This is a genomic window from Methylobacter sp. Wu8 (assembly GCF_036440755.1).
Lineage (GTDB): Bacteria > Pseudomonadota > Gammaproteobacteria > Methylococcales > Methylomonadaceae > Methylobacter_A > Methylobacter_A tundripaludum_A.
Genome location: NZ_JAZGVT010000071.1, coordinates 1 through 57,343, shown reverse-complemented (window position 1 = coordinate 57,343; position 57,343 = coordinate 1). Strand labels below are relative to the sequence as shown.

General features: G+C 50.8%; 56 protein-coding genes, 1 tRNA gene and 2 pseudogenes. 33 read left to right on the top strand and 26 right to left on the bottom strand.

Annotated features, from left to right (window positions below; genetic code table 11):
* Positions 1-54 precede the first annotated feature (54 nt).
* The 4 genes and pseudogenes from V3O24_RS14455 to V3O24_RS14440 form a co-directional block, all read left to right on the top strand.
* Entirely contained in the window at positions 55-1,374 is a 1,320-nt protein-coding gene (locus V3O24_RS14455; RefSeq protein ID WP_331307762.1) for a UDP-glucose/GDP-mannose dehydrogenase family protein, read from the top strand.
* Between the two features lie 124 nt (positions 1,375-1,498).
* Positions 1,499-1,804 (top strand): helix-hairpin-helix domain-containing protein, encoded by a 306-nt coding sequence (locus V3O24_RS14450; RefSeq protein ID WP_104422185.1) that lies wholly within the window; start codon positions 1,499-1,501, stop codon positions 1,802-1,804.
* A 212-nt stretch (positions 1,805-2,016) separates the two neighbouring features.
* Complete coding sequence (gene yjgA / locus V3O24_RS14445) at positions 2,017-2,592, top strand: ribosome biogenesis factor YjgA (protein WP_331307761.1); 576 nt, start codon at positions 2,017-2,019, stop codon at positions 2,590-2,592.
* A gap of 262 nt (positions 2,593-2,854) precedes the next feature.
* Positions 2,855-3,121: pseudogene (locus tag V3O24_RS14440) on the top strand (ISNCY family transposase); the annotation flags it as partial.
* Between the two features lie 156 nt (positions 3,122-3,277).
* On the opposite strand, the gene V3O24_RS14435 reads toward V3O24_RS14440, so the two are convergent.
* Complete coding sequence (locus V3O24_RS14435; protein ID WP_331307760.1) at positions 3,278-3,694, bottom strand: hypothetical protein; 417 nt, start codon at positions 3,692-3,694, stop codon at positions 3,278-3,280.
* A 180-nt stretch (positions 3,695-3,874) separates the two neighbouring features.
* Here V3O24_RS14435 and V3O24_RS14430 point away from each other — a divergent pair.
* The 5 genes and pseudogenes from V3O24_RS14430 (at position 3,875) to V3O24_RS14410 (ending at position 9,830) form a co-directional block, all read left to right on the top strand.
* A pseudogene (locus tag V3O24_RS14430) lies at positions 3,875-4,676 on the top strand (IS5 family transposase).
* A gap of 375 nt (positions 4,677-5,051) precedes the next feature.
* Entirely contained in the window at positions 5,052-5,888 is an 837-nt protein-coding gene (locus V3O24_RS14425; RefSeq protein ID WP_331307759.1) for an ABC transporter ATP-binding protein, read from the top strand.
* Entirely contained in the window at positions 5,881-7,092 is a 1,212-nt protein-coding gene (locus V3O24_RS14420; RefSeq protein WP_331307758.1) for an ABC transporter permease, read from the top strand. The genes V3O24_RS14425 and V3O24_RS14420 overlap by 8 nt, the downstream gene beginning before the upstream one ends.
* The gene (locus V3O24_RS14415; protein ID WP_331307757.1) at positions 7,085-8,563 is read left to right on the top strand and encodes a TolC family protein; all 1,479 of its coding nucleotides are present in this window, start codon (positions 7,085-7,087) and stop codon (positions 8,561-8,563) included. Before V3O24_RS14420 ends, V3O24_RS14415 begins: the two co-directional genes overlap by 8 nt.
* Positions 8,547-9,830 (top strand): efflux RND transporter periplasmic adaptor subunit, encoded by a 1,284-nt coding sequence (locus V3O24_RS14410; protein WP_331307756.1) that lies wholly within the window; start codon positions 8,547-8,549, stop codon positions 9,828-9,830. Before V3O24_RS14415 ends, V3O24_RS14410 begins: the two co-directional genes overlap by 17 nt.
* 19 nt (positions 9,831-9,849) lie before the next feature.
* Here V3O24_RS14410 and V3O24_RS14405 read toward each other — a convergent pair whose 3' ends face one another.
* The 11 genes from V3O24_RS14405 to V3O24_RS14355 all read right to left on the bottom strand — a co-directional run bounded on the left by V3O24_RS14405 (position 9,850) and on the right by V3O24_RS14355 (position 18,933).
* Positions 9,850-10,620: a hypothetical protein gene (locus V3O24_RS14405; RefSeq protein WP_331307755.1), complete on the bottom strand. Its 771-nt coding sequence runs from the start codon at positions 10,618-10,620 to the stop codon at positions 9,850-9,852.
* Between the two features lie 128 nt (positions 10,621-10,748).
* Positions 10,749-11,189 (bottom strand): hypothetical protein, encoded by a 441-nt coding sequence (locus V3O24_RS14400; RefSeq protein WP_331307754.1) that lies wholly within the window; start codon positions 11,187-11,189, stop codon positions 10,749-10,751.
* A 10-nt stretch (positions 11,190-11,199) separates the two neighbouring features.
* Positions 11,200-12,021, bottom strand: coding sequence for a hypothetical protein (locus tag V3O24_RS14395; RefSeq protein WP_331307753.1), 822 nt, complete (start codon positions 12,019-12,021; stop codon positions 11,200-11,202).
* Positions 12,022-12,273: 252 nt separating this feature from the next.
* Complete coding sequence (dinB, locus tag V3O24_RS14390) at positions 12,274-13,359, bottom strand: DNA polymerase IV (protein WP_331307752.1); 1,086 nt, start codon at positions 13,357-13,359, stop codon at positions 12,274-12,276.
* 213 nt (positions 13,360-13,572) lie between these two features.
* Positions 13,573-13,887 carry a DUF4389 domain-containing protein gene (locus V3O24_RS14385; protein ID WP_104422182.1) on the bottom strand — a complete coding sequence of 105 codons (315 nt, stop codon included), beginning with the start codon at positions 13,885-13,887 and terminating at the stop codon, positions 13,573-13,575.
* Positions 13,888-13,891: 4 nt separating this feature from the next.
* Positions 13,892-14,917 carry a DUF2333 family protein gene (locus V3O24_RS14380; protein ID WP_104422181.1) on the bottom strand — a complete coding sequence of 342 codons (1,026 nt, stop codon included), beginning with the start codon at positions 14,915-14,917 and terminating at the stop codon, positions 13,892-13,894.
* 122 nt (positions 14,918-15,039) lie between these two features.
* Positions 15,040-15,948: a tyrosine recombinase XerC gene (xerC, locus tag V3O24_RS14375; protein ID WP_331307751.1), complete on the bottom strand. Its 909-nt coding sequence runs from the start codon at positions 15,946-15,948 to the stop codon at positions 15,040-15,042.
* 1 nt (position 15,949) lies between these two features.
* The gene (locus tag V3O24_RS14370; protein ID WP_104422179.1) at positions 15,950-16,639 is read right to left on the bottom strand and encodes a DUF484 family protein; all 690 of its coding nucleotides are present in this window, start codon (positions 16,637-16,639) and stop codon (positions 15,950-15,952) included.
* Entirely contained in the window at positions 16,636-17,463 is an 828-nt protein-coding gene (gene dapF, locus V3O24_RS14365) for a diaminopimelate epimerase (protein WP_331307750.1), read from the bottom strand. The genes V3O24_RS14370 and dapF overlap by 4 nt, the downstream gene beginning before the upstream one ends.
* Before the next feature lie 38 nt (positions 17,464-17,501).
* Positions 17,502-18,773 (bottom strand): diaminopimelate decarboxylase, encoded by a 1,272-nt coding sequence (gene lysA, locus V3O24_RS14360; protein ID WP_331307749.1) that lies wholly within the window; start codon positions 18,771-18,773, stop codon positions 17,502-17,504.
* 1 nt (position 18,774) lies between these two features.
* Positions 18,775-18,933: a lipoprotein gene (locus V3O24_RS14355; RefSeq protein WP_181049811.1), complete on the bottom strand. Its 159-nt coding sequence runs from the start codon at positions 18,931-18,933 to the stop codon at positions 18,775-18,777.
* A 369-nt stretch (positions 18,934-19,302) separates the two neighbouring features.
* Here V3O24_RS14355 and V3O24_RS14350 point away from each other — a divergent pair, with 369 nt between their 5' ends.
* A complete protein-coding gene (locus V3O24_RS14350; protein ID WP_104422176.1) occupies positions 19,303-20,148 on the top strand; it encodes an aldo/keto reductase in 846 nt (281 codons plus the stop codon).
* Complete coding sequence (locus V3O24_RS14345; RefSeq protein ID WP_331307748.1) at positions 20,145-20,663, top strand: GNAT family N-acetyltransferase; 519 nt, start codon at positions 20,145-20,147, stop codon at positions 20,661-20,663. The genes V3O24_RS14350 and V3O24_RS14345 overlap by 4 nt, the downstream gene beginning before the upstream one ends.
* Positions 20,664-20,725: 62 nt before the next feature.
* Here V3O24_RS14345 and V3O24_RS14340 read toward each other — a convergent pair whose 3' ends face one another.
* Positions 20,726-21,484 carry a hypothetical protein gene (locus V3O24_RS14340; RefSeq protein ID WP_331307747.1) on the bottom strand — a complete coding sequence of 253 codons (759 nt, stop codon included), beginning with the start codon at positions 21,482-21,484 and terminating at the stop codon, positions 20,726-20,728.
* Between the two features lie 350 nt (positions 21,485-21,834).
* On the opposite strand from V3O24_RS14340, the gene V3O24_RS14335 reads away from it, so the two are divergent.
* From V3O24_RS14335 to V3O24_RS14315, 5 genes are all read left to right on the top strand, one after another.
* Positions 21,835-26,448, top strand: a complete 4,614-nt coding sequence (locus tag V3O24_RS14335; protein WP_331307746.1) for a response regulator — start codon at positions 21,835-21,837, stop codon at positions 26,446-26,448.
* Positions 26,448-27,308, top strand: coding sequence for a CheR family methyltransferase (locus V3O24_RS14330; protein WP_331307745.1), 861 nt, complete (start codon positions 26,448-26,450; stop codon positions 27,306-27,308). Before V3O24_RS14335 ends, V3O24_RS14330 begins: the two co-directional genes overlap by 1 nt.
* The gene (locus tag V3O24_RS14325) at positions 27,301-27,873 is read left to right on the top strand and encodes a chemotaxis protein CheB (RefSeq protein ID WP_331307744.1); all 573 of its coding nucleotides are present in this window, start codon (positions 27,301-27,303) and stop codon (positions 27,871-27,873) included. Before V3O24_RS14330 ends, V3O24_RS14325 begins: the two co-directional genes overlap by 8 nt.
* Positions 27,870-29,954, top strand: a complete 2,085-nt coding sequence (locus V3O24_RS14320) for an EAL domain-containing protein (RefSeq protein ID WP_331307743.1) — start codon at positions 27,870-27,872, stop codon at positions 29,952-29,954. Before V3O24_RS14325 ends, V3O24_RS14320 begins: the two co-directional genes overlap by 4 nt.
* A 150-nt stretch (positions 29,955-30,104) precedes the next feature.
* Positions 30,105-30,242, top strand: a complete 138-nt coding sequence (locus tag V3O24_RS14315) for a hypothetical protein (RefSeq protein WP_181049810.1) — start codon at positions 30,105-30,107, stop codon at positions 30,240-30,242.
* Positions 30,243-30,400: 158 nt separating this feature from the next.
* Here the strand turns inward: V3O24_RS14315 and V3O24_RS14310 are convergent, their stop codons facing one another.
* The 13 genes from V3O24_RS14310 to speE all read right to left on the bottom strand — a co-directional run bounded on the left by V3O24_RS14310 (position 30,401) and on the right by speE (position 42,906).
* A complete protein-coding gene (locus tag V3O24_RS14310; protein WP_104422170.1) occupies positions 30,401-31,576 on the bottom strand; it encodes a hypothetical protein in 1,176 nt (391 codons plus the stop codon).
* Between the two features lie 155 nt (positions 31,577-31,731).
* Complete coding sequence (locus tag V3O24_RS14305) at positions 31,732-33,129, bottom strand: MBOAT family O-acyltransferase (protein ID WP_331307742.1); 1,398 nt, start codon at positions 33,127-33,129, stop codon at positions 31,732-31,734.
* Between the two features lie 12 nt (positions 33,130-33,141).
* Complete coding sequence (locus V3O24_RS14300) at positions 33,142-34,029, bottom strand: GDSL-type esterase/lipase family protein (RefSeq protein WP_331307741.1); 888 nt, start codon at positions 34,027-34,029, stop codon at positions 33,142-33,144.
* 338 nt (positions 34,030-34,367) lie between these two features.
* Complete coding sequence (locus V3O24_RS14295) at positions 34,368-36,221, bottom strand: carbamoyltransferase (protein ID WP_331307740.1); 1,854 nt, start codon at positions 36,219-36,221, stop codon at positions 34,368-34,370.
* Complete coding sequence (locus V3O24_RS14290) at positions 36,218-36,370, bottom strand: DUF5989 family protein (RefSeq protein ID WP_181049808.1); 153 nt, start codon at positions 36,368-36,370, stop codon at positions 36,218-36,220. Before V3O24_RS14290 ends, V3O24_RS14295 begins: the two co-directional genes overlap by 4 nt.
* A gap of 13 nt (positions 36,371-36,383) precedes the next feature.
* On the bottom strand, positions 36,384-36,857 hold the full coding sequence (locus tag V3O24_RS14285; RefSeq protein WP_104422166.1) for a hypothetical protein: 474 nt from the start codon (positions 36,855-36,857) through the stop codon (positions 36,384-36,386).
* Between the two features lie 264 nt (positions 36,858-37,121).
* Positions 37,122-37,198: transfer RNA gene (locus tag V3O24_RS14280), tRNA-Arg, on the bottom strand.
* 32 nt (positions 37,199-37,230) lie between these two features.
* A complete protein-coding gene (gene rep / locus V3O24_RS14275) occupies positions 37,231-39,234 on the bottom strand; it encodes a DNA helicase Rep (protein WP_331307739.1) in 2,004 nt (667 codons plus the stop codon).
* Positions 39,235-39,426: 192 nt separating this feature from the next.
* Complete coding sequence (locus V3O24_RS14270) at positions 39,427-39,684, bottom strand: YgiT-type zinc finger protein (RefSeq protein WP_104422164.1); 258 nt, start codon at positions 39,682-39,684, stop codon at positions 39,427-39,429.
* 1 nt (position 39,685) lies between these two features.
* Entirely contained in the window at positions 39,686-39,994 is a 309-nt protein-coding gene (locus V3O24_RS14265) for a DUF4258 domain-containing protein (RefSeq protein WP_331307738.1), read from the bottom strand.
* A gap of 6 nt (positions 39,995-40,000) precedes the next feature.
* Positions 40,001-41,509: a YifB family Mg chelatase-like AAA ATPase gene (locus tag V3O24_RS14260; RefSeq protein WP_331307737.1), complete on the bottom strand. Its 1,509-nt coding sequence runs from the start codon at positions 41,507-41,509 to the stop codon at positions 40,001-40,003.
* 19 nt (positions 41,510-41,528) lie between these two features.
* Positions 41,529-41,789, bottom strand: coding sequence for an accessory factor UbiK family protein (locus V3O24_RS14255; protein ID WP_331307736.1), 261 nt, complete (start codon positions 41,787-41,789; stop codon positions 41,529-41,531).
* A 265-nt stretch (positions 41,790-42,054) separates the two neighbouring features.
* The gene (gene speE, locus V3O24_RS14250) at positions 42,055-42,906 is read right to left on the bottom strand and encodes a polyamine aminopropyltransferase (protein ID WP_331307735.1); all 852 of its coding nucleotides are present in this window, start codon (positions 42,904-42,906) and stop codon (positions 42,055-42,057) included.
* Between the two features lie 87 nt (positions 42,907-42,993).
* Here speE and speA point away from each other — a divergent pair, with 87 nt between their 5' ends.
* From speA to V3O24_RS14165, 17 genes are all read left to right on the top strand, one after another.
* The gene (gene speA, locus V3O24_RS14245; RefSeq protein ID WP_331307734.1) at positions 42,994-44,832 is read left to right on the top strand and encodes a biosynthetic arginine decarboxylase; all 1,839 of its coding nucleotides are present in this window, start codon (positions 42,994-42,996) and stop codon (positions 44,830-44,832) included.
* Positions 44,833-44,990: 158 nt separating this feature from the next.
* A complete protein-coding gene (locus tag V3O24_RS14240; protein WP_331307733.1) occupies positions 44,991-45,416 on the top strand; it encodes a UPF0158 family protein in 426 nt (141 codons plus the stop codon).
* 338 nt (positions 45,417-45,754) lie between these two features.
* Positions 45,755-47,509, top strand: coding sequence for a reverse transcriptase domain-containing protein (locus V3O24_RS14235; protein WP_331307732.1), 1,755 nt, complete (start codon positions 45,755-45,757; stop codon positions 47,507-47,509).
* 365 nt (positions 47,510-47,874) lie between these two features.
* Entirely contained in the window at positions 47,875-48,150 is a 276-nt protein-coding gene (locus tag V3O24_RS14230; protein ID WP_104422156.1) for a DUF1640 domain-containing protein, read from the top strand.
* A 10-nt stretch (positions 48,151-48,160) separates the two neighbouring features.
* Positions 48,161-48,400: a hypothetical protein gene (locus V3O24_RS14225; protein ID WP_331307731.1), complete on the top strand. Its 240-nt coding sequence runs from the start codon at positions 48,161-48,163 to the stop codon at positions 48,398-48,400.
* A 76-nt stretch (positions 48,401-48,476) separates the two neighbouring features.
* Entirely contained in the window at positions 48,477-48,740 is a 264-nt protein-coding gene (locus V3O24_RS14220) for a DUF2024 family protein (RefSeq protein ID WP_331307730.1), read from the top strand.
* A 46-nt stretch (positions 48,741-48,786) separates the two neighbouring features.
* On the top strand, positions 48,787-49,665 hold the full coding sequence (locus tag V3O24_RS14215) for an NAD(P)-dependent oxidoreductase (protein ID WP_331307816.1): 879 nt from the start codon (positions 48,787-48,789) through the stop codon (positions 49,663-49,665).
* Positions 49,666-49,722: 57 nt separating this feature from the next.
* A complete protein-coding gene (locus V3O24_RS14210) occupies positions 49,723-49,893 on the top strand; it encodes a rubredoxin (protein ID WP_104422153.1) in 171 nt (56 codons plus the stop codon).
* A gap of 22 nt (positions 49,894-49,915) precedes the next feature.
* A complete protein-coding gene (locus tag V3O24_RS14205) occupies positions 49,916-50,929 on the top strand; it encodes an FAD-dependent oxidoreductase (protein ID WP_331307728.1) in 1,014 nt (337 codons plus the stop codon).
* A 68-nt stretch (positions 50,930-50,997) separates the two neighbouring features.
* Positions 50,998-51,651, top strand: coding sequence for a 5,6-dimethylbenzimidazole synthase (gene bluB / locus V3O24_RS14200; protein ID WP_331307727.1), 654 nt, complete (start codon positions 50,998-51,000; stop codon positions 51,649-51,651).
* The gene (gene cobT, locus V3O24_RS14195) at positions 51,642-52,676 is read left to right on the top strand and encodes a nicotinate-nucleotide--dimethylbenzimidazole phosphoribosyltransferase (RefSeq protein ID WP_331307726.1); all 1,035 of its coding nucleotides are present in this window, start codon (positions 51,642-51,644) and stop codon (positions 52,674-52,676) included. Before bluB ends, cobT begins: the two co-directional genes overlap by 10 nt.
* Positions 52,677-52,724: 48 nt before the next feature.
* The gene (locus tag V3O24_RS14190; protein WP_104422150.1) at positions 52,725-52,937 is read left to right on the top strand and encodes an addiction module protein; all 213 of its coding nucleotides are present in this window, start codon (positions 52,725-52,727) and stop codon (positions 52,935-52,937) included.
* The gene (locus tag V3O24_RS14185) at positions 52,934-53,224 is read left to right on the top strand and encodes a type II toxin-antitoxin system RelE/ParE family toxin (protein ID WP_104422149.1); all 291 of its coding nucleotides are present in this window, start codon (positions 52,934-52,936) and stop codon (positions 53,222-53,224) included. Before V3O24_RS14190 ends, V3O24_RS14185 begins: the two co-directional genes overlap by 4 nt.
* 5 nt (positions 53,225-53,229) lie before the next feature.
* Positions 53,230-54,024 carry an adenosylcobinamide-GDP ribazoletransferase gene (cobS, locus tag V3O24_RS14180; protein ID WP_331307725.1) on the top strand — a complete coding sequence of 265 codons (795 nt, stop codon included), beginning with the start codon at positions 53,230-53,232 and terminating at the stop codon, positions 54,022-54,024.
* Positions 54,009-54,572: an alpha-ribazole phosphatase gene (cobC, locus tag V3O24_RS14175; RefSeq protein ID WP_331307724.1), complete on the top strand. Its 564-nt coding sequence runs from the start codon at positions 54,009-54,011 to the stop codon at positions 54,570-54,572. Before cobS ends, cobC begins: the two co-directional genes overlap by 16 nt.
* A gap of 61 nt (positions 54,573-54,633) precedes the next feature.
* On the top strand, positions 54,634-55,680 hold the full coding sequence (locus V3O24_RS14170; protein ID WP_331307723.1) for an aminotransferase class I/II-fold pyridoxal phosphate-dependent enzyme: 1,047 nt from the start codon (positions 54,634-54,636) through the stop codon (positions 55,678-55,680).
* 95 nt (positions 55,681-55,775) lie between these two features.
* Complete coding sequence (locus tag V3O24_RS14165; RefSeq protein ID WP_331307722.1) at positions 55,776-57,176, top strand: cobyric acid synthase; 1,401 nt, start codon at positions 55,776-55,778, stop codon at positions 57,174-57,176.
* Positions 57,177-57,343 lie beyond the last annotated feature (167 nt).

Here is a 57,343-nt window from a genome sequence, read left to right as displayed (position 1 = left end):
TATGGTTACGGCAACGGCGCCATATTTTTACTAAATAATTACAGTTGAAACAAAATGAAAATTACAATATTCGGAAGTGGTTATGTGGGGTTGGTGACGGGTACCTGCTTTGCGGAAGTTGGTAATGATGTTATCTGTGTCGATATTGATGAGGCGAAAATAGCCAAGCTGCAACAGAATATCATTCCAATATATGAGCCGGGACTTGAAGCCATGGTCAAAGAAAATCAATCGGAAGGCCGGTTGAGATTTACCACCGATATTAAGGAGGCGGTGGATCATGGCGTGTTCCAATTTATAGCCGTCGGTACGCCGCCGGACGATGACGGTTCGGCAGACTTGCAGTACGTGTTGGCGGTTGCCAGGAGTATTGCCGAGAATATGGACGAGTACCGGGTTGTAGTCGATAAATCGACAGTACCGGTGGGTACGGCGGATAAAGTTAAAGCGGTCATGCGGGAGATATTGGCAAGCCGCGGCAAAGAGCTGGAGTTTGATGTGGTTTCAAACCCCGAATTCCTGAAAGAGGGCGCGGCGCTGGATGATTTTATGAAGCCGGACCGGATTGTTATCGGCACCGACAACCCCAGAACGGCGGAATTGCTGAAAGCGCTGTATGCACCGTTTAACCGTAGTGTCGAGCGGGTCATCACGATGGATGTCCGTTCTGCCGAATTAACCAAGTATGCCGCGAATGCGATGCTGGCGACGAAAATCAGCTTTATGAACGAGCTGGCGAATCTGGCCGAGCGTTTGGGCGCGGATATCGAGCATGTCAGACACGGCATAGGTTCCGACAGCCGTATCGGCTACAGTTTTATTTATCCCGGTTGCGGTTATGGCGGCTCCTGTTTTCCCAAAGATGTAAAAGCGCTGGAAAGAACGGCAAAGGAATACGGTTATGATGCGGAACTGCTTAATGCGGTAGAGCGTGTCAATAATCGGCAAAAACACCGTTTGTTCGAAAAGATCAGCGAGTATTATCAAGGTCATTTAACCGGCAAGGTATTCGCCCTGTGGGGATTGGCGTTTAAACCCAATACCGATGACATGCGCGACGCGCCTAGCCGGGTTGTGCTGGAAGCTTTGATTGAAGCCGGTGCGACGGTTCAGGCCTTTGATCCTGAGGCGTTGGGAGAAGCGCGGCGGCTTTATGGGGACAAGCCGGGGCTTAAGTTCTGCGAGTCGCCCAAGGAGACTCTAAAACAAGCCGATGCTTTGGTGATTGTTACGGAATGGAAGCAATTCCGCAGCCCTGATTTCGATATGCTGAGTCAACAGCTGAAGGACAAAGTGATTTTTGACGGTCGCAATATGTATGAGCCGGAGATGGTCAAACGCAGCGGGCTGGCTTATTACGCGATCGGAAGATAAAAAGTTGTATTTGCGCGGCAAGCGTCTAAACTAAGCGGCGAATGGTTAATAATTATCTTGGTTGGCTATATAAGACTATTCACAAATCATAAATCATATAATTTTTTATAATAGGAAAATAAAGATGAAAAGATTAATAGTGTTATGCGCCGCCTTTTTCTCATTTAATGCCATTGCCTCGCCTGTAAACATCAATACCGCTGATGCAAAAACCATAGGGGAAGCTTTGTCGGGCATAGGCCTGAAAAAAGCCGAAGCTATTGTTAAGTACCGGGAAGCAAAAGGCGCATTCAAAACTGCGGATGATTTAGTCAACGTTGATGGAATCGGCGCGAAAACCGTCGAAAAGATCAGGAACGATATTTTGTTAAGCGATGCCGCTGCTGCGGAGCAAAAGACAGATAAAAAAGTAGACGAAAAAGCCAAGTAAATTATTACCAGGCAACAACCGGCAGTTTCTAATCAGGAGCTGCCGGTTTTTTATTGCGTGGAGCTTATTGATTGACTGGCTTGCAGCCGTTGGACGAGAAGTGGTTGCCGAGCAAAAAACAGGCGGATTAAAAATGCTGTAAAATGAACTAATCGCATTGAGCAGCGGCGCCGGTGCTGGGTGTTATTTTAATCGCAATGGTTTGATATGAAATGAATGAAGAATACGAATACGATGATGAAGAGATTGAATATTACGCAATCCGGCCTAATAAGACGCAAATAAAGAAAGATATGGCGGCGCTTTTTGCGGTCAGCGAAGAAATGTCCGAGTTATCGCCGGGGCAATTAAAAACGCTCGAGCTTCCCGAGGTCATCAATAAAGCCGTTGTCGAAGTGTCCGGCATGCCGCATAAAGGCGCCAGAAAACGGCTGCTGAAGTTTATTGCAGGCCAGCTTCATAAAATAGATGCGGAACCTATTTTAGAGAAACTGGCGCGTATCAAAAATAAAAGCGCCCACGCGGTCAGGGAGCATCATATTGTCGAGCGTTGGCGGGACCGGTTGATCGCCGAAGGCAATGACGCCTTGACCGAGTTGCTGGACGAACAGCCGCATGCCGACCGTCAGTTATTAAGGCAGTTATTGCGCAATGCCCAAAAAGAAGCCGAAGCCGGTAAGCCGCCTAAATCGTCCCGACTGTTATATCGCCGGTTGAAAGAGTTATTTCAGGTTGAAGGCGAGCCGGATGATGACAGCAATTCCCAATTTAAAACCCTGCTAGAATAAAGATTTTATCAACGCTCCAGAACAAAGCCTCATCAGCACAAAATAAATGGACTTGAACTTAGTTGACCAGATACGCAGCACGTTTAGCGCGTTCTCGGTCTTTTTTACTCAAAGCCCGTCCTTTTTGGACTATCAGCGGCGGATGCAAACGCACCACAACCGGAACAATGCGCAATCGGTTTTCGGCGTTCATCAAATCCCCTCGACGAGCCAAATCGGCAACCGCCTCGATCCTATCGCACCGGAAACACTGTTAAACCGTCGCGCAGGCCGTGCTCGTTGGAAAGTCGAGAATGAAAACAACAATGTCCTCAAGAACCACGGTTATCATTTCGACCATAACTTTGCCCATGGCAAGCGGCATTTGTCCAACTTTCTGGCCACGCTCAACCTGTTGGCTTTCCTCGCCCATACCGCGCTGGAATGGCTGGACGCGGCTTACCGCGCAGTCCGAAGTTCAGCACCCTCTAGGCGGACTTTCTTCGAAAACTTGCGTACACTGCTTCAATTTATGCCTTTTGATAGCTGACAGCATCTGATGCCATTCATGCTGAATGGCGGCATCGAATTACCAATTAAGACTTGATTCTACTTTGTCATATTCATTCACGCGCCACTTGAGATCGTCTGGCATGTGATTCCTTGGCCTTTTGACGCAGATAGTGGCGTTTGTTAATAATGTCCGCTATTCTTCAGCCGTCAGTTGCCTTCGTGGGAGTAGACGCTCAAGCGCTGTGACCAAATCGTTGAATGACACCAGAGGCCACTGTTGGCGTCCGGCTTTCTTCTGTTTAACCAGAAATAGCGTTCCCAGCATCACCAAGGTCACATGATGATGCCAGGCATCCCAGCGGCGAACTTGATAATCGGCCATGCCACATTCGCTTTTCGCTTCCCGGAAGCCTGTGTTCAATGAAGAAGCGTTGCGCCTGTACTTGGGCCAACTCTTGCCAAGCCGTATCCAGCGGCGCATTCGATAAACAAAAGTGGGGATGCAGTTCGCGCCGACTTCCCGGCGCACCAAGAGATGCCAGCAGCGGGCCTTTTCTTCTTCGCCATCCCATACCCAAACCTGGGTGTGCAGGTAATCGGCAACCAACAAGCCTTTTTCGCCCTCACGTAAAGTGAGCCGCTGCCAAGCTCAGCGGGCTGTGCGCTCGCCCACTGGCCAACGCGCTGTCTAGTGCATTGGGGTTTTCGATGGAGGGGCTTTTGCCACGACCTGACCGTGCAGGTACCTGCGGTTCTGGATCATGCCGGTAAACCTAAACGATCGTTTAAGCTGCAACAATTTTGGCCTAGGGGGGACTGGCGGTCGTACTTGACGAATTTAATCGACGAGCAATGGCAGTTATTATGTCCAGTACTCGAAATTGCATGTGCCCCAAAAATAGGCGGTAGGCCGTGAAGCTATCCGTTTCGCGAAATCGTTAACGCCATTCTCTACATCACCAAGACAGGCTGCCAATGGCGGATGCTACCGGCGGATTTTGCACCTTGGAGTTCAGTTTACGGATACTTTAGGACATGGAAACTCTCTGGGCGTATGGGATAAAGCATTAACGCTCTTTCGTGAAACCTACCGGGTCCAATCCGGGAAAAACGCGCGACCGACGGTGGCCATTATTGATGCACAATCGGTAAAAACAACGGGACTAGGCTAGCAACGCGGTTTTGACGCAGGAAAAAAGATTAAAAGGAGAAAACGTCATATCACGGTCGATACGATGGGGAATCTGCTCGCGGTGTGCGTTCATTCAGCGGGTATACAAGATCGGCGCGGCGTTCGGTTGCTCATGATCCGGCTGTACGCGATGTTTGCTGCCTTGAGTATAATTTGGCGGATGGCGGTTATAGCGGCGTTTTAGTCGAATGGGCAAAAAACATGTTCAACTGGAACCTTACCATTGTTAAACGGACTGACGCCATGCGAGGCAAGTTTGTCGCGATGGGTTGTTGAGCGCTTTTTTGCCTGGCTTGGGAATTCCAGACGGCTTTCCAAGGATTATGAGCGCCTAACCGCTACCGCCGAGGTATTTATCAAAATTACCGAGGTACACCGGTTTTTACGCGGCATTTGTTAGAGCTTCTAAGCTTAAAAAACCACGATCACCACCACGCTATAACATCAACTGGACGATTTAGCTGCTAAACGAAATTTAAAAGAACAGGAATTAAAAGGTGCAAAAGATATTGCCAAAGCCGATTAATCCGCCGGGTAATCGGTGTTAGTATGTTACAAATGAACTTAATAACGGGTCTTATATTGAATTAACCCACTCAATTTAGCCGTTGTCGGACATGCTGATTATGCCCGACCACCATGCGCAAAATGGTGGGCAACAAAAAGCTGTTGCCCACCCGGCTCATGTTATTTTGCAAGACCCTATCTTCTCAAAAACAAAAATGCACAATGCAAGACTTGACCCTATTGCTTCGAGAAATTGCTGGCGAACGGCATGTTGCTCAAAGACGTGGCTAAAAACCTTGGCGTATCCGTACCCCAGCCTCGGCATGCGCTTAGCATCCAATGCAATCCGTTTTTCGAAACGACTAGTGATACCACTATGAACAGTTCATCAAAATGTAGTGCGCAAATCCTAATGGCTTTGGAAGGTATCAACCAGTCTTACCATATTGGAGATCGAGTAATTCCTGTACTGAGGAACATTTCCCTAAACCTCTGGCAAGGCACGACGTGCGCTATCCTCGGCGCATCAGGGTCTGGTAAAAGTACGCTGCTTAATATTCTTGGGCTGCTTGATCGCCCAGTATCCGGTCGATTCCACTTCGCCGGACAGGACATGCTGACTGCAAGCGTGGATGAATTGGCGGCGATTCGTAACCGCGAGATCGGTTTTGTTTTCCAGGCATTCAATCTCTTGCCGCACCTCACCGCGTTGGACAACGTGGCTTTGCCATTAACTTACCGTGGAATGTCGCGCCACGAAGCGCGTGCGCATGCATTAGGCCAAATGCAGAGGGTAGGTTTGGCCGGCCATGCCGCGCACCGACCTGCAGAATTGTCCGGCGGGCAGTGTCAGCGCGTAGCGATAGCGCGTGCCCTGATCGGCGATCCCTCCATCATCCTGGCCGATGAGCCTACCGGCAACCTCGACGGCACGAGCGCCGCCGACGTCATGGACTTGCTATTGACACTCAACCGCGAGCAGGGGGTTACGCTGGCCGTGGTGACGCACGACGCCTCGGTGGCAAAGCAGTTGGATCGGCGGGTTGAAGTTATCGACGGGGGATTGCACGAACTATCCGTCCCGGAAGCAGGCAGATATGAATAAAAGTGCTCTTCACCGTCATGGCCCGTCGCCATCGCAATTGCTTGCCGAATCCCTTGACAGCCTGCGCCTGCTGGGGCGGCAATCCATGCTGGCGCTGTTGGGCATTGTCGTAGGCAGCGCGTCAATCATTGCTCTGCTTAATATCGGCCGTAATGCGGCCGATGAATCGATCCGCGCCTTCAATGATATGGGCACCGACATCTTGGTCGTCAGTTTTCCACATTCTCCGCAGGATAATCGTCCGTTTCCGTCAACCCTGGATACCGATGCGCTGAAAGAAGCGGTGCCGGCCATCGCGCATGTCGCCCCAATCACAATACATTCGGCGCGTGTAAGCTTCAATGGTCAAGCCGCAGAGGCTACTCTTGTCGGCACCAGCGCCGACTTGGCTTCAGCCGTAGGCCTGCAAATCCAGGAAGGCCGCTTCCTGTCCGACTTCGATCATCGGGAAACCTTTGTCGTGGTTGGGGCGCGAGTCGCCCGCGACCTTGGTGCCAAGGGAAATCCTCTACAAATAGGCGACCTGCTGCAAATCGAAAACTATTTGTTTCAGGTAATCGGCATTGCCGAAAGTTTGCCTGCCAGTCCCTTGATCCCGGTGGCCGTTGACGAATCAGTGATACTACCCATCGAAGGCATGCGCCGTGTGCTGTCAGCCCCGGAAATCGGCAGCGTAATCGGCAAGGTAGCCGCCACCGCCGACCTGCCCGCCACGGCGAAGGTATTGCACAACTACCTGATCGGCTGGCTGGATGGTCGCGAGGTGGAGGTACAAATACCGCAACACTTGCTCGATGGCCTCAAGCGCCAGGCCAATATGTTCTCCTATCTGCTCGCCGGCTTAGGGGGCATTTCCCTACTGGTGGGCGGTGTGGGCGTGATGAATGTCATGTTGATGAATGTCTCGGCGCGGCGGATAGAGATCGGTGTTCGCATGGCTTTGGGAGCTCGTCCGCGCGATATTCGCAGCTTGTTCTTACTGGAAGCGGGAACCCTGTCCGTGGTCGGGGCGCTGCTGGGGGCATTGCTGGGGCTTGCCGTCGCCTACGTTTTTACGCGCGTTTCGGGGTGGCAATTTACGTTTGTTCCCGAATCCTTGCTTTTTGGCTGTGGCAGCTCGTTGCTGATCGGGCTGTTTTTCGGCTTGTATCCAGCTATCGCCGCCTCCCGGCTGCAACCCGTACAGGCGCTACGCAATGTATAGGCCAAGTTTCGTCGCTATCGCCGTGGTTTTCGGTCTGATTCTTCACAACCCGGCGCGGGGCTCGGAGACATTAGAACCGTCACGGGCGACGATGCCGGGAAAACTGTCGGCTTCCTTGAATGATCAAACAGTCGATCTGAGCTTGACCGATGCCGTGTTTCTGGGATTGCGCGATAACCGCGCCATTAGCAGTGCGTTCTTGCAGCGCATTGCACAGAAGTTCGATTTGCGGGTGGCCGAGGACCAATTCACGCCCAAACTGCTATTGAGCGGGCGTTACCTCATGGGACATAACCAGGATAACCGTTATCGCAACAACGCACTGTCGCCCAATACAACCCTGTTGAGCGAATGGGGTACGCGCTTTAGTTTGTCATGGACGCTCATCAACCAGACTGATCGTAACGGTCACTACCAGAGCAACGGGCTGACCTTCAGCGTCATCCAGCCGCTATTACGCGATGCCGGCCCGGAAGTTACCACAGCGCCGGTACGCCTTGCTCGTTTGGGCGAACAGGCTAACCGGCTCAGTCTGAAATCCACCGTTTCGCAGACCGTCACGCAGATCGCGGTAGCCTATCGGGAGTTGCTGCGCGCACAAGAGCGGTTGCGCATCGCATGTGACGCGCTGGCGCGTTCGCAGCAGTTGATGGAAGTAAACAAAGCTTTGATCGCGGCTGGCCGCATGGCCGAGTTCGAGATCGTGCAAACCGAGGCCGATGCCGCCACTCAGGAGCTTGGCGTTGAAGAGGCCGCCAACCAGCTCGATGCCGGCCGACGGGGGTTGCTGCAGCTTCTGTCGGTTGATTTGAATACCCAGGTGCGAGCGAGCGATGCTCTGGAGGCCAAGCGTGTCGACCTCAATGCGGCCCAGGCTTTACGTGTTGCACTGGAAAACCAGCCGGACTATTTGATGCAAGTGATTTCCAGCGAGCAGGCGGCGATTAACCTGCTGGTAGCCAAAAACCAACGACTGTGGGATGTTTCGTTGGTCGGCGGTGCAAGCCAATTACGTGACAGGGTTCTTGGCGATCAGAGCGGTAACGTCAATCGACAATGGGATCAGTACGGGGGTGTTCAAGTCAATATCCCTATCGGGGATTTGCGACCGCGCCAGGGCGAAATCCGGGCCGAGGTTGATGTCCGGGATAAGGCTACCCGGCTCACCGAAATGCAGCAACGACTGGAACGCGATGTTGGCGATGCCGTGCGCGATGTTGGAACGCGCTGGCGGCAGTATGAGATTGCCCAGCGTGCGCGGGAACTGTCATTGCGCAAACTGGAAATCGAGCGCGACAAATTGAAAGTAGGGCGTTCCAGTAATTTTCAGGTATTGAGTTTCGAGACGGACCTGCGTAACGCAGAGAACGCCCAGCTTAATGCGCTGATTGCCTACCTGAATGCGCAGACATTATTGGACGAAAAACTGGGGATGACTTTGGAGAGCTGGGACATTGCACTTAACGACTAAATCGCGCCGCCAATTGGGTCGGCCACTCAAGGTAGGGCTGCTGACCGCCGGCATATTGCTGGCCCTGAGCGGTGCCGTCATCGTTTACCAGCCCAGTGAGCCGGTTAAGGCGCCGGAGCCGCAGTGGCTGCCTGTTGAGCCAAAACCGATGATCTTGCGATTGGGGCTGGTGGGGCGTCTTGAACCCGCATCCCTCGTCACTTTTACGGCACCCTTTGACGGCACCGTACAGGAAAAACTCGTCGAGGAAGGCCTGCGGGTTAAACGCGGACAGGCGCTGCTGCGACTCGATACCGCTCAACTGGAGATTCAGCTGCGTGAAGCGCTGTCCAGCTTGTTGAAAGCGAAACGCGCCGTGCATGATCTGGAGCACTGGCCGCAAGGTTTGGAAGTCGCGCGGGTGCGCAGGACAGTGGCTAGCGTCCAAATGAACTTGAACGATACTGAGCTTAAATTGGCTGAAACCAGTACCTTGTTGGCGCGCGGTATCGTGCCGCGCATGGAAGTCGACGCATTGGAGCAACAGGCGAAGGCGCAACGTATCGACTTGGCTGCCGCACAAGCCGAGTTGCAGGAGGTCTTGAGCAAGGGAAACGGTGAAAACCGGCAGATTGCCGAAATGGAACTTGCCAATGCGACGGCAAAGTACGACGCTTTGCGTACATTGCAAGCTCGGCGCGAACTGACTGCGCCGTTCGCTGGAATCGTCATGCGCGTGCCCGGCGCTGCATCCGACAAGCCGACTGAACCCGTGCAACGCGGCGCTCGTACCAGTCAGGGGCAGCCGCTTTTCGGCCTGGCGAATTTGGAACAGCTCCGGGTCGTGGCGAAGGTGGAAGAGGTCGACATCAACCAAATCCAGGAAGGACAGCCGGTCGAAATTACCGGCGATGGCTTCGATGGTATCGCACTGAGCGGAAACGTTGCCTCGGTGGGTTCCCAGGTCGTGACATCCGATTTGCCGGGTTCCGCCGGGGTAAGCTACGAAGTCATGGTAACCATGCCGCCGCTGACTGCCGAGCAACAGAAACATCTCAAGTTGGGCATGAGTGCCAAGCTGTCAATCGTGATTTACCAAAATGACAGTGCTATTGTCATACCTCCCGAGGCGATCCGGAAAGAAGGTCAGCAGTTGTTCGTGGAATATAGCGATGCGGAAGACAAGGAAGCGCAACGCGTCACGGTGAAGGCAGGACGGGTCACCACGGAAGGCGTAGAGGTATTCGGGCTTAAGCCGGGGTACGTGCAAAAAACGCTCCGGCCGTAATAAAAAAGCCCGGCGAAGATCACCAAACTTTCGGGCTTTGGCTGAATAGCTCATCAATCAGGCTCATGGGGTCTTTGCTTTTCCCTTCCGCCTGGTGTGTGCGGTAGTTGAAGTCCAGGCTGATTTTCGATTCCAGGTCGCTGGCGTAATTTTTCGGGTATTGCGCCTGCTCGATAGCGGGCAGGTCCTTGAAGTGGTCAAGGACGGAGCGGAAGAAATTGGTCATTTTTCCTGTCCGGTTGTATTCATCCATGGCTTGGGCTGTTACTTTCCTGCTCCATTCTTCCTCTTGCTTGGACGATTCCATCCAGGCTGCACGACGCTCATTGACAGTGTAGGTTCCACTATCGTCATAAATAACGTTTGCCAATTGCTCCCTGGATAGACCCACAAAGGGATTTTTTTCATTGCCGTTATTGCTGCTTCTATTAACAAATTCTGTGGCCTGCTTGGCCCTGGCCAATAATTCTGGGTCATCGGTTTTAGGAACTTCGCTGTCGTGTGTTTTCTTGTTGGCTTGATAAGAGTCTCCCGATATTTTACTAAGAAGACTTTTTGCCTTGTCGGCCAATTCCGAACGGCTGAGAGTTTTGTCCCGCACTTCTGCACGGCTGGCACTGTCCGCCAGTTGTCGGGCCAAGGTGGAAATCGTCTGCGTGCTGCTGGTCTGTGTATTCGTGGTGCTCTGATTTTCCGGGGCGCCGGAAGCCGGCTCGGTTTTCGAGGCCGCCTTGAATGCAGTAGCGCCGCCTGACTGGGTTGTGGAATATGCGTTGATGGAACCGATCATGGCTGTACTCCTTTGTGGGCCTAAAAGGTATTCGGATTTAAACTCGGTTATGTGCGAAAAACGCTCCGGCCGGAATAAAAAAGCCTGGCAAAAATCACCAGGCTATATAAACGCGTCGGCTGAGTTGCCTATTTCATTACAAAATCGACCGTCCAGGCATAGGTGCTCAAGTTGGTCGAGGTAATGGTGGCGGTGCAGATCGCTCCGCCGCTACCCGTCGCGGTCTTGTTCCATTTCGGGATCTTGTAGCCGCCGGGTTGTAGCGCATTGACAAAGGTTGTGCCGAACACGCACTCTTTGGAGCCTATTTTATAGCGGACGTTTGCATAGTTTACGTCCGGGCTGATCAGGCTGGTGACGGTGTAGACATCGTTGCTTCCGGCAGGCCTTTTTGTTACCGGCTTGGGGGAAGCATTCGCATAGGTGCTGGTTTCGTTGCTGGTAATAATGGTGTAGGTTGCTTCTGCGGTAGCTTGGTTCTTGAACGTCACCGTTACGGGCGGTCCCGCAATTGCGGATGTGGCGGCAAAAACGGAGGTGACGGCGAGCAGCGTGGGTAAAAATTTCATGGATTACTCCTTAATAGTTGGTGGGTGAATCAGGGTTAGTTTTTTCTTGGGAAAGTCGGCTGAGTTGTTTTTGGCTTTGGTCGAATAGCATCTTAATCAGGTTCATGGGCTCTTCGCTTTTCCCTTCCGCCCGGTGCGTGCGGTAGTTGAAGTCCAGGCTGATTTTCGATTCCAGGTCGCTGGCGTAATTTTTCGGGTATTGCGCCTGCTCGATTGCGGGCAGGCCCTTGAAGTGGTCAAGGACGGAGCGGAAGAAATTGGTCAGTTTTCCTGTCCGGTTATATTCATCCATGGCTTGGGCAGCCACTTTTACACGCCAAGCCTGTTCCCTGTCATCCGATTCGTAGTAAGCCGCTCTGCGTTCATTGACGGTGTAGCTTCCATTGTCGTCATAGATGATGTTTGTCAGTTGTTCATTCGACAGACTGCCAAAAGGGTTTTTCACCGATCTGCTCCCCCTGTCCGAGCTGGTGACGAATTCCGTTGCTTGCTTGGCTCTTGCTAATAATTCTGGGTCGTCAGTTTTAGGAACCTCGCTGTTGTACTTGGCTTTGTTAGCTTGGTAGACGTCACCGAGTATTTGATCCAGCAAAGAGGTTGCTTTGTCGGCCAATTCCGAACGACTGAGTGTTCTGTCTCGCGCCTCTGCACGGCTGGCGCTGTCCGCCAGTTGTCGGCCCAAGGTGGAAATTGTCTGTGTGCTGCTGGTCTGTGTATTCGTAGCACTCTGATTTTCCGGGGCGCCGGAAGTAGGTTCAGCTTTTGACGTCGCCTTGGATGCCGTAGCGCCGCTCGTTGAAGTTGTGGAATGCGCATTGATAGATCCGATCATGGTTGAGCCTCTTTCTGGATGTAGAGCCTGTGTATACGACGAGTTGAGGCATGGTATCCCAAAGAGCGACATATTCCAAACACTATTCTAACGCCCATAGTAATCTGTATTGTGATTTGCCAAGTTCAGGAACTTTTATCGGAAAATAGTCTTGGATGCATTCTGGATCTAGTGAGCGGCAGATCGTTTTACTATCCTAAATTGGGATGTTTGTAATTTCCCCGCCCTTTAGTTGACTGTCATTCATCATCTCTAACAATCGCTAAACAAATCCATTTGCCGGAAATGAGCCTGCCCGGATTTGCTTTCCAGTGAGGACAGCGTAATCCCCAGCAAGCGGACATTGCGCCTGCCTATATCGGTATTTTTCAATAAGTCTTCAAGAATGGCGGGTATCGCCGCTGCCGCAGTAATAGTCTGCGGCAGCGTCCGGCTGCGGGTGATCTGGACAAAATCATGATATTTGATTTTTACGGTCAGGGTATGGGCGACCAGCTGCTTCTCGGTAACTTTACTCAATGCCTTTTCCATCAAGTCTTGCAACTGCGCGATGACCTCCTGTCTAGCTTTAATATCCTGCTGAAAAGTAATTTCCACGCCCACCGATTTCCTGATCCGGTAGTTATTGACCGGGCGGTTGTCTATGCCTCTTGAGATGCTGTAATAATGCAAACCGGCCTTGCCGAAATAATGCTGCAACATTTCCAGCGGCAACTCCTTCAGGTCCTTGCCGGTCTTGATGCCCAGCGAGTGCATTTTTATCGAGGTCGCCTTGCCGATGCCGTGAAACTTTTCGACCGGTAGTTGTTCGACAAAGGTTTCGCCCTGTTCCGGCGTGATCAAATAAAGCCCGTCCGGTTTATTGATGTCCGAGGCGATCTTGGCGAGGAATTTGTTATAAGAAACGCCGGCCGAAGCGATCAGCTGGGTTTCCCGCTTAATCGCCGCCTTGATGGCTTTGGCGATTAAGGTCGCGGAGCCTTGATGCAGGCTGGCGTTACTGACATCCAGGTAGGCTTCGTCCAGGGACAGGGGTTCAAACAGATCGGTGTAGTCGGCAAAGATCTTGCGAATGGCCAGCGAAGCTTCCTGATAAGCGTCGAAGCGGGGCTTTACAAAAATGGCCTGCGGGCATAAACGATAGGCATGAGCCGAGGGCATCGCGGAATGGACGCCGTATTTCCGTGCTTCGTAGCTACAGGTAGCGACGACGCCGCGAGAGTGGGGGGCGCCGCCGACGATGATCGGCTTGTTGCGGTATTGCGGGAAATCGCGCTGCTCTACGGCCGCAAAAAATGCATCCATATCGATATGAATGATTTTGCGGGTAGAGTTCATCGAGTGTAGTTAGTCAACAAGCGCTAATCCAATGGATACGAATGACACTGATTAGGCGGATTTAAACGGATTTTCAAAAAAGCCAAGTTCACTATGCATTTTACGGGCTATCAGTGTTGATCAGTCAAATCCGTGTCATCCGTGTTCTCGGCAACTGCTCCTGCGTTGCTCTAGCTCCTGCATCCATGCAGTCGTATTTTTCTAGCCACTGGATTATTTTGCGGAGTCTTTCGATTCCGGCAAGTTCAGTTCCGCGGTCATGTTCCAGTCGGAGAAAGGAAAGGGCATGACTTCGGTATTGAACGTCAGGAACAGCAAAATATGGTACGTGTAAATCGACAGGCTGCGCCCGAAATTAAGGATGTTGATGTTGGCTTTTCCGGTAAGCAGCGTTGACGCCACCTGCAATAGGATAACGGCCCAAAGCAGCATCCTGACCAGTCCGCCGATAGCCGCAAAAACCAGCATGAAGAAGATTCTTTTCCAGGTGCCAAGTTGCGTCAGGTTGTAGTTGATCTGTTCGTCCATCGTCTTAACCTCGGTTCATAATGTCGCGCAAATCAAGCGCCGCCGCATTGCAGCGAGCGATATAATTTGCCATGGACAGGGAGTAGTTGGCGAAAAGACCGTAACCGCTACCGTTTAAAATCATCGGGCTTAAAATAGGGGTCAGGGCGTTTTCCAGCGCCTTAATCATGATGTCAACGGTACGCATGGCCCGTTTGTCCAGCAAAATATCCTCAAAATCATGTTTGACCGCCCTGAGGATATGCAATAACGCCCAGCTTGCACCGCGCGCTTCATAGAAAACGTCGTCAATCTCCAACCAGCCTACTTTAGCTACGGAGGTGCCTTTTTCATCGGCTGCTTCTTTCTCAAGTTCGGTGAGTCCGGGGCCGTAGTTGCCGCCGGCGCTGTTCGCGGTCAAGCGGGTGGAAAGTCCGCCCAGGCGCTTGATCACAACCTCGGTGTATTGCCACAAATTGTCGGCCCGGGAATAAAATTGCGCTCTTTTGATGGGGCCGCCGTATTTTTGCAGGCGCTCCATATATTTATGCAGAGCCTCGACGCCTTTTTCATATTCGGCTTCGGTTGACGGCAAAGCCCAAGAGTCGTTTTCGTAGTAAAAATAAGGTTCCGCAATCGCCAGATCAGGATCTTCGGCCGATTGGGACTGATCTCTGGCAAAGTGGTTTCTTAATGCCGAGGTGGCGTCGCGCAGCATGACCAATGCGCCGTATTCCCAGTTGGAAATGTTGTCCAGAAACACGCCGGGAGGGGCGACGTCGTTAGTAATATAACCGCCGCTTTTATGCAGCAGGACCTCGGCGATATGGGCCAGGGTGTTGGTATAGACATAACCGACAGGTATGCTTTCGGTGGAGTGGGTTTCTTCGGCGCGCTTTACGGCTTCATCCATCACATTAAACTGATCCGGTTCCCTGCCCCACCAGGCGCCCAGAAAGAACAGGATGATGAGTACGATGAGGATGAAAACGCCAAAGCCCCAGAGTATTCCTTTAGATTTTATGTCGTTCAGTGTATCGTTTGCCGCCATTTTCGATGTCCCGTAAAGAGGTTTCCGAGGGTCAAAAAATATTTCGCCCTTATTGCATTTTTATATGAAAAATTGGCTACATGGTAGCAGGTTTTTTGCTTATGTGCTTATGGCGCAAGCCGCTATAACGGTTTTTTTTTGGCTCTCGGGTGCGCTTTATCATAGATTTCAGCCAGATGTTGAAAGTCCAGGTGGGTGTATATCTGGGTCGTGCTGATATTGCTGTGTCCGAGCAGTTCCTGAACGGCTCTTAAGTCCTGGCTGGATTCAAGTAAATGGCTGGCGAAAGAATGTCTCAGCATGTGCGGATGTATATGTTCGGCAATGCCTTTTTTTATACACCACCGTTTCAGTCTTAATTCAATATTGCGTTGGCCGAGCCGGATTCCGTGCGCTGAAACAAATAACGCAGGCTCGGCGGCAGGAATTTTTACGGCGCGTTGCTGTAGCCAGTTTTCGATAGCGGTAACGGCTTTGCCGCCTACCGGCAATATTCTCGATTTACCGCCTTTGCCTAGGCGTACAGTCAGCGTACTGTCCGGCAAGTCCAGGTCGGTCAAGTCTAGTGCCGACAGCTCACTCAGCCGCAGGCCGGACGAATAGAATAATTCGAACATGGCCAAGTCGCGGATTTCGAGCAGCGAGCTGGTTCCGGCATCCAGCAAACCGGATAATTGATCGACATCCAGCGTTTTTGGCAGCTTTCTGGCTTGTTTGGGCGCTTGAATATGCTGGGCGGGATTGACGCTGGTCTGACCTTGTTTTAACAGGTAATTATAAAAACTGCGAATAGCGGACAGCTCGCGTTGCAGGCTTTTGCTGCTCAGGCCTTTGCGGTGTCTTCCTGCTATGTGGGCGCGAATGTCCGTGAGTTTCAGGTCGGCCCACTGGCTGATGGCTTTATCTTTGCAATAGCGGGACAGGTGTTGAATATCCCGCCGGTAACTTTTTACGGTGTGTTCCGAGGCGCGAACTTCGACGGTGAGTTGCTTGAAAAAGTCAGCCAGCATAAGCTCGGCATCGGGATGCATGTTAAGGATTCCGCTCCTGCAATAAAGTGATCAGCCGGGTGCCGATGATTTCGCTCATTTGATTCAAGAACAGGTTGCCCATGCTGTAATGGAAGCGGCCTTCTTCGCGGCTGCCGATGGCTAAAATGCCTTCCAATTCGGTAAACGCCATCGGAATGATCGCGCAGGATTTCACTTCGAACGCCGATTCGCCGAACAATACTCTGGCCTGAGCCATCGTCGGGCGGCCGCATTTGGGCTGGTTGCCGGCCAGTTCGTTGGCGAACGGTTCCAGGTCCTTGCTGTCCGGTTCAATAAAGAGATTGCTAAGAGCGGTGTCTGGATTGTGTTTGATGATGCGCACCGCAACAAAGTCGATTAAGAAATATTCCGACAGCACGGTATCGAGATTGGCGACGGCCTCTTCCAGCGTTGTCGCGTCCAACAGCGCCAGAGTAAGTTTGTGCATGCGGTTCAGAGAGGTATCGTTATCCCTGGCGATTTCTATCAGCGCGGTGAGCTGGTTTTCCATGTCATGATGCCGGCTTCTGAACAGCTCCAACTGCTTTGAGATCAGCGAGACGGCGCTGCCGGTAGGATGAGGAATACTCATGTGCTCCAGCAAATTCAAATGTTCGTGGAAAAACTCGGGATGTTTGCGCAGATAGTCTTCAACTTGGGCTGACGTGAGTTCAGCGGGTTGTTCGCTCATAAGGTTATTTGTCCTTCAAAAACAGAAATGGCAGGTCCCGTCATTAAAACCGGTTGATCGCGGCCCGGCCAGCTGATGGTCAGTGTGCCGCCGGGTAGCTCGACGCTGACGGTGTGATCCAGCAGATTGTGTTCAATGCCGATGACCACGGCGGCGCAAGCGCCGCTGCCGCAAGCGAGAGTTTCCGCGGCGCCGCGCTCAAATACGCGCAGCTTAATGTGCTGGCGATCGACGACCTGCATGAAGCCGACATTGACCCGTTCCGGGAAAAACGCATGGCTTTCCAGGGCTTTGCCCAATTCGGCTACCGGCGCGGTTTTAATGTCCGTGACTTGAATGACGGCGTGCGGATTGCCCATCGAAACGGCGCCGAAGGCTTTTTCAGTGCCGTTAACCAGTACGGTATAGAAGCGGGATTCTTCTTCCGCCAGCAGCGGAATTTGGGCGGGGGCGTGCCGGGGTACGCCCATATCGACAGTGACCAGGTTATCGTCGTCAAAACGCAGCAATAGTTGGCCTGAATTGGTATCGACGCGGATTTCATCTTTGGCCGACAGCTTTTTATCGCGGACAAAACGGGCAAAACAGCGTGCGCCGTTGCCGCATTGGGCGACTTCGCCACCGTCCGCGTTAAAAATACGGTATTTGAAATCGGCGTTGGCGCTGACCGGTTTTTCGACCAGTAACAGCTGATCAAAGCCTATGCCGAAGTGCCGGTCGGACAGCAGCTGGATTGTCTCAGGCGTTAAAGCTACCTGCTGATTGATCGCGTCAATGACCACGAAATCATTGCCGAGGCCGTGCATTTTAGTGAAGTTGATCATTTAGTCGGTGTTTATTTAGGTAAGTGAGTTTTAAAGCGCTACGGTAACAAATGTTCGCCGGCCCAAAGCTGCGCAATGGTTTCCCTTTCCCTGATCAAGTGCAGGCTGCTTCCATCAACCATCAGCTCAGCCAGACGCGGCCTGGAATTATAATTTGAACTCATGGTAAAGCCATAGGCGCCGGATGAGCGTATCGCCAGCAAATCGCCCGGAGCAATCTTAAGCGGGCGGTCTTTGCCCAAAAAGTCGCCGGTTTCGCAGACCGGGCCGACAATATCCCAGGTTGTTTCCTCGGCGTTACTTTGCAGGTTTACCGGGATGATGTTCTGCCAGGCGCTGTATAAAGAGGGGCGCACCAGGTCATTCATGGCCGCATCGACGATCGCGAAATTTTTATGGGCAGTCGGTTTAAGATATTCAACCTGAGTCACCAGGATACCGGCATTGCCGACGATAGCGCGACCAGGCTCCAGTAAGATTTCAAAGCCTGTCCATTCGACAGACTCAGGACAGGTTTTGCCAAGCCGCGCCAAAACCGCCTGAATATATTCGGCAGGTTCCGGCGGCTGTTCATCTTTATAGCAAATGCCCAAGCCCCCGCCCAGATCCAGGTGATGCAGGTTAATGCCTTCGGCTTTTAGTGTCGCGACCAGATCGAGAATTTTATCCAGCGCGTCCAGGAACGGCCGGGTTTCGGTCAGTTGCGAACCGATATGGCAGTCTATGCCGATCACGTTGATATACGGCATGGCCGCTGCGCGGCGATATTCAGTCAAAGCCTGTTGAATGTCTATGCCGAACTTGTTTTCCTTTAAACCGGTAGAAATATAAGGATGGGTTTTGGCGTCGACATCGGGGTTTACCCGAAAAGACACCGGCGCGATAACGCCCAGTTGTCCGGCCAGAAGGTTAATCCGGTCCAGTTCGCCGCTGACTTCGATATTAAAACAGCGGATGCCGATCTTTAACGCCGCCAGAATTTCATCCTCGCGTTTGCCGACGCCGGAAAACACGATTTTTTTAGGATCACCGCCGGCCTTAAGCACCCGTTCCAATTCGCCCAGAGAGACGATGTCGAAACCTGAGCCTAAACGGGCCAGCAGATTGAGTATCGCAATATTGGAATTAGCCTTGACGGCGTAACAGATTAAATGCGCGTGCTCGCCAAAAGCCTGATCGAAAGCCTTCCAGTGCCGCTCCAGCGTAGCTCTTGAATAGATGTAGCAAGGGCTGCCGTATTTATAGACGATGTCCTGAACGGCGATGTCTTCGGCGAAAAGCTCGCCGTTTCGGTAATTAAAATGATCCATGTTATTTCTTTTTTTCGGGCTTGGTTTCCGGTTCGGGCGCTGGTTCCGGTTCTACATGAATCGGCGCTGCTTGTCCCGGCAAATAAAGCGGGCCGGGCTGTCCGCAGCCTGCAACAAACGAGTTTAGCAGCACAAGCAGTAATAATTTATAAGGTTTCATAGCGCATTATCATAAATCATTTTTGGTAAGCATGAGGCGCACTGGAGCCCCATGGCAAGAATGGCCGATATAATAAGCCGAATTGCAAGAAAAGGCATCAGAAATGCTGACAGTTACGGGTTTCCCTAATCAGACGGGTGGTATAGCCTTAAACTGAATGGGGCAGCGATTCCCGCCGCTTAAAATTATCGGGACTATTTCCTATGCAAATTAGGCTTGCCAGTGCGGAATTGCCGTAACTTTTGCCAGCCAATATTTTAGCCTGTCGCGGGTTGGCGGGGTCGGGCGGTCAAAGACGAGACGGGCAGTAGCCCGGAGCACTTTAATGTGCGAGGATAATCGGAGTCCAACATTTTCCTTGGAGCGCTTATGAACCCTAAAGATTTTTTAACGTCCGCTTGCGGCGTACAGATGCCCCGGATTATTTACGGTACGGCCTGGAAGAAAGACGCAACGGCAGCGTTGGTGGAACAGGCTATCGGCTTGGGTTTTCGCGGTATCGATACCGCCTGCCAACCCAAGCATTACAACGAGGCGGGTGTCGGGGACGGCGTGGCCGCCTGCCTGCACCGAGGAATAGACCGCAGCGAGCTTTATCTGCAAAGCAAATTCACGCCGCTTAGCGGCCAGGATCCGATGAGCGTGCCTTATGATCCGAACGCCGGTCTCGGCGGGCAAGTGGCGCAATCATTCCAAGCTTCGCTGAAAAACCTGCAAACCACTTATCTGGATTGCCTGGTGCTGCACTCGCCGCTGGCAAATCCACCGCAGACAATGGAAGCATGGCGGGCGATGGAGCAGATCGTTCACAGCGGCGGTGTCAAACAGTTGGGAATCAGCAATTGCTACGATTTTGGGCAGTTTGAGCGGTTGTATCGGGATGCCGAGATCAAACCGGCCGTTATCCAGAACCGTTTTTATGCGGAGACCGGGTACGACCGGGCTATCCGCAATTTTTGCCGGGAACACGGGGTCATTTACCAAAGTTTCTGGACGCTGACCGCCAATCCCGGTGTCCTGTCTCATCCTACGCTGAAAGCTCTGGCGGTGAAATACCGGCGTAGCGCCGCCCAGATATTTTTCCGCTATTTGAGCCAGATCGGCATTATTCCGTTAACCGGGACCACATCGGAAATCCACATGCGCGAAGACTTGGCGCTATTTGACTTTGAACTGGCCGAAGGTGAATGCGACGCGGTGGAGACATTGCTTTGATTTACTCGATGTTCAGGGCGGAAAAACACGATGCCGGGCCGATTGCCGCTCTGGTTAACTCGGCTTATCGCGGCGAGTCCAGCAGACAAGGCTGGACCACGGAAGCCGATTTACTGGCCGGACTAAGAACCGATACTGAAGAGATCCTGCGCTTGATCTCGAGTGAAGACTCGATGTTTCTGCTGTGCAAGGCTGAAGCGGAACTGATCGGCTCGGTGCATTTGCAGAAACAGGCGGAGCAGGTTTGCCTCGGCATGCTGGCAGTAAGCCCCGCATTGCAGGAACGGGACATCGGCAAGCAGTTGTTGGCAGCCGCGGAGCTGGCCGCGCAGGAAACCTGGGCCGTCAATAAAGCGGTTATGACCGTGATCGCATGCAGGAACGAACTGATCGCATTTTACCAGCGGCGCGGTTACCGGCGCACCGGGGTAAGCAAAGCATTTCCGGTGAATCCCGGGCTATGGACGCCTAAAGTTACAGATTTACGCTTGGAGATATTGGAAAAGATTCTGTAGCGGTAGGGCCACCGCGCACCCTTTACGAATGCCGGCTATTTGGTTCATTGGGCGGCCTTGTCTCAGCGGTTTTCCCATAGTTTGATCATCGCTGCATTCGAAATCGCAACCTTGCCGATAAAAGGGCGATCGACGGCGATGATCGAAAACATCATTGATCCGATCATCACTCCGAACAGGCTGGCCATAATGCGGGCTGCAACCAGATCATGTTGGTGGGCGAATGCCGAAAAGGTCAGCACCACCAGCGCGGTCATTACCACGGTCACCCATATTTCGCCGGGAATAATATCGGTCGCGGCCATCAGCCGGTTTTGCCGTGCTATTTCGACATCTTTCAAGGTGGCTGTCAGAGACCTGCGTATTTCCTCCGGCAGGCCGGGCAAGCCGGTCAACACAGTCTGGTGCAAGTTATCGAGGATCTGCTGGGCGCCGGTATTTTCGATCCCATCCGACATAGATTGCCATTCTTGCTGCGTTACTGTCTTGGCGTAGCTGGCAATCGCCAGGCCGAATTCGGGATAACGTTGTGCGTCAACCATTTTGGCCGCAAAGCTGAGCGAGCGTGCTTCCTGATGCACGGCTTGCTCGGCGAATTCCTTTTCATGCCAGATGGTGTTGGCGACCAGGGCGGAAAAAATCACATAGCCGGCCATCATGGCGCCGCCCAACGGCGGCAGCATGTTGCGAAAGGACGGTTTTAGTTTCGCCAAATGAGTTCGGTGGACTATTTCAACAATCAACCAAGCCAAGGCAACCGTCGTTCCGATTATCAACAACGCCATCACCACAATCGGCAACTCAAGCAAGAACAGTATCATTTATTACATCTCCGAATTAATAGGTCCCCAACCAGGCAAACGAGCATCCCGGCGCAGAAAAGGATGTGGATAAGTTTGTTCCACCGGATTAGGAGCAATGCGCTTCGTTTATTGCATCCACGAGCTACGCTCGCTTAGGAGAGCGTCTCCCGTTTGAAAGGCTTTACGATGGTGAAGTATAGCCATTAGGCACAGATATAACAAAACGTAAGGGTCGGGGTTACAAAACCCGGCCCTCTGATTCATGCCGTTCCCAGCGGGTTTATGTTGCGCATTTTCATATCGAAGCAACGATACATCGTCTATAGTTATCTTATTTTTAGAACCGTCGTTGAAAATTAGGTAAGCGCGTGAAGATCCAAGCCCGACTATTGTTGTTAATGTTATCCAAGACCACGTTCACGATGGTCATTGCCTTGCTCGTCACCTCGTATTTGACGCGGGATGTCGTGGAAACAGCGGCAAAGGAAAAATTGGCGGCGATATCGGAAGCCCGATACAGCGCGTTGAGCCGTTGGGCAGAGACGCTACAGGCACAAATGGCCGTTTTGGCGGCCGAATCGACTACGGCCGGCTTGTTAGGCCAATTGAGCGCGGAATTTCACAACGTGGGCGACAATGCTCAAGTGCTGTTACAACAAAATTACCTGGCGGCAGGACGCGGTCAGGACGGGCAAAAACCGGCTTCACTTGCAGCTTACGATAAGCTGCAACGCACCGTTGTGGAATTCTTTAACCGTCGCTATGACGCCTACGGTTGGAACGATATGTTTTTGATCGATGCCCAGGGTAATGTGGTGTTCAGTCTAAAAAAAGAAGCCGATTTCGCCACCAATTTACACACCGGCCCTTGGCGGGATTCGGGATTGGCGCGGGCGGTCACGCCGTTGCTGCATGATGCTATTCCAGGGCAACTCGGTTTTGCCGATTATTCGCAATATGCGGCCAACAACATGCGGCCGGCCAGTTTTGTTGCTATGCCGATATTCGATAAGGAAAAACAACAGTTTTTAGGCGTGGTGGCTATTCAATTGCCCATCGCCGGGATGAGCGAGTTGATGATAGACAAAACAGGCCTGGGTGAAACCGGCGAGGTCATTGTGGTCGGCAAGGACAGCTGGATGCTGACCGATTCCCGTTTCAGCAAGGAAAGCACCATATTAAAAAGACAGATTAAAGCCAAGCCCGCAGATACGGTATTGGCAGGAACAACCGCGACCCTGATCGTGCCGGATTATCGCGGTATTGAAGTGATAGCGAGGGTTAAACCGTTTATCCCCTTTGCCAACGCGCTGGGCGATAAGGCGCTATGGGGGATTATCACTAAAATCGAACACGCTGAGGTATTGCGCGAATACTATCATATCCAGCGCACGTTATTGTTTATCACGGGGGTTTTGATTCTACTTGCGGTGAGTTTGGGGGTATGGGGCGGGCGCACTATAACGCGGCCTTTGATCCGCATTACTGATGCACTGACGCGTTTGGCGAAGGGCGAACAAGTCAAGGTACCCGAATTAAATCGCAGCGACGAAATCGGCGAGATTGCCAAAGCGGCAGAGACCTTTTATACCATTGTTCAACAAGTGGAACAGGAGCACTGGCTCAGTGAAAATGTCACCTTATTGACCAGTGCGGTGTCGGCGGAAAAATCAGTCAACAAGGCGGCGGAACGGGTTTTGCATTTAATCTGCGATTTGTTGGACGTCCCCGTTGGCGCGGTTTATTTATTGGACAATGGGTGTTATCAACGCATCAGCACTCATGGCCTGGCGCGCAGTAATCAAGCCGAGACTTCATTTGAGCCGGGCGTAGGTTTATTGGGGCAGTGCGCGAAAAGCAATCAGGCCTTGGTGCTGTCGCCGGTGCCCGCCGGTTTAACGATTATCAGCACCGGCTTGGCGGAATTTGCCCCGCATGAACTGATCATTTATCCGATTGTTCATAAAAATGAAGTGTTGGCGGTGCTGGAACTGGCCGCGACGGGCTCATTGCAGGCTAAACAACACGCATTTTTGAAAGCCGCCTCCGCGGCCTTGGGCTTGCAATTCGCCAATTTGCAAGCGGCCGAACATAATTCCCTGCTGTTGGCGGAGACCAGTAAACAGGCCGCCGAGCTGCGCGCCAGTTCGGGTTATGCGCGCAGTTTAATTGAAGCCAGTCTCGATCCTCTGGTCACTATCGGTATCGACGGCAAAATCATGGATGTGAATGCGGCGACCGAAAGAGTGACCGGCGTAGCGCGCGGCCAACTGATCGGTAGCGATTTTTGCGATTATTTCACCGAGCCGGATGAAGCGCGCGCCGGTTATCAACAAGTGTTTTCCAAAGGCTTCGTTACCGATTATCCGCTGGCCATTCGGCACACTACCGGCAAAATCACCGATGTGCTGTATAACGCCAGCGTTTACCGCGACAGCCAAGGCGAGGTGGCGGGTATTTTTGCCGCCGCCCGCGACGTCACCGAATTACGGGCCAGCTCCAGTTATGCGCGTAGTTTGATTGAAGCCAGTCTTGATCCTTTGGTCACTATCGGTGTGGACGGCAAAATCATGGATGTGAACGCGGCGACCGAGAAAGTCACCGGCGTAAGGCGCGACCAACTGATCGGTAGCGATTTTTGCGATTATTTCACCGAGCCCGATGAAGCGCGTGCCGGTTATAAGCAGGTGTTCTCCAAAGGTTTTGTCACCGATTATTCACTGGCCATTCGTCATGTTTCGGGCAAAATTACCGATGTGCTGTATAACGCCAGCGTCTACCGCGACAGCCAAGGCGAGGTGGCGGGGATTTTTGCCGCCGCCCGCGACATCACCGATAAAAAGAAAGCGGATCAAATCATGCTCGAACAGCAACAGTCTTTGTTACAAAGCAACGCTGAAATGCAATCGATCACCGAAGAGTTGCGCAGTCAATCGGAGGAAATGAGATCGCAGAATGAAGAACTGAAATCCAGCCAAGAGGAGTTACGCGCTCAACAAGAAGAAACCTTGGAGAAAAATCAATTGCTGGAAACGCAAAGCAAGCAACTGAAAGAGGTCCTCGCCGAAGTCAATGCAAAAGCCGAGCAGCTGCAACAAGCTAATCAATATAAATCGGAATTTTTAGCCAATATGTCGCACGAATTGCGGACACCGTTAAACAGTATTTTGATTTTGTCCAAGAGTTTGGCGGAAAATGACGAACACAACCTTTCCGCCGATCAGGTCGAATCGGCCGGGGTTATCAGCGAAAGCGGCACACAACTATTAACCTTGATTAACGATATTCTCGACCTGTCAAAAATCGAAGCGGGAAAACTGGAGCTGGTAAAAGAATCCTTTTCCTTGAATGACATGGCGGCTTATATACGGCGCGTTTTTTTACCGCAAGCGGAAATAAAACAGTTGTCGTTCGCGATAGAGCTCGCCGCTGACCTGCCCGAAACCATTTATACCGACAGGCAACGGCTGACGCAGGTGCTGTCGAACCTGCTGACCAATGCCATTAAGTTCACCGACGCAGGCTCGGTAAAGGTTCTGGTCAGCAAAATCGATGACGATTTGCAGATCGAAGTGGTTGATACCGGCATAGGCATTCCCCCCGATAAACTGGAACATATTTTTGGCGCATTTCAACAATTAGACGGCTCAACCAGCCGCAAGTATGGCGGTTCCGGCTTGGGGCTGGCGATCAGCCGTAATTTGACCAATTTGCTGGGCGGGGAACTTACCGTTACCAGTGCGATAGGGCAGGGCAGCCGGTTTTTTATACGCCTGAGCAAACTGTTGCAGCCTGAATCTCAGGCCGAATCATATAAGCCCGCGCCGGTATCTTCAGCAATTGCCGCAGTCACTCCGGCTGCGGGCGGCAATATTCTGTTGGTGGAGGATGATACCCGCTTGTTGGCTATTCTGGGGCGCATGATTGCCACATTAGGTTTTACCCCGGTAGCCGTCGAATCGGCCGAGCAAGCGTTATCGGCACTTGCTGAAACACCGCTTAGCGGGATTTTTCTCGATCTGGGCTTACCCGGCATGAGCGGCATGGAATTGTTGCGGCTGTTAAAAGCCGGCGAGGCTACCGCCAGGATTCCCGTGTTTATTATGTCGGGTGCGGTCGATACCGGAGAAGCTAAAAGCTTGGGCGCTCTGGGCTTTTTGGAAAAACCCGTCACCCGCGATACCATCATCAATGCACTGAAAACGATGACGCAAGCGACGCAAGATGCCGCTGTGCAGCAGATTTTACTGATTGAAGACAATCCGATCGATAGAACATTTGTCGAAAAGCTGCTGAAAGATACCGGGAGAGACATCGTTGCCGCTGAAACCGGCAGTGTGGCGTTGCAACTCTTGCAATCACAACGTTTCGATGTGGTCATTCTCGATCTGCAACTACCCGACATGACCGGTTTTGAGTGGCTAAAACAAGCACAACATCATTTGAATCCGCCGCCTATCATTATCTACTCGGCACGCGAATTAACCGAAAACGAAGTGTTCGAATTGAAAGGCGTGACCGAGAGCATCGTGACTAAGGATGCGTTAAGCGACCGTTTGCGTGAGGAAGTGCTATATGCCTTACGCTATGCTGAGGGACCCGCTACGGCAGGTTCGGAACAGGCCATAGGCAAAAAATTACTGCTGGTCGATGATGACGCGCGCAATCTTTATGCTCTCACCAAGGTGTTAAAAAGCAAAGGCTTTACGGTTGAGGTCGCGCCTGACAGCATAAAGGCGTTGGAACTGTTGGCGCAAACAACTTTTGACGTCTTGTTGACCGACATCATGATGCCGCAAGTCGATGGTTATGAGCTGATACGCCGTGTTCGCGCTTTAGATTACGACAAATTGCCGATCATCGCGATCACCGCCAAAGCGATGCAAGGCGACGACGCGCTGTGCCTGCAGGCGGGCGCGAATGCATATCTAGCCAAACCCGTCGATGTTAATGCCTTAATCGAACTGATCAGCACGCTGTGATGACTGTTTTAATCAAATGGAAAAACCACCACATCGAGGATGTGGAAGTAAGCCTGTTGTTGAGTGCGCTTAAAGAACGCTACGGTTATGACTTCTCCGGCTACGCCAGAGCGTCACTGAAACGTCGTTTGTTAGCATTGACGCATGAGTTTGATGTCGGGCAGTTATCTCAACTGATACCGATACTGCTGCATGACGAGAAGGTGGCGCAAACCGTCATCAACAGTATTTCCGTGCCGACCTCGGAATTTTTTCGCGATCCTGGCGTCTGGTATTATTTGCGCACCACTATTTTGCCGCAACTCGCCAGTTTTCCGCGCATCAACATCTGGCAAGCGGGTTGCGGCTACGGACAGGAAGCCTACAGCCTGGCCATTCTGCTGCATGAATCAGGCTTGTTAAAAAGAAGCCGTATTTTCAGCTCCGATATTAATCCGCTATTTCTCGATAACGCGCAGAAGGGGTGTTGGCCGGCACGGTACAAACAACCATGGAGCGACAATTATGCGCGCGCCGGCGGCAGCGGAGTATTTGCCGATTTTTTTATCGAAAACAATAATGACATTATTATTCGCGATGAATTTAAACAGCCGATAGAGTTTATCCAACATAATTTAGTTATTGACGATGTTTTTAAAGAAATGCAGTTAGTGGCCTGTCGTAATGTTTTGCTGTATTTTGGCAATAGCTTACAAGAACAGGTTGTCAACTTGCTGACGCGCAGCCTGGAGCGCGGCGGTTATTTACTGTTGGGACGCGGCGAAAATATTGTAGATTTGGCGGAAAAACACCCGCAGCTGGAACTGCTGGATTGTTCATTACAGCTATACCGTAAACTTATTGGTACTCTTGATGTATAAAATGTTGGTCATAGGTTTATCGGCAGGCGGTATGCCGCTTGTAAAGCAGGTATTGGCTGCCTTACCTAAAGACTATTCCTTGGCGGTTGCGATCGTGGCGCATCTGCCTCAAGGTTACGAAAGTAATTTTGCGCAACTGCTGGATGCGGTAACCGACTTGCCGGTGACGACGGCAAGAGACAAACAGCCTATTGTCGCCGGGCATGTTTATGTCGCCCCGCCCGATTATCATCTGCTGGTTGAGAAAGACAGCCAGTTTACTTTCTCCTTGTCAGAAGACGAACCCGTAAAATCCGTGCGTCCCAGTATTGACGTGCTATTCAAAAGCGCTGCGGAAGTGTTTGAAAGCGGTTTAATCGCCGTCATACTCAGTGGTGCGAACTCTGACGGCGCAGATGGCATGGCGGCCGTCAAACAACTGGGCGGTTTGTGTATGGTGTTGAATCCACTCGACGCGGAATTTTCCACCATGCCTAATGCCGTCATTCGGCAAGTCGATGTGGATTATATTGCCGGCATAGAGGACATTATCAGTCTGTTGGTTTCAGTGGACGAAAAATTATGACAGGAAAAGCCAAAATTCTGATTGTCGACGATAACCCAAACAATCGTCTTGCCATACGCACCATTTTGAAAGGCATAGATGCCGAGCTGCACGAAGCGGATAACGGTTTTGATGCGTTGACGATGGCCATTGAAACCGAGTACGCCCTGGTTTTACTCGATGTGCAAATGCCCGAAATGGACGGCTATGAAGTCTGTGAACAACTACGAGCCGATGCCCGCACCGCCGACACGCCGGTGATTTTTTTGACAGCCGCCTATAAAGAAAACAGCGATAAGAGGCGCGGCTATAGTGCGGGGGCGACGGACTATCTTACCAAACCCCTGGACGATCATATTTTGAAAGCCAAAGTCCATGTGTTTCTACGGCTTTATTGGCAATATCAACAACTACAGGAAAATAATGCCGCACTCGCGCTGGCCGCCTCAGTCTTTGAATCGCAACAAGGCATTGTGATTTCCAATGCCGACAACATCATTGTCCGGGTCAATAAAGCCTTTTCTGAAATGACCAGCTACAGTGCCGAAGAAGCCATCGGTAAAAATCCCAGCATTCTCAAGTCGGGCCGTCACGACACCGATTTTTATCGGGCCATGTGGCAGAGCATTCACAATTTGGGCGCATGGCAAGGTGAAATCTGGAACAGGCGTAAAAACGGCGAGATCTATCCCGAATGGTTGAGTATCACGCCGGTTAAAAACAATGGGGTCATCACCCATTACATAGGCACAATGACCGACATCACTGAATACAAATCGGCTGAAGCGCAAATTCACCAACTGGCGTTTTATGATTCACTGACTGGATTGCCCAATCGCCGCTTGTTGTTAGAGCGTTTGCAGCACGGCATTGAAATGTGCGTGCGCGATAACAAGCTTATGACGGTCATGATGCTGGATTTAGATAACTTCAAGCCGGTTAATGACAGTTTAGGGCATTTGGCAGGGGACGAACTGTTACAGCAAGTTGCCCGCCGCCTATTGGATTGTTTGCGTACTGCCGACATGATTGCCCGTTTGGGCGGCGATGAATTTACCGTGCTATTGGAAAACATCACCCATGCCGATGACGCGGCCCATGTCGCAGAAAACATCATCACTGCGTTAAGCAAACCTTTTTATTTGGTTCTTGAACATAAGGAAGTGGGCATTGGCGTCAGCATCGGTATCAGCGTGTATGGACAGCATGGCACGACGCCGCAGTTACTGATGGATCATGCCGATGCGGCCTTGTATAAAGCGAAAGACAGTGGGCGCAATTGCTTTGCTTATTTTTCCGAAGACTTAACGATTGCGGCGCGTAGTCGCATCGAACTGGAATCGCGCTTGCGAGGTGTTATTGAACGTGAAGAATTATTGGTGTATTACCAACCACAAGTGGATATCGCCACCGATAAAATTATCGGAGCCGAAGCATTAATACGCTGGCAGCAACCCGTAGAAGGATTTACTTCGCCGGGGCAATTTATTGGTTTCGCTGAAGAGACAGGGCTTATTGACATTATCGGGGCGTGGATACTGCGTGAAGCATGTCGCCAAGGCAGGCAATGGCTGGATGCCGGTCTGCCCCCATTAGTTTTGGCGGTCAATGTCTCTCCGCACCAATTCCGGCATAGCAATATCATCAGTCTGGTTGCCGATGTGCTGAACGACACCCGGTTTCCCGCGCACTGTTTGGAATTGGAGCTTACCGAAAGCGGCCTGATGGACAATCAAGACAAAACGCGATTTATTTTGGATAATCTGCGTCAACTAGGCGTTCATATTGCAATTGACGATTTCGGCACAGGCTATTCGTCGCTGGCCTATCTCAAACATTTTCCGATCACCACGCTAAAAATCGATAAAAGTTTTATCGATGACATCCCTTACCAGCAAGACGACATGGCAATTGCCTCAACCATTATCGCGATGGGGCACATCCTGGGCTTTAAGATATTGGCCGAAGGCGTGGAAACACCTGAGCAACTGGCATTTTTGCTGGAAAAAGGCTGTGATAACTATCAGGGATATATCAAAAGCAAACCGGTGCCTGCGCATGAGTTTGTCCGGTTATTGCGTGATCAACAGCGGGACGGGTAACGGAAGATGGAGACTCTCTGTGCCAGATTTAACCCGTGCGGATCTTCAGTGTTTAAGCGTTGAAGTTCAGGATGCCTAAAGTTGCAGATTTGCGATTGGAGATATTGGAAAAAGTGATGTAGAGCCTGACGGCTTGCTTAGCTTGGAAAAATGTTGATTACTTCCAATACAGGTCATCAGACCAATTTATTCGGCACCGATCTGCTGCAACAACTCGATCCCAATGATCCGTTGTTCCGCCTTGCCAGCGTGCTGTCTTGGCGCGAACTGGATCAAGCCTTTGGATGAGGCTATTTTTTGCGCTGATTTTGATCGTTAAAACGGTTAAACCATCCCTGCTTCGGCTGGGTTCCGCTTAACAACTTGTTACCGGCTGAGTCGGAGTGTAGGCATGGTTGGGGGCTTTTTTCAGGGCTGACTACTTATCCAGAGTTCAGGTCAAGAAATTATGGCGCCCATTCAACGTTTGAAAAAATGGCCATCGCAATGGCCTCATTTGCGCGCTCTGTAGTATGAGCAAAATCCAAAAAGACTTCACCTTGCCTGTTTTCAAGAACATTACTCAAGTCGATAGATACAACTCCTTGAGCGTTCAATGCATTACTCTGGCGGACAAATTTGTCAATGCTATAGTTAAATACCCGCTCGATCCCCGGAGGGGTCAACAAGAAGTTATCAATAAGAAATTGCTCGTGTTTAGTACGCGATTTAAGCGAAAAGATGGATGGTTGAAGAAAATGATAAAAATCAGCTCCCGACATTTTGCTGTATTGATGCGCTAACCGAATGTTATTGGCAAAATTCTCGCTTGCCTTAATCGCCCTTGCGTTTATCTCTTCGGCATTACGCGCATTTGGCGGAGGCGACTTCTGCTTAATATATTTGAGCAATGTGGCGAAATTTATTAGCTTTACTTTCTCTAAAACAGGCACTATTTGTGATCCAAGAATATCCGGTTTTTGTGAATTCTGTAGAGTGTTTATGTTGACGCCATGTTCGTAACCGTTGTATATGTTATGTAAAATATCGGGGCCGCCATCGACAAATATTACGATATCTCCTTCTTTTAGTTTTGTCTCGCGTAAGAAATAAAGTTGCTGCTCGGAGTTCATTGATACGGCACCGTAATTAACGACCTTATATTTAGTCGTAATTTCGTTGACTTTGCGCTGCACTATGCTTGGTATAGTGTATTCGTCCGGGACTTCCTGCGAGTATATTGTGGATGAGCCATAAATGTGCACAGTATTTGTCGCGTTTTCCGGAACAAACGCAGTGCGACGGTGTCCGTCAATCACATTGATATACTTGCCTTCAAAATTTATTAATCTACGGACCTTGTCATCGAGCCTTGATCTTTCTCCGTTAGCGGATTCATGAATAAAATCCTCGTTAAAGTAAGGCGAATCAGAATATGCCGGCGGTTTGTTTGCCCGGAAAACCCACCGGGACTGATATACCGGCAGTTTTTTTATGATGAGCAGACTACATACTTCTATTAAATAAGTTGTAGCTACAAGAGTCACAAGGACAATTATTAAATTGGTTATTCTGTTGAATTTCACTGTCACTTTCTCTTGTAAGGTATGATATTGTTCTTTAAAGCGTTTGACTCCGGTCATGCCGTCCTGCACATAAGCCACGTCCTCAAATTTATCGGTTGGGTCGGTTTTCCGGCCGGTTTAACCCGCGTTTAATATCCGTTTTTGAAGCCGCATTTGAAAAATAGGCGGATTTATGGGCAAGCCTCATTTCCAGCAATGTGCGGCGCAATTCGTCAGAAATCAAAATAGATAAAAGCCGCTGTATTTCCCTGGCTTATTGTGATCGCCACAAGCCAACAGAAAGCCAGCGCAGTCCATATAAATTCAGGCCGCACGTAATAAACCGCAATTTTGGTCCGCCTGATGTCGTCAAACCGGTGTAACGCGAAGAACACTAAGATCAACAGCAACGGAAAAATATTATTGTTGACGAATGAAGTAATTCCGCCCCAACTGCCGATAAAGGGGGCCGCCCAAATGTCTAACGCTTTTGCAATAGTCGGGCTACGAAAAAAGACCGCGGCAAAAGCGAAAAAATGAAATGTCAGCAACACTCCAATCCAATCGGGCATTTTACCGGATGGCAATCTGCGCAAGGTGGGTCTCAACAAATAATTAACTGATATGCCGATGCCGTGCAACAAGCCCCAAATCAAAAAAGTCCAATTTGCACCATGCCATAAACCACTTAACAACATGGTAACCAGCACATTGCGGACGGCCTTGAGCCGTCCGTGCCGGTAGCCGCCGAGAGGCTGGAAAAGATAGTCGCGAAACCAGAATGAAAGCGTAATATGCCATCGACTCCATAAGTCGTTGAGCGAACGCGCGGCGTATGGGCGACGGAAATTATTAGGCAGATGAATTCCTAGCGCGAGCGCAAGTCCAATCGCCATGTCAGTATATCCGCTGAAGTCGCAATATATTTGGACCGAGAAACCGTAAATCGCCAGCAGCCCATCCAACGCTCCCGGCATTCCATTCTGTTTATAAACATCATCGACCGCGAAGCCGACCTGATCCGCAAAAACCAGCTTTTTTACCAAACCGAGCGAAAAAATAGCGAGCGGCACGGCAAACCGGCGTAGTGTCGCAATGCGCTGCCGTTCGAGTTGCGGCAGCAGTTCATCGGGGCGCAGAATCGGCCCGGCAATCAGGTGCGGAAAGAACAAGACGTAGGCGAGTACCGTCGACGCGGATGACGTTGCCGGAAACCTGCCTTTGTAAATATCGATTACATAGGCCGTGAGGGTAAAAGTGACGAAAGACACGCCAAGCGGCAATGGCAGATTGAGCAAACTGTCGTGTATGCCAACGAACGGGCCGATCAGCTCCCTAAAGAAAAAATCCGTGTATTTGTAGAAAACGAGTGGTGAAAATAGACCGATGATAGTCGCAACCGCCCGGTGTTTGCGTGCGACAGGACTGGCAGCGCCATTCATCCAAATTACGCCAAGATAGGCTATCGCCGTCAACAAGTAAGGCAGCCATATGTATTCGATTCGCCACCATGCGTAAAAGATCGTGCTACCAAGAATAACCAGGTAAATTCTAAATTGCTTGGGAACGACGAAGTGGAGCAGGAAGTAAACGGAAAAAAATACAAAAAATATCGGCGAACTAAATAGCATTCCCTTTCCTGTTTATTTGTTGATCGAGGCGTCGCCTGATTGGGAAAGCGTTGGCAGGATTGCCTCAGCCATCAGCCGGTGGCCTAGTGCATTGGGGTGCGGATCGGTCGGCATCGCCCAAATATCTTTCGACGGAATACCTTTCATTGTGGACAGTTGGTCGCAATAAATGTAGCCATACTCGGCGGATACTTGTCTCATAATGTCATGGGCAAAATCGAACTTGTAATCAACTAAATTGTATGTGATTGGCGTCATGGCCAGATATATGCGAATACCGTGTGCCTTGGCATAGTCCGAAAGTTGCTTGAGCTTTTCCTTCATTTTGATCATGCCGGGTGAATTCGGCTGATATACATCACGGTAGTACTGCACCATCGATTGCTCTCCCGTCTTCTCGAATACCCGGTGATAAGCGCCCCACAAAGTCACCGCCAGTTCACTGTGCTGCAACAGAAAATTACCTCCGCCAGCAGGGAGGTCTTCAGCGTCGCGCAGGCAGTAATGCACGACTATATCGGTTGGATGCAGGTCGGTAAGTTCATCAAAGAAACGGGAAATGTAGCGTTCCGTGTTGTAGTTGCCGACTCCGGCGTTTAGCACTTGCACGGGTTGCTTGTCGATAGCGCTCAACATCGTCTCAAGTTTTGCCTCGACGGTGTCCTGTTCAGGAACCCCCCAGCCAAATGTGATGGAGGCGCCTAGAAATAGGATTCTTCGTCCGCCGGGCGGCAATGCGGAAAGCGGGCCGCCGCGCAACCCATGCTCGTTAAGCCGGATCTCGACATTCTGCAGTATTGCCGATTTCGACTTAACATGGTCAAAGTCAAGCATTGGCTCGGGACGGCGGATTTTTAGCTCCTTGCCGTAGCGCCACATCTCGATATCGTAGTTGGTCATTGAGCTGTTCTTTATACGCAGGAGTCCTTCTGCGAGGCCTAGTGAGATTGCCAGAGAAAGACAGACTAAAATAATCGAGTGAAATTTTTTACTAGCTTGCCGCATAAAAACCTTCGGGAGAGTTTGAGTTATAAATCCGGATATCCTACTTCAGAAACCTTCATTGTGCTTGGCGTCCGACATATAGGCGCTTATAGGGGGCGCACATTTCCTCTGTGCGGCCGGAGCTTGTAATCTGATTGTCTTCATTATCGGGAGGATTTATTAATGCCAAGTCATGTTGCTATTACAACAATTTGCCGGTTCTCTTTTAATTAACCGCTATGGATACGGTGCAATTAGTCCGGCTCAAGGGTAGTGCTGTAATTTATTTTCAGACGGGTATCCTGTTTTTCCTTGTAAAGGATATAGTTCTCAATAACCAGCAATTCGATCTCCGATCCCATAAAACAACGAAAAGCATCCTCGGGGCTGCAAACAATAGGTTCGCCGCGAATGTTGAAGCTGGTGTTAACGAGAACAGGGCAGCCGGTGCGGGCTTTGAATGCGGATAGGAGTTCATGAAACCTCGGGTTGGTTTCACGATCCACGGATTGTACCCTTGCGGAATAGTCGACATGAGTCACTGCGGGTATTTCGGAGCGCGGCACATTAAGTTTATCGATCCCAAACAGCGCCAGCTCCTCTTTCGTCATTTTCCTTCGCTTATTTTGGGCTACATTTGCAACGAAAAGCATATATGGGCTGTCGCAATCAAGTTCAAACCAGTCAGCCATATCCTCTCGTAATACTGCCGGTGCAAAAGGACGAAAACTCTCGCGATACTTGACTTTAAGATTTAAGGTTTTCTGCATGGCGGGATTACGGGGATCTCCGAGTATAGAGCGCGCTCCGAGAGCGCGAGGGCCAAATTCCATGCGCCCCTGAAACCAGCCCACCGCTTTTCCCGCCGCCAAAGCGTCTACGGTGGCGGTAATCAAATCGGAGTCATTTAACTTTTCGAAGCATGCGCCAGCACTGGAGAGTTGTTGTTCAATCTCGCTATTGTTGTAACTCGGCCCAAGGTAAGCGCCGGACATTGCATCTTTTCCATTTGTCCGGCGCGGTTTGTCGAGATGTGTGTAATAAGCCGCCAAAGCCGCGCCAACAGCACCGCCGGCGTCTCCTGCGGCCGGTTGAATCCAAATTTTCTCAAATTTGCCGTCGCGCAAGATTCTCCCGTTAGCCACGCAATTAAGTGCAACGCCGCCGGCAAGGCAAAGATTTTTGCTGCCGGTTTCGCTGGAAAGAGCACGCGTCAACCGAAGCACTATTTCTTCCGTAACCCATTGAATAGACGCGGCAATATCCATGTGCTTTTGCGTCAAAGGTTGCCCGGGCTTTCGAGGCAGATCGCCAAAAAGCTTGTAGAATTTCTTGTTGGTCATCTTGAGGCCGGTGCAATAATTAAAATATTGCATATCAAGCCGAAAAGTCCCATCAGCCTTTAGATCAATGAGCTTGTCCAGGATAACGTCGGTATATTTTGCTTCTCCGTAAGGAGCCAATCCCATCACCTTGTATTCGCCCGAATTGACTTTAAAACCAAGATAATAGGTAAATGCCGAATATAAAAGGCCTATCGAATGTGGAAAATGTATTTCTTTCGCCGTTTCCAGACGGTTCTCGCATCCGATCGCTACTGAAGTCGTTGTCCATTCGCCGACGCCATCCATTGTTAGTACAACGGCTTCCTCGAATGGTGAAGCAAAAAAAGCGGAGGCGGCGTGACTTTGGTGATGTTCAGCGAATAGCAAGCGGCTTTCGATATTTGGCCCCGCGCCCAGCTTTGTCAATTCATCGCGCAGTAATATTTTTTGAAACAACTTTTCCTTCAGCCAAACCGGCATTGCCGTTAAAAACGATTGAAAACCACGCGGTGCAAAAGCAATATATGTTTCAAGAAGCCGTTCGAATTTCAAGAAAGGCTTGTCGTAAAATACAACATAGTCAATTTGATCCAGTTTCTTGCCGCCTGCATTCAGGCAATACTCAATCGCGCTCTGGGGAAAACGGGCATCATGCTTTTCGCGCGTAAAGCGCTCTTCTTGGGCTGCGGCGATTATCTGCCCATCTGCAATCAAACACGCCGCGCTATCGTGATAAAACGCCGAAATCCCTAATATATGCACGGGCCCTTCTGCGGATTTCAAAATATGGCGTAGATAAAGGGCGCGATTGCGGAACCCTGACTAAAAACAACCAGTCCGCCGACCAATGCCAGCACGAATACGATCGGCAAAAGCCAATATTTCTTTCGCATAGACAGGAAAACCCAAAGCTCTCGTAAGATGTTCAACATAATTAATTTCTCTTTAAAATTGATTTTTCATGTCTTGTTGTTTAGCTGCCGAAGGCGTCCGTTTTTGCCAATATGTTTGCGCTTCACGATCCAGTCTCAGCTTAAGCAAGTCTTTTTTGAAAAGGCGCATTAATAGTCCAATCGGGAAAATAGTCGATAAGAAAACGATCCCCATAATAAGGGGATTGACTACATGGGATAAAAGCAAGCCGATACGATACCAAAGATTGTTAAGCGGACGTAACGGCGCTACCCAGAAATAAGCAAGAAGAAGAAAGACAGCAGCGGTGGAGAGCCATGCCATCCACCAATAATCATGAAAGTCGCGGACTTGATAGAGTCTTACAAAACCTATGGCGGAAAATGCGGCAGAAAAAGTGATTCCAAATCCGCGTTCGCTTGGTTTTTTTTCCTGCTTCCCACGTAAGCAGTCTGAGCGTTGCTTAGTTAGTCCTGGTGGGGAGCTTTTAATCGTGACTTTTTTCATAAGATTGGCGAATGTCGGTTATTCAAAAATCCCTTAATATATACCAAATTTAATATACCAAATTTAAGAAAAACATCGTCATTTCGGTGGGAAATTGGCGCGCTCTGTCGCCTCTATAGATTATAAATTTTAAGGGACTGTTTTAGGAAGTTAATTTTAGTCAGGCCATTTCGGCATCGGATTGATTATATTGAATCTAAGATTTAAATGACCAGGGTGCAGCTAAGTCACGAAATGGAATTTCAAAAAGGAAGTCTTATAAAATGGCGCGCCCGAGACGATTCGAACGTCCGACCACAGCCTTCGGAGGGCTGTACTCTATCCAGCTGAGCTACGGGCGCGTAATGCGTATTCTAACCGATCGGCGCTGTAATTACGACAACATTGTTTTCAAATGCGCCAGACTCGCCTTGCCGCGCTCTTTGATGACTTCCGGGGCCAGCTGTTTTTTGTTGACCCATTCCAGGTCGTCTTCGGGCAGTTCGCTTAAAAACCGGCTGGGTTCGCATTCGGCGACTTCGCCGTAACGTTTGCGATGGGTGCAGTAGCTGAACGTGCAGGTGCGCTGGGCGCGGGTGATGCCGACGTAGGCCAGGCGGCGTTCTTCTTCTATGTTGTCGGTTTCGATGCTGTTTTGATGGGGCAGGATGTTTTCCTCGATGCCGATCAAAAACACATGCGGAAACTCCAGTCCCTTGGCGGCATGCAAGGTCATCAGGCTGACCTGGTCGCTGGCCTCGTCTTCCTGGTTGCGCTCCATGATGTCCATCAGCATGATTTTGGCGACGATTTCCGCCAGCGGTTTTTGACCGTCGGTTTCCTTGTCGGCGATGCGTTTTAGCCATTCGATCAGCTCGTAGACATTTTTCAGTTTGCGGTCGGCGGATTCCTTGGTTTTGCTTTCTTCCTGCAAATGCTGCGAATAGCCGATTTGGTCGATGAATTGTTCGATGACCGCAAAGGTATCGCCGCGCTCGATGCGGTCTGCGGTATCGATGACCCAGTCGCGGAATTTGGTCAGCCGGTGCATGGCTTTTTCGGACAGCCTTTGGCTCAGGCCGAATTCGGTGCTGGCCGCGAACAGGCTGATATGGCGCTCATTGGCATAGGCGCCGAGCTTTTCCAAGGTGCTCGGGCCGATTTCCCGTTTCGGTGTGTTGATTACGCGCAAAAACGCCGCATCGTCATCCTGGTTAACGAACAGGCGCAGGTAACCGAGGATGTCCTTAATTTCCGAATAGGCGAAAAACGAGGTGCTGCCGCTGATGAAATACGGGATGTTGTTTTCCCTTAAGCCTTTCTCGAACAAGCGGGACTGATGGTTGCCGCGATATAAAATCGCATAATCCTGGTAATTGCTGCCGGTCTTGAATTTATGATGAATGATCTCGGACACAATCTGCTGGGCTTCGATCTGCTCGTCTTTATGGCTTAAAACCCGTAGCGGATCGCCGTAACCCAGCTCGCTCCACAGCCGCTTTTCAAAAGCATGAGGATTGTTGGCGATCAGTTGGTTGGCGACTTTAAGGATGCGCCCGGTGGAGCGGTAATTCTGCTCCAGTTTGATGACTTGCAGACGGGCGTAGTCTTTTTGCAATTGCGCCAGGTTTTCCGGCTGTGCGCCTCGCCAGGCATAAATGGACTGGTCGTCGTCGCCGACCACGGTAAACCGGCCCAGGTTGCCGGCGATCAGGCGCACCAGTTGATATTGGGTGATATTGGTGTCCTGGTATTCATCGACCAGCAAATAGCGGATTTTGTTTTGCCACTTTTCCAGAATGGCTTGGTGCTGCTGAAACAGCAGCACCGGCAACAGAATCAGGTCGTCGAAATCGACCGCGTTGTAGGCTTTCAGGCTGCGGGTGTAGTCGATGTACAGATTGGCCGCCGGGTATTCGTTGGCTTTTGCAATGGTCACCGATTGCTCCGGCGTGACGAAGGCATTCTTCCATTGGCCGATTTGCCGGGCATACTGATCGGCGTTATCGATGTCGCAATCTTTCGCGCCGTGGCTGATTAAGTTACGCAGCAGCGTGTGCTTGTCCTGCTCGTCAAACAGGGTTAGGCCTGATTTATAGCCCAGCGTCTTGGATTCCGCCCGCAATATATCCAGGCCCAATGAATGGAAGGTAGACACCCGCAGGCCGCGCTGTTGCTTGTCGTCCAGCAATTTGGACACCCGGCTTTTCATTTCCCGCGCGGCTTTGTTGGTGAAGGTCACCGCCGCAATATGCCGCGCAGGCAGGCCTTGCTTGACCAGATAGGCGATTTTTTCGGTAATCACCCGCGTCTTGCCGCTGCCCGCTCCGGCCAGCACCAATAAGGGATGATCAATCGCTTTAACAGCGGCTTGTTGTTGTGGGTTTAGTTTGGACATTGATAGTTTAGCTAGTTCCCAAGCTCAAGCTTGGGAGTTCGGTTTTGGAAGCTCCAGCTTCCTGTCTCGCGAAGCTGCGACTGCATGGATGCAGGAGGTAGAGCAACGCAGGAGCGGTTGCCGAGAGCTTCGTGTTCTGAGTTCCCAATCTGGAGATTGGGAACCAGCAGAGCTTACGCTAATAAGCATTGTTCATAAAGACAACGCCGCGAAATCCTCGACCGCAACCTGCATAACCCGCTGGGGTTGCCTTTGTTGGTCAGTGATTGCCTGGTAATCGTTTTCGATTTTTTCTAAAACCAAAGCATCGAAATATTGCTCACCGCAAAACGTACATTCAAGACAAGGCACATGCTCAACAACAAGCATCTGCTCGTCTTTTTGGTAGATATAGCGTGTGGTTTTGCTACTAAGGTGTTTATGGCCGCAAAATACGCATTGTTCGGACATATTAATTACCTCGTTCAAAAGGATTTGTGAATTTAGGGGGCGTAGGGATATAGACGGTAATAATAACCAATGTCTCGCCCATGCAACCACACACGATATGGATGGGAATACCGTTATCGGTAAACCCGGCGACTAAACAGCTTACACCACGCCCCGTATCGGCATACTGTTCGAGAATACGTCCATTGCTCAGAGCTTGCGTCACTTCGGTCAAGGTTAGGTTATCGTTCTGCCGTTCTTGATCGCCATGTTTTGAATAGCGATAAGTTTTATCTTGTACAGCCTGTTTTACCCATTCTATTGCTATCATAGCGCATTAAACTTTACGATCCAGCTTACGATAACTAATTGCCTCGCTTAAATGCGCGGTTTCTATATTGTCCGATTGGGCAAGGTCGGCAATGGTGCGCGCCAATTTTAAAATCCGATGATAAGCACGATGCGACAGGCCGAATTTGTCCATGGCCTGCTCTAAAATCCGGTGGCTGGGTTCGGACAGCACACACAACTGTTTAACTTCCTTAGCCGCCAAAGCCGAATTGGCTTTGCCGCTACGCGCAACAGCCAAATTGCGGGCCGCAACCACGCGCGCCCTGATTTTCTCGCTGCTCTCTTCTCCTTCCGGCGAACCTTTGCGCAGCACTTCATGCGAGACTCTGGGCACTTCCAGATGCATGTCGATACGGTCCAGCAACGGGCCGGATACTCTGGCCCGGTAGCGCATGACTTGCTCGGACGTGCAATGGCAGCGCCCCGAGGCGTCACCCAGAAAACCGCAAGGGCAGGGGTTCATCGCCGCAATCAGTTGGAAACGCGCCGGGAAATCGACTTGCCTTGCGGCGCGGGAAATGGTGATGTGGCCGGTCTCCAGCGGCTCCCTTAGCACTTCCAGAACCTTGCGGTCGAATTCCGGCAACTCGTCTAAAAATAACGTGCCGTTATGCGCCAATGAAATTTCGCCGGGCCTCGGATTACTGCCGCCTCCAACCAAGGCCGCCGCCGAAGCTGTATGATGGGGCGCACGATACGGCGGCTTAAGCCAGTTGGCGACATCCAGGCCTTGGTCGCTGATCGATGCAATCGCTGCGCTTTCCTGCGCCTGTTGCTCGGTTAATTGCGGCAGGATAGTCGGCAAGCGCGAGGCGATCATCGATTTGCCGGTGCCGGGCGGGCCCAGCATAATCAGGTTATGCGCGCCGGCCGCGGCAATCTCGAAGGCCCGTTTGACGTGGTATTGGCCATGCACATCGGCAAAATCTATATCGGTAGCCTTTACACCCTGCTCTTGCTGCTGAAACTCTACTTGTATCAAATGCTGCCCAGTCAGATGGGCGCACACTTCCAGCAAATGCATGGCCGGGATAATTTCAATATCCTTGACCAGCGCCGCTTCGGCGGTATTTTCCTTGGGCAGTATCAGTTTCCGCCGATTGTTTCGGGCTTGTATCGCAATCGGCAACACGCCGTTGATAGCCCGCAGTTCACCGCCCAACGACAGCTCGCCGACACATTCGTAGTGATGCAAGTGAGCCGTCGGAATCTGCCCTGATGCGGCCAGGATGCCCAACGCGATAGCCAAATCAAAACGCCCGCCTTCCTTGGGTAAGTCGGCGGGAGCCAGGTTGACCGTGATCCGCTGCATCGGAAACTCGAACCTGGAGTTTAATATCGCGCCCCGGACCCGGTCTTTGCTTTCCTTAACCGCCGTTTCCGGCAGGCCGACGATATTCAGTGCGGGCAGGCCGTTGGCGACATGAACTTCAACGGTCACCAACGGCGCTTCGATGCCGGAGCGACCGCGACTGTAGATAACCGCTAAGGACATGGCTGCTGGTTCCGGCGGCCTACTTTTCTTCCTTGCTTAACAGTTGCTGTTCCATCTCGGCGACGCGTTTTTCCAGGTCTTCGAGCTTCGAGCGGGTTTTTGCCAACACCAGCTTTTGCACTTCAAACTCTTCGCGTGTGACCAGATCCAGCTTGCCTAACGCGCCCTGCAAAATGGAATGGAAGCTTTTTTCAAGATCGTCTTTGAGGCTGTTCAAGCCCGGAGGTATGGCGCCCGCCAAACGGCTGGCAATATCATCAATGGATTTAGGATCAAACATTATGGCAATCTCATAGTAAAGGGGGTAACCGAGTAACCTAAAAAGCATCACCACGAAGGCACGAAGGACACGGAGAAAAGCAAAATAAAAAACTTCGTGTTCTCGGCAATTGTTCCTGCATTGCTCTACCTTCCCTAACGTTTTTGCGATGAATGGGCCAAATGGCTACTCGCAACCAATGCAAAACGTTTCGGACGGGGCAACATGCCCCGTCCGGCTTTAGTAAAAAACTTCGTGTTCTTCGTGTCTTCGTGGTAAAAAAAATCTACTTTAAATTAAACGCTTTTTTAACAAACTCAGGCTGCGCCAAAGCTGCTTTGTGTATATCGGCATTGTAGTAAGTCGTGTCGAACTGCTTGTTCGCGCTATCCAGTTCCCTGAATTTGCCCAAGTCGCCTTTGCTCGCAATCGTTGCACTCCACCAGCCGGAAGGATACAAACATTGCGGGAAGAACAAGGTCTGCAAATGCTTAAAGCCGGTTGCGCTCATCGCATCGCGCATCTCGCCGATCAGTTTTAAGTGATACAGCGCCGACTCGCTTTGCTGTACGACCATGCCGTTTTCCGACAGGCAGTTAAAGCAGTCATGGTAAAACTCTTTGCTGAACAAGCCTAAAGCCGGGCCGACCGGGTCGGTGCTGTCGACGATAATGATGTCCACCGAATTCGGCTCGGCGTCTTTGACCCATTTTATGCCGTCGATAAACTTCAAGTCGGCTCTGGGATCGTTATTGGATTCGCATAATTCGGGAAAATAGATTTCCGCCAAGCGCGTGACCCGCTCGTCAATATCGATCTGCACCGCTTGTTCAACCGACGGGTGCTTCAACACTTCCCTCAACGTGCCGCAGTCGCCGCCGCCGATAATCCATACCCGTTTTGGGTCGGGGTGAGTGAATAACGCCGGATGGCTCATCATTTCATGGTAAAAAAAGTTGTCGCGGGTCGATACCATCGTGCAACCGTCAATCACCATTAAGTTGCCGAAGGTTTCGGTTTCGTAGATTTCAAGGTGCTGAAACTCGGATTGCTCCTCGTGCAGCTTTTGTTTAATTTTTAACGAAAAGGCCGAGCCGGCCCCAGAGTGTTGTTCGGTAAACCATTCAGATCGGTTCATAGTGTGGATTCCTGGAAAAATAAACGCATAAAGATTTGATCATTATATTAGAATTCGGCATCTCACGGCACAACGGAGTTAATAAAGTTGAATTTAAGTCAAAGCAAAACCTGGACGACCCGCGAATCTGCGCAAACTTACGCGATAGACAGCTGGGGACAAAACTATTTTTCGATCAACGCCGACGGGCATGTCTCGGTAAAGCCCAGCTCCGATAAAGACGTGGAACTGGATTTGTACGAAATCGCCCAATCGCTGAACGACAAGAAGCTATCCTTGCCGGTGCTGGTGCGCTTTACCGATATTTTAAAAGACCGCGTGACCCAGTTGTCCCGCGCATTTCAAAAAGCCTGCGCCAACAATGATTACCAGGGCAGCTACACGCCGGTTTACCCGATCAAGGTCAACCAGCAGCGCAAGGTCGTTGAAGGCATTTTGGCGGCCGACAACATCGGCCTCGAAGCGGGCAGCAAGCCGGAATTGCTGGCGATTATGGCGCTGTCCAATAAAGGCGTGGTGGTTTGCAACGGCTACAAAGACCGCGCTTATATCCGTCTGGCGCTGATCGGCCTGAAAATGGGGCTGAATCTGTACCTGGTCATTGAAAAGCCGCTGGAACTGGAACTGATTATCGAGGAGGCAGCGCGCCTTAACATCAAGCCGCAACTGGGTGTCAGGGTCAGGCTGTCCAGCATCAGCGCCGGGAAATGGCAAAACAGCGGCGGCGAAAAATCCAAATTCGGCCTTCATGCCCATGAATTGCTGCTGCTGGTTGAGCGCCTTAAGCAAACCGGTCTACTGGACACCTTGAAACTGATGCACTTTCACATGGGTTCGCAAATCGCCAACATTCACGACATCAAAATAGCACTGAAAGAAGCCGGCCAGTTTTATGTAGAGCTGCATCGCCTGGGCGCTAACGTGAAAATCGTCGATGCGGGCGGCGGGCTAGGCGTGGATTATGACGGCAGCCATTCGCGGCGAGAATCGTCAATCAACTACAGCCTGGATGAATACGCGCAGAATATCGTGCGCAGCTTTGCCGACATTTGCGCGGAAAAACAGGTGCCGCAGCCCGACATCATCACCGAATCGGGCCGCGCGCTGACCGCGCATCATGCGGTGTTGATCACCAACGTGACCGATATTGAATCGGTTTACGCCAACCACGCCGAACTGCACGCTCTGCCGGAACCGGATAACCTGGTCGAGCATTATCACGATGCGCAGTTTGACTTGTCCGAAGCCCGAGCCCGATTTACCCAGGACAAACTGAGCATTACCGGACTGGCCGAGGCGGAGAACAACTATGCGCTGCTGTGCCGCCAGCTTCAGGCCAAGCTTAATCCGAACAATCAAAGCGAGGCCTCGATATTGCAGGAACTGAACGAGAAACTGGCCGACAAGGTGTTTTGCAATTTCTCGCTGTTCCAGTCCATGCCGGACATCTGGGGTATCGACCAGATCTTCCCGATCATGCCGATCCACCGGCTGGACGAACAGCCCACGCGCCGCGCCGTTATCCAGGATTTAACCTGCGATTCCGACGGACGCATCGACCAATATATCGACGGGCAGAACATAGAAAAAACCTTGCCGGTGCATCAAATCGACAGCAACGAGCCGTACCTGATCGGCTTTTTCATGCTCGGCGCGTACCAGGAAATATTGGGCGACATGCATAATTTATTCGGCGACACCCATTCGATCAACATCGAACTCGACGACCAGGGTTACCATTTTTATGACCTGCATGAAGGTGAGCATGTCGACGACCTGCTGGATTATGTGCATATCAACAGCGAAGACTTGAAAACCGCCTACCGGGAAAAACTGGCTAACAGCGATCTTAGCGAGCAGCAGCGGCAGGACTATGAGCAGGAGCTGATTGCGGGGTTGACGTCTTATACTTATTTGGCTAAATAACAAGAAAGCAGGCGTGATAGGCTTGGATGTATAACCATCTACACCGCCCGCCATTCCGGTCCGGCAGGGAGTGCCGGGATCCAGAGCACAAGGATGTGATAAAACGAGATAAAGCCCGACCGGCTTGCGACTGAATTAATAGAAAAAGTGGTGCTCCCATGATTTCCCTAAAAATCAAACTCGACGATATTACCGAAGCCCTGACCACACGTTTCGACATAGTAGAAGGCGGCTTTTTCCTGGACACCGAAACCGGCGACATCCTGCTCAGCACCGAAGGCGTCGACGAGGGGGACCTGCCGGACGACCTGAAAGACAATCCGCGTTATCGCCTGATCGATCCCTTAGCCTCCTATGAATCGTTCCAAATCATGGAAGACTTTGTTGACAGCCTCGGCGATACCAAGGAAGCGGTCAGGCTCCAAGAAGCGCTTAACCGCCGCAAACCGTTCCGCCAGTTCAAGGACACTTTGCATGACCATACGAGTTTAAGCGATGCCTGGTATGCATTCGAGCAGCAGGAGTTGAAGCGTCTGGCAGAGGAATGGTGCGAAGAGAATGGGATTAAGGCGGAGTGGGTTTGATGAGGCATATTTTATGATGACATTGGGGCTAAGGAAAAAACTAACAATTGCGAAACGCTTGACACCTTAAAAAGGATCAAGACCAGCCTCTAGTTTTCGAAAATTGACATCAGGTATGACTAATGGATAATGCTTCTTTGAGAGGTGTCTGCCTTGCGCCAACGCGTGATTATCACACGTTGGCTTTCGACGGATCAAGGAAAAGTGCTATAGGTAATTATGGATATATGGCCCCGTCATATAATGCCTCCATTATCATGCTTAGCGTATGTGTATGGACTGATGATACGCTACCCAAGGTAAATTTAGACACCTCTCACTTCCTTTGAACTGCCAACATGCCTAATTATGAACATTTTTTCACTGACGAAAAAATCATCAGTGCGCTTTGCAAGCAAAGAATGGTTTTTTGCCGCGATGCCCACAAAAAGAGGTTCTTAGGAAAATTCTTACCGGGTAATCAACGGACAGAAAAGCCTTCACCCATTTTAAGCTTGATGCCTCCCCGCTCCCGATGGAAGAGGGTGTGCAAACAGGCCAGCAATTCTCATCGTCAAAACACAACCAACTTGAAATTCACGGTCAAGCAACTCAGAGAAGCATCCGCTCCTGAAGATCGCTCTTGGATCGCAGCTCAAAATGAGTTAATAGAATCAATACGGGTTAAGGCTCTAGCGAAAGATCGTATATCGTTTGAATCACCAAAAATCACACCAATTCCTAAGGATAAATCAAAGTTAAAATATAGACTTATCGCAAGTTACAGCGATAATCTCGTGGATTCGACTGTCATTGGTCAATGTGCAAATTATCTCCGGCGGAAATTTGATGATGCCTACTTTTTAGAATGCTCATTTGCATTCCGCTCACCTCCAGATGGTCAGAAACCTGTTACACATCACAATGCCTTTGAACAATTGGCAAAATTTTGGAAAGAAAACCAGAAGGGCAATCAAATTCAAGCATACATTGCTGAATGCGACATTCAAGGTTTTTATGACACCATTGATCATGAAGTCATATTGTCTTGCTATGATGCGGCTGTTTTGGAGCTCAAAGAAAAGCATGGTATCGGCATTGATGATCGGGCTAAACAAGTTATTTTTGCCTATTTGGAATCATACACATACAACAATTATGGTCGCCCGAAGGCGCTTTCTATACTAGAAGATAGCGCATCAACCAAAGTGAAAGACAGGGATGAGACGCTTCAAGAATTTCACGCTCCAGAAAGGAAATATGGCGTTCCTCAAGGCGGTGCTTTGAGCGTCTTTTTTGCAAACCTAATCCTTCATAAAGCCGATTTAGCTGTTATGAAGATACTTGAAACTCAGAGTAGCGATGGGCTTTATGTCCGATATTGCGATGATATGGTAATAGCGACCTTAGATGAAGGTATTACTGATCGAGCTTTGGAAGCCTATATTTTTGAGCTCAAAAAGTTAAAGCTGGTACACCATTCTTCAAAATCGATTGCTGCCTACTCAGGTTCAAAAAAGCGTGACTTTTGGAATACAAAGACAAAGAAAACTTACCTTTGGGGCAATAAAGCTAATGTCCCATCGGCAATGCCTTGGTTGGCTTTTGTTGGCTACCAGCTTCGCTATGATGGCATGGTAAGAATACGACCATCTTCAATACAAAAAGAGCTAGAAAAGCAACGTAAACTACGGGAGAAGTTTTTAAAAAGCATTGAAACCGCTTTAGAGCATGACAAACCTTTAAATTACTCCAGACGCGAATTATTGGCCTCGCTGGAAGGACGTTTGAGAGCCGGTGCTATAGGAAAGCGTCCTGCATTGGATTTATCATGCGGGCTGACAGAATCAGAATTCGGTTGGTGCAAAGGTTTTAATGAACTGGCATCAGAACATTTGCCTGAATTACAGCCAATTGCCCAAAGCCAACTGAGGTGTTTAGACCGAGGGTTAGGCAAACAGCTAGCAATTGCTAAAGCTAGTTTAGCGGCGCATCCCAAACTATTAGATTCAAGGGAGAATGGCGAAAACAACCCCGCCCCCAAACTCGAGTACTCAGGTAAACCACGCAGTTATGCCGGTCAATTAAAGCCGAAATCAACAGACGGTAATTAAAAAATCTTTACTCTTGCCTTCATCCGTTGATGCTCGGCTTATAAAAATTAGACGGAATTTTTCGACTCCAAGCCTGTAGAGTACATATTGCATACCGTTTTATTCAGCTTGCGTACACCACTCATTAAATGTAGATTTATCCTTACTAAGGATTTGGTTAAAAATAACTTCCCGAAATCACTGTCTTCTATCGTCAAGCCGTTCGTGCTGAGCTTGTCGAAGCATGATCGGCTTGACGCGGGGTAGGCCAAAATTTTTCCGTCCACCCTTCGACAAGCTCAGGGCGAACGGAAAAATTTTATCCGATCCATATCGGGAAGTTATTAATGACCGTATCCTAAACATCATCATTTCAGGAAACTTTTATGACTGTAATTACATTCGACACTCACCAATTCATCAGCAAGCTCATTGCTGCCGGTTTTGAGGCGAAGCAAGCGGAAGCTGTTTCCGATGCTTTTAAAACCGCGCAAGGAGAAACTGACTTGGCCAGCACCCGTGATCTGCGGGAAATGGAATTGCGCCTGGAAGCAAAAATAGACAAGGTAACTTCCGATCTTAAAGTCGATCTTATTAAATGGATGGCAGGGTCATTAATAGCTCAAGCGGCTGTTATTGCTACGCTGGTTAAGCTTTTGTGATACTTGAAAAATGGTACGCGAGGCGCAAAAAAGCGAGGCTATCATGCTACAAGAACAAATTATCGATGAAATCAAACAAATCCCCGGCGATAAATTAGCCGAAGTATATGATCTGATACATTATTTCCGTTTAGGGTTGAAACACGAGGCCGACTTATTACCAAAACAGCGCCCTATTGGTTTGGCTAAAGAAATTTTCCAAATGCCGGCCAGTTTCTTTGACCCGTTACCGAAAGCAAAAAGTCTGTAGTATCTATCTCAACACACACTTTGTAAAAAGTGTCGTGAGCATACCCTATCCGGTTTATCAACAAGGGAGAAAGCCGATGACCATCTCGCATGTATTCGACACTTACGCAAAAACCGCACAAGGCAGAACATTGCATTTCAATGTGGTGTTGGATGAAGACGATCAGCAACAAGCGCTTGGCTTCGCCAAGCAATGGCTGGACAGCATCAATCTGGAAGATGCCGTCGTGACCCCGGAGAACTGTTACTTTTATCACAGCCTCGAAGCCCCGGCAGCCATCAGAGCCGACATCGACAAGAACGGTTACGCAATTTATAAAATGGAAGGATGTCCCAAATAACACGGACCGGATCAGCGTACCGCATCCGCGCGGATAAACTCATAATATTAAACAATCTCGGAAACATAACATGAAAGCAGGCATGATCGGCCTAGGTGCAATGGGCATCGGCATGGCGAGCAATATCGCCAAGGCCGGATACTTAACCGGCGTTTACAATCGCACGGCGGCAAAGGCGCAAAATCTGGCCGAAGAATTGAATGTTAAGGTCTTCGATCAGCCGGAAGAGCTTGCGGCCAACGTCGATATAGTGCTGATTTGCGTATCCGCCGATCAGGATGTGTTGGACATGGTTGAGGCGATAGCGCTTACCATCAAGCCCGGCACTGTCGTTGTCGACATGTCCACGGTCAGCAGCGATACCGCGAACAAAGCTGCCGCTATGCTGGCCGAAAAACAGGCGGCTTTTCTCGATGCGCCGGTATCCGGCGGCGTTGAGGGCGCTAAAAACGGCACATTGGCGATGATGGTCGGCGGAAATTCGGCCGTACTGGAACAAGCCCGTCCGGTGCTGGAAGCCATGACCGGGCGCATTATGCACATGGGACCGGCAGGTTCAGGCCAAGCCACCAAGGCGGTCAACCAAATCATGGCGGCAGGTATCAATCAGGCGGTGACGGAAGCACTGGCTTTCGCACAGGCCCAAAATCTGCCGATGGATAAGGTAATCGAGGTGATTTCCGGCGGCGCGGCAGGCAACTGGTTTCTTCAGCATCGCGGTCCTACGATGACCCGAGGCGTTTTTGCTCCGGGTTTTAAACTGGCGCTACATCATAAAGATCTGAAAATCTGTCAAAGCATGGCAAAGCAATCCGGCGCATCGACTACGCTGATCGAGATGACGATTGCCGATTATCAGCGGTTAATGGCGGAAGGGTACGGCGATGAGGATATTTCAGCGCTTTACCGATTAAAATCGGATTGAAAATTAGCCTAGACCTGTTAAAGTCAGGCGCACCTTAAACATTACCGAGGAATAATTATGTCTGATTACAAAAAATACCAGTGCGGCGTTTGCGGCCATATTTACGATGAAGCGGAAGGCGATCCTGATTCAGGCATTGCGCCGGGCACTTTATGGAAAGATATTCCCGACGATTGGCGCTGCCCAGAATGCGGTGTGGATAAAAGCGAATATGATTTGCTAGGCTAATCGACCCTTACCGGAGCACAGTATGCATATTGTTATAATCGGCTCGGGCGTGGCCGGTGTCAGTTTTGCCGAGAAGTACCGCGCATTATCGGCCGACGATGACATTACGCTGGTAACCAGGGAGCATGACGGCTATTATTCCAGGCCGCTGCTGTCCCGCGGCTTTAGCAAGGCCGATATTGAGCAATCCATCATCCTGAAACCCTTTGATAAGCTGCGCGAAAATAACATCAATGTGCTGTGCGGCGTAGAAGTAACGGCCATTGATCGCGTTGATAAATCCATTGCGATTAACGGTTCCTGCCAGGAAAAAGAGCTGCAATACGATAAACTGATTCTTGCGCCGGGTTCGTCCGCGTTTATTCCGCCGCCATTCAGGCCGTATGAAAAGCTGTTTTTCAGCCTGAACAGCTTGGTCGATTTGAAGGCCTTGCGTAAATTCCGGCAGGAGTTTTTAAGCCAAAACCAACGGCCTGACTGGGCGATTGTCGGCGGCGGTTTGATCGGCTGCGAAGTGGCGTCCGATTTGGCGGCGGCGGGCGATAAGGTCACCCTGTTTCATGCGGTGGATCGGCTAATGGAGCGGCAGCTGGCAGTCGAGGATTCGGCTTTATTGCTTAAGGTGTTGCAGGATTCCGGCGTGAAGGTGTTGTTGAATCAGGCTGTGCAGGAATTTATCAGAGAGGAGGATAAAGTTTGCGTAAGAACCGAGGTGACGGCAGAGTTCGACGGGTTGATCGTCGCCTGCGGATTCAAACCGCGCACCGAATTGGCTGAGCTTGCAGGCCTCGAGACAGGCCGCGGCATCAAGGTCACCCCCTATTTGCAGACCAGCGACGAATCCATTTACGCGCTGGGCGATGTGGCCGAGTTGCCGAACGGAAAACTCTACGCCTTCATTTTGCCGATACGCAGTCAGGCTTTGTGGTTGGCGGAATTTCTGGCCGGACAAAAACAGGACGGCTGGACTCCGCCGGTTTTTACCACCAAAGCCAAAGTGCATGGTTTTGAGGCGGTCCATCCGTATAATGTTTGATGCAACCAGGCGAAAGGCTAAGGGCGAAAAACGCTTTAGCCCTTAGCCTTTCGCCTTTTATCTATAACATGACCCAAAACCGATACTCTGACGCGGAATGCGCCGCCGTCTATCGCGCCATTTATGAGCGCCGCGATATGCGCCATTTTTTGCCCGACCCAATCGATCCCGAGTTGTTACTCCGCCTGCTTGATGCCGCGCATCACGCGCCCAGCGTCGGTTTTATGCAGCCTTGGCGGTTTATGCGCATCAGTTGTCCTGAGCTTCGGAAAGCCATACACGCATTGGTTGAGCAGGAACGCATCCTGACCGCCAAGGCTTTGGAGGAACGCGAAGACGAGTTTATGAAGCTGAAAGTGGAGGGTATACTGGAATGCCCGGAAGTGCTGGTTGCGGCCTTGTGTGATCAGCGGGAGCATTATATATTCGGCCGCCGCACCCTGCCGGAAATGGATCTGGCGTCATTGTCCTGCGCGATACAAAACATGTGGCTCGCAGCCAGGGCCGAGGGTATAGGCTTGGGCTGGGTGTCGATGTTCGAACCGGAAGCCTTGAAAACCTTATTACACATGCCCGAAGACAGCCAGCCGTTCGCGGTTTTATGTTTGGGCCATGTCGAGAAATTCTACGACAGACCGATGCTGGAACAAGAGCAATGGGCGGATCGTAAAGACCTTAAAGATTTATTATTTGAAAACGTTTGGAATACACCGTGCCGTTAAATTTTGTGATACCCCCGCTCAAATCAACGCTTAGCGCTGCCTTGCAAAGCAAAATCGACCAGAAAACCAAGCCGCTGGGTTCCCTGGGGCAACTCGAATCTTTGGCGTTACAGATCGGACGCTGTCAAAACAGCCTGAAACCGAGTTTAAATAAACCGTGCATCCTCATTTTTGCCGGAGACCACGGCATTGTTGAAGCCGGAGTCAGCGCTTACCCGCAAGCCGTTACCGCGCAAATGATCGCCAATTTTTTGGCCGGTGGGGCTGCGATCAGCGTTTTGGCGCGACAACACGATATAGAACTATTGATTGTCGATGCGGGCGTCAATGCCGATTTGAACAGCCACCCCAAACTGATCGATGTAAAAATCGGCAAAGGCACCCAAAACTTTTTAACCGATCCTGCAATGACCGCCGAAGAATGCGGCAAAGCCCTGCAGGCGGGCGCGGATCAGGTTCTGCGGCAACATCAAGGCGGCTGTAACTGCATCGGCTTTGGCGAAATGGGCATCGGCAACACCTCATCCGCGGCACTGCTGATGCACCGTTTAACCGGCCTGTCGCTAGTGCGCTGCGTAGGCCGCGGCACCGGTTTAAACGACAGGCAATTACAACATAAAGTAACGATATTGCAGCGGGCGTTAAACCAGCATAGAGGCGCAACGGAGCCTTTAGACGTGCTGGCGACGTTCGGCGGTTTTGAAGTTGCGATGATGGTGGGCGCTTATCTCAAAGCCGCCGAACTGGGCATGCTTATTTTGGTTGATGGCTTTATTGCGGGCACAGCGCTGTTAGTCGCCAGCAGGCTGCATCCTCACGTGCTGGATTATTGCGTGTTCAGTCACGTTTCCAATGAGCAGGGCCATCAGACTTTATTGCATCAGTTCAAGGCAAAAGCCTTGTTGGATCTTGAACTGCGCTTGGGCGAAGGTTCCGGCATTGCATTGGCCTACCCGCTGGTGAAATCGGCTGTCGTATTTTTGAACGAGATGGCTACGTTTGCCGAGGCTGGGGTTGATCATTAAAATCGGTTAAAGCCGTATTCATCTTTTTAAACTCTCGGAGATACAACCATGCTTAGCAGCCAAGAGCTTTACCAACAGGTTAGCCATTTACCCCCATTAGAAAAATTACGTTTAGCAGAATTATTACTTGCCGATTTGGATACACCCAATCCGGAAATCGATGCTATCTGGCGTGAAGAAGCACAAAAAAGATGGAAGGCCTATAAAGCGGGTGAGCAGAAAACAGTAAGCTACGAAGCGGTTATGCAAAAATACAAATGAAAATAGAATTCCTTGAGTCCGCACAGACTGAACTGGATCAAGCGTTTGAATGGTATGAAGCTCAACAGAAAGATTTAGGCGTACAGTTTTTAAATGAATTTGATGCGGCAATTAGGAGAATTGCTACCTATCCAGAATCTTATATTTTGATTGAAAAAAATGTAAGGCGTTGCTTGGTTAAACGATTCCCTTATGGAATTTTATATGGCATAGATGCCGATAAAATTATTGTTATCGCTGTGGCGCATTTACATCGAAAACCTGATTATTGGATAGATAGAGCATAACAACCATGCGCCATCTAAAACTGTTCCTATTAGCCCTCAGCTTCTACACCCGACTGCCAGGGATGGCGGAAGTGTCGCAAGCGGTAGGGAACCGATGCGACCGCCTGCCGCATCCTCAAATTCTGGATTACAAGCAGCTGCCTCAGGCAGCGGTCTACTTGCCTTTGGTCGGCTGGCTGGTTGGCGGCATCTGCGCGTTGGTATTTTACCTGGCGGATTCAGTTTGGCCGCAAGCCACGGCGGTAATCCTGGCGCTAATCGCCGGCACTTTGCTGACCGGCGCGTTGCATGAAGACGGCTTTGCCGATGTCTGCGACGGCTTCGGCGGCGGCATGGATAAACAGCGCATTCTGGAGATCATGAAAGATTCCCATATCGGGGTTTATGGCGTTCTCGGGCTGCTGTTGATGCTGTTGCTGAAGATCAGTGTGTTAATCGAAATGCCCGCCGCTGTACCTTCTGTGTTGCTGGCCGGGCACAGCATCAGCCGGTTGCCGCCGCTGTTGCTGATGCGGCGTTACCAATACGCGCGCGAACATCAGAGCAAAGCCTCGGGCGCGGTTTATCGACCCAATTTCCGGGAGTTGGCTTTTGCCGCCGTGACCGCGTTATTGCCATTGGCGTTGTTGCCGGTTTTATGCGCGCTGGCAATCATTCCGGTATTGCTTGTCAGCGTGTTGCTTGGACATTATTTTTACCGCCGTATCGGCGGCTATACCGGCGATTGCCTGGGCGCGAGCCAGCAAGTCGCCGAAACTGTTTTTTACTTAAGCGTGAGTGCCTTATGGATATTTATTTAATTCGCCACACCCAGACGGCTGCCGATCCGGGGCTGTGTTACGGTCAAAGCGATGTGGCCCTGGCGGCCGGCTTTGAGGATGAACTGGCGAATCTGCATGACAAACTGCCGGAGTTCGACGATGACTGCAAGGTTTTCAGCAGCCCGTTAACGCGTTGCCTGCAATTGGCCGAGACCTTTTCCGACACGGTGACCACCGATGCGCGCTTGCAGGAACTTGATTTCGGCGAGTGGGAAGGCAAGCGTTTTGACGAGATCGAAGCCGATGCTTTGCAGCATTGGATGGATAATTTTGTCAGCGCAGCGCCGCCAAACGGTGAAAACTTCGAAGATTTGTATCAGCGCGCGGACAGCTTTTGGCAGGATTTGTTAGCCACCGAAGCAAAGCAGGTTTTGGTGATCACCCATGCGGGCGTTATCCGCGCTTTGTTGGCGCGCGCCTTGAATCTGCCCTTAGCCAATTCTTTTCAACTGCGTATTGATTCGGGTTCCGTGCATAAAATGCGCCGTGCCGACGATTATCTTTACATCGAATACATCAATTTGTAATGGACCACGCTCGTAGCTATTACAAAGCAAGCTTTGTACTCCGATGCCTGGAGTCCAAAGCTTGCTTTGGCAGATACTTAAGTTATCGATGAACCACGGCGGCAATATTTACCGATTCGCCCGGCGACTCGGCTGCCTGCCGGAACAGGTGCTGGATTTTTCGGCCAACATCAACCCGGAGCAGGCGGTCGATTTAAGTTGCTTGCAAGGCGTTCAGCTTACGCCGTATGCCGACCCCGATTACAGCCAGCTAAAACAGGCGATCAATCAGCGCTACCCGGTTCCTGCGGGTGCCGATATTGAACTGTTTAACGGTGCGAGTGCGGCTATCTTCGCCTTGTTGCGCGGCCTGCAGCCGAAAGATCTGGTGTTATATACGCCTTTATACGGCGAATATGCGCATATTGCCGGGGAGCTGGGGTGCAAGGTGCATAATATCGACCGGTTCAGTAGCTTGATGGTGGACATTCCCGAGCGCAGCACGGTGATTTTTGTCAACCCGTCCACGCCGGACGGCCGGCTTTATGAGTTGCGGGACTTGTTGGAAAAATGGTGGGCGGCAGACTGCACGATCATCATCGATGAGTCGTTCCTGGACTTTAGCCAAGCCGATTCGGTTGCAGAACACATTGCGCATTACGATAAACTTTATGTAATCAAATCGCTGAGCAAATTCTACGGTTGCGCCGGCATCCGCATCGGCTTTATTCTGGCGGCGACGGCGGCGATAAAGGAACTGCGGCGCTTTGAACCGGCATGGAAGTTATCCAGCCTGGACATGGCCTATATGCAGCAGGCGCTGGCAAATACCGCGTTCATCGAACGGACCCGTCGGCAGACCGCGCATTTGCGAGACTTGCTGCATCACGCCCTGCAAAACTCCGCTTTGTTCGATAAGATTTATCCGGGCCGGGCCAATTTCCTGCTGGCGCGCCTGGCAGACGGCGGCAGCGGTTATCGGTTGCAGCAGCAACTGGAGCCGTCGCGGATTTTAATCCGCGTCTGCGACAATTTTGAGGGCTTGGATGAAAGCCATGTGCGTTTTGCTGTCAAGGATGAACTCGCCATAGCCCGGCTTGCCCATAGTTTTAAAAACATTAATAAATAAAAAACTCACCACGAAGGGCATGAAGAACACGAAGAAATAAACTTCGTGTTCTTCATGCCCTTCGTGGTGCATAAAAACATTTTAAGTCAACAACGATGAAACCATTAGCCGTCTTCGGCACCAGTTCAGATGCAGGCAAAACCACGCTGGTCATGGCCTTGTGCCGGATTTTTGCCGATCAAGGTTTGAAAGTCGCACCGTTCAAGGCGCAAAACGTCTCCAATAATTCAGCGGTCACCAAGGAAGGACGGGAGATTTCCAGGGCGCAGTGCCTGCAAGCGGAAGCCGCGCGCGTCGAGCCGAGTTATCTGTTCAACCCGGTGCTGCTTAAATCGCACGGCAACGGATCGGTGCAGGTGATCGTGAACGGGCTGGTTTATCAAAACCAGTCGATTGCGGCCTATTATGCCGAAATCGACAGATTGAAAGCTCAGGTCAAACAGGCATTTTCCGAGCTTCAGCAGGACTATGACCTGATCGTTGCGGAAGGCGCGGGCTCACCGGTCGAGCTGAATTTGCTGAACAAGGATTTGTCCAATACCTTTGTCGCCAACAGTTTCAACAGCAAAAACATCCTGGTCGCGGACATCGAGCGCGGCGGCGTATTTGCGTCGATTTACGGCACCTTGGAGCTGATGGACCCGGTCATGCGCAGCAACCTGATCGGGGTGGTGATCAACAAGTTTCGCGGCGACCGGCGTTTTTTCGACGAGGGCGAAAAGATCATCGCCGAGCGCTTCGGCGTTCCGGTTTTAGGCGTGCTGCCGTTTAAGCCGCTGAACATCGACATGGAAGACTCCCAGTCGCTGCGTAATTACCGTCAGCGCCTGGACGACGCCAAAATCCGCGTTGCGGTGATCGCCTATCCGGGACTCAGCAATTACAACGATCTCGATGTGCTGATGGGCGACCCCGAGCTTTATGTCGAGCTGATCCACGCCCACCGCCCGCTGGAAAGCTTCGATATGGTGCTGTTGCCGGGCAGCAAGACCGTGATCCGCGATTTGCAGTGGCTGAAAAGTCAGAGCCTGTTCGAGGAGATTTTGCGCTTCAATAAGCCGGTGTTCGGCATCTGCGGCGGCTATCAAATGCTCTGTCAAAGTTTGCACGACCCTGATGCGATTGAGCATGAAACCGCAACTGTCGAAACCGGCCTGAGTTTTATCGACGATACTGTGCTGTACCAAAGCCCCAAAATACTCACCCGTGGGCAGTACCCGCTGTTTTCATACGCCGGGATCAGCGGCTATGAAATCCATTGCGGGCGCATGGACAAGTATCCGCTGTATTATCAGGGCGGCTTGTCCTCCGGCACCCATGTGCATGGCGTATTTGACGACGATGCGTTCCGCACCGGTTACTTTAAAGTCATTAACCCGCAGTACCAGGGCTATGCCTATGCGCATTACCGCGAAGCCGAAATACAGGGCTTTGCCGACATGGTCGCGGAAAATCTGGATATAGCCGCCATTTTACAGGCGTTACAGGTTTTATAATGGGACACGGATGACACTGATTAGGCGGATTTGCACGGATTTTTAACATGGCTTAGGATCGTGCCTAAATTAATTTAGGCAATTACCATGAAGAGCATGAAGGACATGAAGACTTAAACCTTTCATGCCGCTTCATGTCCTTCATGGTTAAAAAATGAAAAATAAAA

Excerpts from the sequence above, each read along its gene's own strand:
- V3O24_RS14450 (WP_104422185.1), top strand. The coding sequence starts at position 1,499 with ATGAAAAGATTAATAGTGTTATGCGCCGCCTTTTTCTCATTTAATGCC.
- V3O24_RS14370 (WP_104422179.1), bottom strand. The coding sequence starts at position 16,639 with ATGAGCGAACAACCCGCTGAACTCACGTCAGCCCAAGTTGAAGACTAT.
- V3O24_RS14425 (WP_331307759.1), top strand. The coding sequence starts at position 5,052 with ATGTTGCTCAAAGACGTGGCTAAAAACCTTGGCGTATCCGTACCCCAG.
- bluB (WP_331307727.1), top strand. The coding sequence starts at position 50,998 with ATGACCCAAAACCGATACTCTGACGCGGAATGCGCCGCCGTCTATCGC.
- cobC (WP_331307724.1), top strand. The coding sequence starts at position 54,009 with ATGGATATTTATTTAATTCGCCACACCCAGACGGCTGCCGATCCGGGG.
- cobS (WP_331307725.1), top strand. The coding sequence starts at position 53,230 with ATGCGCCATCTAAAACTGTTCCTATTAGCCCTCAGCTTCTACACCCGA.
- V3O24_RS14265 (WP_331307738.1), bottom strand. The coding sequence starts at position 39,994 with ATGATAGCAATAGAATGGGTAAAACAGGCTGTACAAGATAAAACTTAT.
- lysA (WP_331307749.1), bottom strand. The coding sequence starts at position 18,773 with ATGGATCATTTTAATTACCGAAACGGCGAGCTTTTCGCCGAAGACATC.
- rep (WP_331307739.1), bottom strand. The coding sequence starts at position 39,234 with ATGTCCAAACTAAACCCACAACAACAAGCCGCTGTTAAAGCGATTGAT.
- V3O24_RS14185 (WP_104422149.1), top strand. The coding sequence starts at position 52,934 with ATGAAAATAGAATTCCTTGAGTCCGCACAGACTGAACTGGATCAAGCG.
- V3O24_RS14205 (WP_331307728.1), top strand. The coding sequence starts at position 49,916 with ATGCATATTGTTATAATCGGCTCGGGCGTGGCCGGTGTCAGTTTTGCC.
- yjgA (WP_331307761.1), top strand. The coding sequence starts at position 2,017 with ATGAATGAAGAATACGAATACGATGATGAAGAGATTGAATATTACGCA.
- V3O24_RS14230 (WP_104422156.1), top strand. The coding sequence starts at position 47,875 with ATGACTGTAATTACATTCGACACTCACCAATTCATCAGCAAGCTCATT.
- V3O24_RS14415 (WP_331307757.1), top strand. The coding sequence starts at position 7,085 with ATGTATAGGCCAAGTTTCGTCGCTATCGCCGTGGTTTTCGGTCTGATT.
- V3O24_RS14330 (WP_331307745.1), top strand. The coding sequence starts at position 26,448 with ATGACTGTTTTAATCAAATGGAAAAACCACCACATCGAGGATGTGGAA.
- V3O24_RS14385 (WP_104422182.1), bottom strand. The coding sequence starts at position 13,887 with ATGGACGAACAGATCAACTACAACCTGACGCAACTTGGCACCTGGAAA.
- V3O24_RS14325 (WP_331307744.1), top strand. The coding sequence starts at position 27,301 with ATGTATAAAATGTTGGTCATAGGTTTATCGGCAGGCGGTATGCCGCTT.
- V3O24_RS14210 (WP_104422153.1), top strand. The coding sequence starts at position 49,723 with ATGTCTGATTACAAAAAATACCAGTGCGGCGTTTGCGGCCATATTTAC.
- V3O24_RS14260 (WP_331307737.1), bottom strand. The coding sequence starts at position 41,509 with ATGTCCTTAGCGGTTATCTACAGTCGCGGTCGCTCCGGCATCGAAGCG.
- V3O24_RS14255 (WP_331307736.1), bottom strand. The coding sequence starts at position 41,789 with ATGTTTGATCCTAAATCCATTGATGATATTGCCAGCCGTTTGGCGGGC.
- V3O24_RS14340 (WP_331307747.1), bottom strand. The coding sequence starts at position 21,484 with ATGATACTGTTCTTGCTTGAGTTGCCGATTGTGGTGATGGCGTTGTTG.
- V3O24_RS14355 (WP_181049811.1), bottom strand. The coding sequence starts at position 18,933 with ATGAAACCTTATAAATTATTACTGCTTGTGCTGCTAAACTCGTTTGTT.
- V3O24_RS14455 (WP_331307762.1), top strand. The coding sequence starts at position 55 with ATGAAAATTACAATATTCGGAAGTGGTTATGTGGGGTTGGTGACGGGT.
- V3O24_RS14290 (WP_181049808.1), bottom strand. The coding sequence starts at position 36,370 with ATGTTGAACATCTTACGAGAGCTTTGGGTTTTCCTGTCTATGCGAAAG.
- V3O24_RS14395 (WP_331307753.1), bottom strand. The coding sequence starts at position 12,021 with ATGATCGGATCTATCAATGCGCATTCCACAACTTCAACGAGCGGCGCT.
- V3O24_RS14310 (WP_104422170.1), bottom strand. The coding sequence starts at position 31,576 with ATGACCGGAGTCAAACGCTTTAAAGAACAATATCATACCTTACAAGAG.
- V3O24_RS14320 (WP_331307743.1), top strand. The coding sequence starts at position 27,870 with ATGACAGGAAAAGCCAAAATTCTGATTGTCGACGATAACCCAAACAAT.
- V3O24_RS14315 (WP_181049810.1), top strand. The coding sequence starts at position 30,105 with ATGTTGATTACTTCCAATACAGGTCATCAGACCAATTTATTCGGCACC.
- V3O24_RS14220 (WP_331307730.1), top strand. The coding sequence starts at position 48,477 with ATGACCATCTCGCATGTATTCGACACTTACGCAAAAACCGCACAAGGC.
- V3O24_RS14285 (WP_104422166.1), bottom strand. The coding sequence starts at position 36,857 with ATGAAAAAAGTCACGATTAAAAGCTCCCCACCAGGACTAACTAAGCAA.
- speE (WP_331307735.1), bottom strand. The coding sequence starts at position 42,906 with ATGAACCGATCTGAATGGTTTACCGAACAACACTCTGGGGCCGGCTCG.
- dapF (WP_331307750.1), bottom strand. The coding sequence starts at position 17,463 with ATGATCAACTTCACTAAAATGCACGGCCTCGGCAATGATTTCGTGGTC.
- V3O24_RS14305 (WP_331307742.1), bottom strand. The coding sequence starts at position 33,129 with ATGCTATTTAGTTCGCCGATATTTTTTGTATTTTTTTCCGTTTACTTC.
- V3O24_RS14190 (WP_104422150.1), top strand. The coding sequence starts at position 52,725 with ATGCTTAGCAGCCAAGAGCTTTACCAACAGGTTAGCCATTTACCCCCA.
- V3O24_RS14300 (WP_331307741.1), bottom strand. The coding sequence starts at position 34,029 with ATGACCAACTACGATATCGAGATGTGGCGCTACGGCAAGGAGCTAAAA.
- V3O24_RS14350 (WP_104422176.1), top strand. The coding sequence starts at position 19,303 with ATGAACCCTAAAGATTTTTTAACGTCCGCTTGCGGCGTACAGATGCCC.
- V3O24_RS14225 (WP_331307731.1), top strand. The coding sequence starts at position 48,161 with ATGGTACGCGAGGCGCAAAAAAGCGAGGCTATCATGCTACAAGAACAA.
- V3O24_RS14420 (WP_331307758.1), top strand. The coding sequence starts at position 5,881 with ATGAATAAAAGTGCTCTTCACCGTCATGGCCCGTCGCCATCGCAATTG.
- V3O24_RS14240 (WP_331307733.1), top strand. The coding sequence starts at position 44,991 with ATGATTTCCCTAAAAATCAAACTCGACGATATTACCGAAGCCCTGACC.
- V3O24_RS14400 (WP_331307754.1), bottom strand. The coding sequence starts at position 11,189 with ATGAAATTTTTACCCACGCTGCTCGCCGTCACCTCCGTTTTTGCCGCC.
- V3O24_RS14270 (WP_104422164.1), bottom strand. The coding sequence starts at position 39,684 with ATGTCCGAACAATGCGTATTTTGCGGCCATAAACACCTTAGTAGCAAA.
- V3O24_RS14380 (WP_104422181.1), bottom strand. The coding sequence starts at position 14,917 with ATGGCGGCAAACGATACACTGAACGACATAAAATCTAAAGGAATACTC.
- dinB (WP_331307752.1), bottom strand. The coding sequence starts at position 13,359 with ATGAACTCTACCCGCAAAATCATTCATATCGATATGGATGCATTTTTT.
- xerC (WP_331307751.1), bottom strand. The coding sequence starts at position 15,948 with ATGCATCCCGATGCCGAGCTTATGCTGGCTGACTTTTTCAAGCAACTC.
- V3O24_RS14165 (WP_331307722.1), top strand. The coding sequence starts at position 55,776 with ATGAAACCATTAGCCGTCTTCGGCACCAGTTCAGATGCAGGCAAAACC.
- V3O24_RS14235 (WP_331307732.1), top strand. The coding sequence starts at position 45,755 with ATGCCTAATTATGAACATTTTTTCACTGACGAAAAAATCATCAGTGCG.
- V3O24_RS14405 (WP_331307755.1), bottom strand. The coding sequence starts at position 10,620 with ATGATCGGTTCCATCAACGCATATTCCACAACCCAGTCAGGCGGCGCT.